The 56,995-nt window shown below is 57.4% G+C and carries 52 protein-coding genes, 1 tRNA gene, 1 other RNA gene, 1 pseudogene and 1 riboswitch (1 of these 56 cut by a window edge); of the genes and pseudogenes, 16 read left to right on the top strand and 39 right to left on the bottom strand.

What is annotated here, in order from left to right; translation table 11 throughout:
• The 3 genes in view from C7J97_RS02865 to C7J97_RS02855 are tightly spaced (at most 1 nt apart) and all read left to right on the top strand, a layout consistent with a single transcriptional unit that may run on beyond the window.
• Positions 1–294, top strand: the 3' portion of a protein-coding gene (locus tag C7J97_RS02865) for a MarR family winged helix-turn-helix transcriptional regulator (RefSeq protein WP_242983426.1). The gene continues 216 nt to the left of window position 1, outside the view; 294 of the gene's 510 nt are visible here — the last part of the coding sequence; the start codon falls outside the window, past its left edge; its stop codon occupies positions 292–294.
• Entirely contained in the window at positions 278–2,575 is a 2,298-nt protein-coding gene (locus tag C7J97_RS02860; protein ID WP_113991985.1) for an ABC transporter ATP-binding protein, read from the top strand. Before C7J97_RS02865 ends, C7J97_RS02860 begins: the two co-directional genes overlap by 17 nt.
• A 1-nt stretch (position 2,576) precedes the next feature.
• Positions 2,577–4,388, top strand: coding sequence for an ABC transporter ATP-binding protein (locus tag C7J97_RS02855; RefSeq protein ID WP_113991984.1), 1,812 nt, complete (start codon positions 2,577–2,579; stop codon positions 4,386–4,388).
• A gap of 165 nt (positions 4,389–4,553) precedes the next feature.
• Here the strand turns inward: C7J97_RS02855 and C7J97_RS02850 are convergent, their stop codons facing one another.
• Complete coding sequence (locus tag C7J97_RS02850; protein ID WP_113991983.1) at positions 4,554–5,471, bottom strand: LysR family transcriptional regulator; 918 nt, start codon at positions 5,469–5,471, stop codon at positions 4,554–4,556.
• Positions 5,472–5,642: 171 nt separating this feature from the next.
• Between C7J97_RS02850 and C7J97_RS02845 the strand changes: the two genes are divergently transcribed.
• From C7J97_RS02845 to C7J97_RS02830, 4 genes are all read left to right on the top strand, one after another.
• Complete coding sequence (locus tag C7J97_RS02845) at positions 5,643–7,670, top strand: FAD-binding protein (RefSeq protein WP_113992052.1); 2,028 nt, start codon at positions 5,643–5,645, stop codon at positions 7,668–7,670.
• Between the two features lie 193 nt (positions 7,671–7,863).
• Positions 7,864–8,784, top strand: coding sequence for an AAA family ATPase (locus C7J97_RS02840; protein ID WP_015537845.1), 921 nt, complete (start codon positions 7,864–7,866; stop codon positions 8,782–8,784).
• A complete protein-coding gene (locus tag C7J97_RS02835) occupies positions 8,784–10,538 on the top strand; it encodes a vWA domain-containing protein (protein ID WP_113991982.1) in 1,755 nt (584 codons plus the stop codon). The genes C7J97_RS02840 and C7J97_RS02835 overlap by 1 nt, the downstream gene beginning before the upstream one ends.
• 290 nt (positions 10,539–10,828) lie before the next feature.
• Positions 10,829–11,587: a hypothetical protein gene (locus tag C7J97_RS02830; protein WP_113991981.1), complete on the top strand. Its 759-nt coding sequence runs from the start codon at positions 10,829–10,831 to the stop codon at positions 11,585–11,587.
• 176 nt (positions 11,588–11,763) lie between these two features.
• Here C7J97_RS02830 and C7J97_RS02825 read toward each other — a convergent pair whose 3' ends face one another.
• The 17 genes from C7J97_RS02825 to C7J97_RS02745 form a co-directional block, all read right to left on the bottom strand.
• Entirely contained in the window at positions 11,764–13,458 is a 1,695-nt protein-coding gene (locus C7J97_RS02825) for a peptide ABC transporter substrate-binding protein (RefSeq protein ID WP_113991980.1), read from the bottom strand.
• A gap of 219 nt (positions 13,459–13,677) precedes the next feature.
• Positions 13,678–14,673 carry an ABC transporter ATP-binding protein gene (locus C7J97_RS02820; protein WP_005923266.1) on the bottom strand — a complete coding sequence of 332 codons (996 nt, stop codon included), beginning with the start codon at positions 14,671–14,673 and terminating at the stop codon, positions 13,678–13,680.
• Entirely contained in the window at positions 14,670–15,671 is a 1,002-nt protein-coding gene (locus C7J97_RS02815) for an ABC transporter ATP-binding protein (RefSeq protein WP_005923264.1), read from the bottom strand. Before C7J97_RS02815 ends, C7J97_RS02820 begins: the two co-directional genes overlap by 4 nt.
• Before the next feature lie 14 nt (positions 15,672–15,685).
• Entirely contained in the window at positions 15,686–16,735 is a 1,050-nt protein-coding gene (locus C7J97_RS02810; protein WP_113991979.1) for an ABC transporter permease, read from the bottom strand.
• 18 nt (positions 16,736–16,753) lie between these two features.
• Positions 16,754–17,671, bottom strand: coding sequence for an ABC transporter permease (locus C7J97_RS02805; protein ID WP_112090293.1), 918 nt, complete (start codon positions 17,669–17,671; stop codon positions 16,754–16,756).
• 539 nt (positions 17,672–18,210) lie between these two features.
• On the bottom strand, positions 18,211–19,005 hold the full coding sequence (locus C7J97_RS02800; RefSeq protein WP_113991978.1) for a hypothetical protein: 795 nt from the start codon (positions 19,003–19,005) through the stop codon (positions 18,211–18,213).
• 63 nt (positions 19,006–19,068) lie between these two features.
• Positions 19,069–19,821 (bottom strand): tyrosine-protein phosphatase, encoded by a 753-nt coding sequence (locus C7J97_RS02795; protein WP_113991977.1) that lies wholly within the window; start codon positions 19,819–19,821, stop codon positions 19,069–19,071.
• Between the two features lie 12 nt (positions 19,822–19,833).
• A complete protein-coding gene (locus C7J97_RS02790; protein ID WP_113991976.1) occupies positions 19,834–20,601 on the bottom strand; it encodes a CpsD/CapB family tyrosine-protein kinase in 768 nt (255 codons plus the stop codon).
• Between the two features lie 4 nt (positions 20,602–20,605).
• The gene (locus C7J97_RS02785; protein WP_113991975.1) at positions 20,606–21,316 is read right to left on the bottom strand and encodes a YveK family protein; all 711 of its coding nucleotides are present in this window, start codon (positions 21,314–21,316) and stop codon (positions 20,606–20,608) included.
• A gap of 234 nt (positions 21,317–21,550) precedes the next feature.
• The gene (locus C7J97_RS02780; protein ID WP_015537834.1) at positions 21,551–22,468 is read right to left on the bottom strand and encodes an ABC transporter permease; all 918 of its coding nucleotides are present in this window, start codon (positions 22,466–22,468) and stop codon (positions 21,551–21,553) included.
• Position 22,469: 1 nt separating this feature from the next.
• Positions 22,470–23,639 (bottom strand): ABC transporter permease, encoded by a 1,170-nt coding sequence (locus C7J97_RS02775; protein ID WP_113991974.1) that lies wholly within the window; start codon positions 23,637–23,639, stop codon positions 22,470–22,472.
• A 3-nt stretch (positions 23,640–23,642) separates the two neighbouring features.
• Positions 23,643–25,157 carry an ABC transporter ATP-binding protein gene (locus tag C7J97_RS02770; RefSeq protein WP_113992051.1) on the bottom strand — a complete coding sequence of 505 codons (1,515 nt, stop codon included), beginning with the start codon at positions 25,155–25,157 and terminating at the stop codon, positions 23,643–23,645.
• Positions 25,158–25,422: 265 nt separating this feature from the next.
• The gene (locus C7J97_RS02765; protein ID WP_113991973.1) at positions 25,423–26,604 is read right to left on the bottom strand and encodes a BMP family lipoprotein; all 1,182 of its coding nucleotides are present in this window, start codon (positions 26,602–26,604) and stop codon (positions 25,423–25,425) included.
• Positions 26,605–26,814: 210 nt separating this feature from the next.
• Positions 26,815–27,267, bottom strand: coding sequence for a cytidine deaminase (locus C7J97_RS02760; protein ID WP_113991972.1), 453 nt, complete (start codon positions 27,265–27,267; stop codon positions 26,815–26,817).
• 76 nt (positions 27,268–27,343) lie between these two features.
• A complete protein-coding gene (deoD, locus tag C7J97_RS02755) occupies positions 27,344–28,063 on the bottom strand; it encodes a purine-nucleoside phosphorylase (protein WP_113991971.1) in 720 nt (239 codons plus the stop codon).
• A gap of 70 nt (positions 28,064–28,133) precedes the next feature.
• Entirely contained in the window at positions 28,134–30,029 is a 1,896-nt protein-coding gene (locus C7J97_RS02750) for a M23 family metallopeptidase (protein ID WP_242983425.1), read from the bottom strand.
• Positions 30,030–30,219: 190 nt separating this feature from the next.
• On the bottom strand, positions 30,220–31,131 hold the full coding sequence (locus C7J97_RS02745) for an RluA family pseudouridine synthase (RefSeq protein ID WP_113991969.1): 912 nt from the start codon (positions 31,129–31,131) through the stop codon (positions 30,220–30,222).
• A gap of 107 nt (positions 31,132–31,238) precedes the next feature.
• On the opposite strand from C7J97_RS02745, the gene rnpB reads away from it, so the two are divergent.
• Positions 31,239–31,576, top strand: an RNA gene (rnpB, locus tag C7J97_RS02740) — RNase P RNA component class A.
• A gap of 229 nt (positions 31,577–31,805) precedes the next feature.
• On the opposite strand, the gene C7J97_RS02735 is transcribed toward rnpB, so the two are convergent.
• The 4 genes from C7J97_RS02735 to C7J97_RS02720 form a co-directional block, all read right to left on the bottom strand.
• Entirely contained in the window at positions 31,806–33,485 is a 1,680-nt protein-coding gene (locus C7J97_RS02735; RefSeq protein WP_113991968.1) for an LCP family glycopolymer transferase, read from the bottom strand.
• A gap of 16 nt (positions 33,486–33,501) precedes the next feature.
• On the bottom strand, positions 33,502–33,855 hold the full coding sequence (locus C7J97_RS02730; RefSeq protein ID WP_015537827.1) for a NusG domain II-containing protein: 354 nt from the start codon (positions 33,853–33,855) through the stop codon (positions 33,502–33,504).
• A 3-nt stretch (positions 33,856–33,858) separates the two neighbouring features.
• Positions 33,859–35,787, bottom strand: coding sequence for an NAD(+) synthase (locus C7J97_RS02725; protein ID WP_113991967.1), 1,929 nt, complete (start codon positions 35,785–35,787; stop codon positions 33,859–33,861).
• Positions 35,788–36,252: 465 nt separating this feature from the next.
• Positions 36,253–36,684, bottom strand: a complete 432-nt coding sequence (locus C7J97_RS02720; RefSeq protein ID WP_113991966.1) for a hypothetical protein — start codon at positions 36,682–36,684, stop codon at positions 36,253–36,255.
• 258 nt (positions 36,685–36,942) lie between these two features.
• Between C7J97_RS02720 and C7J97_RS02715 the strand changes: the two genes are divergently transcribed.
• The 3 genes from C7J97_RS02715 (at position 36,943) to sigG (ending at position 39,617) form a co-directional block, all read left to right on the top strand.
• A complete protein-coding gene (locus tag C7J97_RS02715; protein WP_113991965.1) occupies positions 36,943–37,779 on the top strand; it encodes a sigma-E processing peptidase SpoIIGA in 837 nt (278 codons plus the stop codon).
• A 225-nt stretch (positions 37,780–38,004) separates the two neighbouring features.
• Positions 38,005–38,709 carry an RNA polymerase sporulation sigma factor SigK gene (gene sigK, locus C7J97_RS02710; RefSeq protein ID WP_005923202.1) on the top strand — a complete coding sequence of 235 codons (705 nt, stop codon included), beginning with the start codon at positions 38,005–38,007 and terminating at the stop codon, positions 38,707–38,709.
• 140 nt (positions 38,710–38,849) lie between these two features.
• On the top strand, positions 38,850–39,617 hold the full coding sequence (gene sigG, locus C7J97_RS02705) for an RNA polymerase sporulation sigma factor SigG (protein WP_005923200.1): 768 nt from the start codon (positions 38,850–38,852) through the stop codon (positions 39,615–39,617).
• 83 nt (positions 39,618–39,700) lie between these two features.
• On the opposite strand, the gene C7J97_RS02700 is transcribed toward sigG, so the two are convergent.
• On the bottom strand, positions 39,701–39,949 hold the full coding sequence (locus C7J97_RS02700; protein ID WP_015537824.1) for a sporulation transcriptional regulator SpoIIID: 249 nt from the start codon (positions 39,947–39,949) through the stop codon (positions 39,701–39,703).
• Positions 39,950–40,059: 110 nt separating this feature from the next.
• A riboswitch (TPP riboswitch) is annotated at positions 40,060–40,160 on the top strand.
• An 85-nt stretch (positions 40,161–40,245) separates the two neighbouring features.
• Between C7J97_RS02700 and thiT the strand changes: the two genes are divergently transcribed.
• Together thiT and C7J97_RS02690 are read left to right on the top strand one after the other, a co-directional pair.
• Complete coding sequence (gene thiT, locus C7J97_RS02695) at positions 40,246–40,812, top strand: energy-coupled thiamine transporter ThiT (protein WP_005923196.1); 567 nt, start codon at positions 40,246–40,248, stop codon at positions 40,810–40,812.
• A gap of 162 nt (positions 40,813–40,974) precedes the next feature.
• Positions 40,975–41,050: transfer RNA gene (locus C7J97_RS02690), tRNA-Ala, on the top strand.
• A 262-nt stretch (positions 41,051–41,312) separates the two neighbouring features.
• Here the strand turns inward: C7J97_RS02690 and C7J97_RS02685 are convergent.
• Genes C7J97_RS02685 through C7J97_RS02665 form a run of 5 tightly spaced genes read right to left on the bottom strand, consistent with a single transcriptional unit; the run spans position 41,313 to position 47,032 of the window.
• Positions 41,313–42,524, bottom strand: a complete 1,212-nt coding sequence (locus tag C7J97_RS02685; protein WP_113991964.1) for a carboxynorspermidine decarboxylase — start codon at positions 42,522–42,524, stop codon at positions 41,313–41,315.
• Positions 42,524–43,783, bottom strand: coding sequence for a saccharopine dehydrogenase family protein (locus C7J97_RS02680; protein WP_113991963.1), 1,260 nt, complete (start codon positions 43,781–43,783; stop codon positions 42,524–42,526). Before C7J97_RS02680 ends, C7J97_RS02685 begins: the two co-directional genes overlap by 1 nt.
• 37 nt (positions 43,784–43,820) lie before the next feature.
• The gene (gene speB / locus C7J97_RS02675) at positions 43,821–44,696 is read right to left on the bottom strand and encodes an agmatinase (protein WP_005923188.1); all 876 of its coding nucleotides are present in this window, start codon (positions 44,694–44,696) and stop codon (positions 43,821–43,823) included.
• Positions 44,696–45,553 (bottom strand): polyamine aminopropyltransferase, encoded by an 858-nt coding sequence (gene speE / locus C7J97_RS02670; protein WP_097785881.1) that lies wholly within the window; start codon positions 45,551–45,553, stop codon positions 44,696–44,698. Before speE ends, speB begins: the two co-directional genes overlap by 1 nt.
• Before the next feature lie 12 nt (positions 45,554–45,565).
• A complete protein-coding gene (locus tag C7J97_RS02665; protein WP_015537818.1) occupies positions 45,566–47,032 on the bottom strand; it encodes an aminotransferase class I/II-fold pyridoxal phosphate-dependent enzyme in 1,467 nt (488 codons plus the stop codon).
• 592 nt (positions 47,033–47,624) lie between these two features.
• Here C7J97_RS02665 and C7J97_RS02660 point away from each other — a divergent pair.
• Entirely contained in the window at positions 47,625–48,347 is a 723-nt protein-coding gene (locus tag C7J97_RS02660) for a LytR/AlgR family response regulator transcription factor (protein ID WP_015537817.1), read from the top strand.
• Between the two features lie 17 nt (positions 48,348–48,364).
• The gene (locus tag C7J97_RS02655) at positions 48,365–49,681 is read left to right on the top strand and encodes a sensor histidine kinase (protein WP_113991962.1); all 1,317 of its coding nucleotides are present in this window, start codon (positions 48,365–48,367) and stop codon (positions 49,679–49,681) included.
• Positions 49,682–49,766: 85 nt separating this feature from the next.
• Here C7J97_RS02655 and C7J97_RS02650 read toward each other — a convergent pair whose 3' ends face one another.
• The 7 genes from C7J97_RS02650 to C7J97_RS02620 form a co-directional block, all read right to left on the bottom strand.
• Positions 49,767–50,006 (bottom strand): hypothetical protein, encoded by a 240-nt coding sequence (locus C7J97_RS02650; protein ID WP_005923171.1) that lies wholly within the window; start codon positions 50,004–50,006, stop codon positions 49,767–49,769.
• Positions 50,007–50,025: 19 nt separating this feature from the next.
• On the bottom strand, positions 50,026–50,502 hold the full coding sequence (locus tag C7J97_RS02645) for a NanQ anomerase/TabA/YiaL family protein (RefSeq protein WP_015537814.1): 477 nt from the start codon (positions 50,500–50,502) through the stop codon (positions 50,026–50,028).
• A 246-nt stretch (positions 50,503–50,748) separates the two neighbouring features.
• A complete protein-coding gene (locus C7J97_RS02635; protein WP_242983424.1) occupies positions 50,749–52,494 on the bottom strand; it encodes a recombinase family protein in 1,746 nt (581 codons plus the stop codon).
• A 13-nt stretch (positions 52,495–52,507) separates the two neighbouring features.
• Positions 52,508–52,828 carry a type II toxin-antitoxin system RelE/ParE family toxin gene (locus tag C7J97_RS02630; protein WP_113991960.1) on the bottom strand — a complete coding sequence of 107 codons (321 nt, stop codon included), beginning with the start codon at positions 52,826–52,828 and terminating at the stop codon, positions 52,508–52,510.
• Complete coding sequence (locus tag C7J97_RS02625; RefSeq protein ID WP_113992050.1) at positions 52,825–53,130, bottom strand: type II toxin-antitoxin system RelB/DinJ family antitoxin; 306 nt, start codon at positions 53,128–53,130, stop codon at positions 52,825–52,827. The genes C7J97_RS02630 and C7J97_RS02625 overlap by 4 nt, the downstream gene beginning before the upstream one ends.
• Before the next feature lie 111 nt (positions 53,131–53,241).
• A complete protein-coding gene (locus tag C7J97_RS14800; RefSeq protein WP_143405465.1) occupies positions 53,242–53,673 on the bottom strand; it encodes a hypothetical protein in 432 nt (143 codons plus the stop codon).
• 58 nt (positions 53,674–53,731) lie between these two features.
• Positions 53,732–53,980 (bottom strand): hypothetical protein, encoded by a 249-nt coding sequence (locus C7J97_RS02620; protein ID WP_097791371.1) that lies wholly within the window; start codon positions 53,978–53,980, stop codon positions 53,732–53,734.
• A 149-nt stretch (positions 53,981–54,129) separates the two neighbouring features.
• Here C7J97_RS02620 and C7J97_RS15325 point away from each other — a divergent pair.
• Positions 54,130–54,318 (top strand): annotated as a pseudogene (locus C7J97_RS15325) (DUF6061 family protein); the annotation flags it as partial.
• A 72-nt stretch (positions 54,319–54,390) separates the two neighbouring features.
• Here C7J97_RS15325 and C7J97_RS02610 read toward each other — a convergent pair.
• From C7J97_RS02610 to C7J97_RS02595, 4 genes are all read right to left on the bottom strand, one after another.
• Positions 54,391–54,930 carry a hypothetical protein gene (locus C7J97_RS02610; protein WP_112091226.1) on the bottom strand — a complete coding sequence of 180 codons (540 nt, stop codon included), beginning with the start codon at positions 54,928–54,930 and terminating at the stop codon, positions 54,391–54,393.
• The gene (locus C7J97_RS02605) at positions 54,927–55,247 is read right to left on the bottom strand and encodes a hypothetical protein (protein ID WP_242983423.1); all 321 of its coding nucleotides are present in this window, start codon (positions 55,245–55,247) and stop codon (positions 54,927–54,929) included. The genes C7J97_RS02610 and C7J97_RS02605 overlap by 4 nt, the downstream gene beginning before the upstream one ends.
• A 92-nt stretch (positions 55,248–55,339) precedes the next feature.
• The gene (locus C7J97_RS02600; protein WP_242700086.1) at positions 55,340–56,323 is read right to left on the bottom strand and encodes a hypothetical protein; all 984 of its coding nucleotides are present in this window, start codon (positions 56,321–56,323) and stop codon (positions 55,340–55,342) included.
• Positions 56,324–56,470: 147 nt separating this feature from the next.
• Positions 56,471–56,995, bottom strand: a 525-nt coding sequence (locus C7J97_RS02595) for a DUF4367 domain-containing protein (protein ID WP_113991959.1), incomplete at its 5' end; no start/stop codon positions are given.

Genomic DNA, 56,995 nt, shown 5'->3' with positions numbered 1-56,995 from the left:
GCGGTCTCGCGCGGGCTGCGGCTGATGGAGCAGGACGGCACTGTGGTGCGGGAACCGGACCCCGCCGACCGCCGCAAAACGCTGGTGCGCGTCACCCCCAAGGGGTATGAGCTGTGCCACCAGTGTGAGCAGGCTCTGCGCGACTACTTTGCCAGCGTGCTGGCACGGTTAGAGCCGGAGCAGGTAGCCCAGATGGACGCGCTGCGCGGCGCGCTGATGGATGCCATTCTTGCGGAAAATGCCGCGCGCAACATTGACCCGAAGGGAGAAACGAACCATGACAAAGATCTTTAAGCAGCTGGCCCGGCACTGGGCGGTCTGCCTTGTGGTGTTCGCGCTGCTGTTCGTGCAGGCGTACTGCGACCTTGCACTGCCGGACTACACCAGCAAGATCGTGGACACCGGCATCCAGCAGGGCGGCATTGAAAGTCCCCTGCCCCAGACGCTGCGCAAGAGCACGCTGGACACGCTGAGCCTGCTGATGAGCGAAGAGGATGCACAAAAGCTGCAAAACGCCTACCAGTACTACCTGCAGGACGATGGCGTGCTGCAGCTGCGCTCTGACCTGACCGAGGACGAGCGCACCGCACTGGAGGACGCCGTGACCACCCCGGACATCGTGCTGTATATGGCTGCCGCACAGGCCGCCAACACCCCCGCTGGGCAGAACAGCATGGGCATGACCGGCCTTGCCGAGATGCCCTCTGCCGCTGCGGACACCGACACCGAGACCGTTACCCCCACGGCAGCAGATCTGGACACCGTTTGCAGCCAGTTTGCCGCCATGAGCCAGATGCCCGGTTTTGACCGCAGTATGCTGCAAAAGCAGCTGGACAGTGCCATGAGCCAGATGGACAGCACCCTGCTGGAAAACCTGAAAAGCCAGTCTTTGCTGCTGGTGCAGCTGGAATACGAGGCACAGGGCGTTGCACGGAATGTGCAGATGGGTTACCTGTTCCGGGTGGGCGGCCAGATGCTTGCCCTTACTCTGCTGATGGTGGTCGTGGCTGTGGCCGTGGGCTTCCTTGCCTCCCGGGTATCTGCCGCCATCGGCCGCGACCTGCGCCGGGAGACCTTCTCCAGCGTTATCGGCTTCTCCAATGCAGAGATCGAGAATTTTTCCACCGCCTCCCTCATCACCCGCACCACCAACGATATCCAGCAGGTGCAGTTCGTCTGCGTCATCCTGCTGCGCATGGTGGCCTACGCGCCCATTCTGGGCATTGGCGGCGTGCTGCACGTTGTGGGCAGCAGCTCCGGCCTTTCCTGGATCGTGGTGCTGGACGTGGCCATCCTGCTGTTGCTCATCATTTTCCTGATGAGCGTTGCCATGCCAAAATTCAAGGTGATGCAGCAGCTGGTGGACCGGCTAAATCTGGTCAGCCGCGAAATTTTGACCGGCATCATGCCGGTGCGCGCCTTCAGCCGCGAAAAGTTTGAGGAGCAGCGCTTTGACAAGGCCAACCGGGAACTGATGGGCACCCAGCTGTTCACAAACCGCGCCATGGTGGCTATGATGCCCTTTATGACCCTGATCATGAACGGCACCAGCCTGCTCATCGTCTGGTTCGGCGGCAAGGCCATGGATGCCGGCACCATGCAGGTGGGCGAAATGATTGCCTTTATCACCTACACCATGCAGATCGTCATGTCCTTCCTGATGCTGGCCATGGTGGCCGTCATGCTGCCCCGCGCCGGTGTGGCTGCGGATCGTATTGACGAGGTCATCCGCACCAAAGCCTCCATCCACGACCCGGACGAAGCCACCGCAAAAGCTGCACAGGCGCACACCGACTGGCAGGGCGTTGTGCAGTTCGAGGACGTGAGCTTCCGTTACCCCGGTGCAGACAGCGATGCGCTGGAACACATCAGCTTTACCGCAAAGCCCGGCGAGACTACCGCCATCATCGGCTCCACCGGCTGCGGCAAGTCCACCCTGCTCAACCTGATCCCCCGCTTTTACGATGTGACCGGCGGCAAGGTGACCGTGGACGGCATTGACGTGCGCGAGATGCCACAGGCACAGCTGCACGACCTGCTGGGCTATGTGCCCCAGAAGGGTGTGCTGTTCAGCGGCACCATTGACAGCAACCTGAAATTCGGCGGCGAGGATATCACCGATGCACAGGTGCACAAAGCCGCCGCCATTGCACAGGCCACTGATTTTATCGAGGCAAAGCCCGAAGGCTACCAAAGCCCCATTGCACAGGGCGGCTCCAACGTATCCGGCGGCCAGAAGCAGCGGCTTTCCATTGCCCGGGCAATTGCCAAAAATCCCAAGGTCTATCTGTTTGACGACAGCTTCTCGGCGCTGGACTACAAGACCGATGTAACGCTGCGCCGCGCTTTGAAGGCACAGACCGACAACGCCACTGTGATCATTGTGGCACAGCGCATTTCCACCGTGCTGCACGCAAACCAGATCCTTGTACTGGACGAAGGCAGGCTGGTGGGCAAGGGCACCCACGCCCAGCTGATGGTCAGCTGCCCGGAATATCAGGAGATCGCCCGCAGCCAGCTGAGCCAGAAGGAGCTGGCGCTGGATACCCTGAATACAGAAAAGGAGGGTGAGTGATATGCCCAGACCCGGACGTCCCACCACCGAGCGCGCCAAAAACTTTAAAGGCACGCTGCGGCAGCTCATCCGCACCATGAGCCACTACAAGCTGCCCCTTACGGCAGCCATGCTGTTTGCTATTCTGTCCACCATCTTCAACATTGCAGGCCCCAAGGTGCTGGCAAAGGCCACCACCGCCCTTGCCACCGGCTGGATCGCCCGGCTGCGCGGCACCGGCAGCATTGATTTTGTGTATATCGGCCGCATCCTGCTGTTTTTGTTGGGGATGTACCTGCTGAGCAGCGCCTTCAGCTTTATTCAGGGCTGGCTGATGACCGGCCTTTCTCAGAAGGTCTGCTACGACTTCCGTCGCCAGATCAGTGAAAAGATCAACCGCCTGCCGCTGGCGTACTTTGAAAAGCGCACCGTGGGCGAGGTGCTCTCCCGCATCACCAACGATGTGGACACACTGGGTCAGAGCCTGAACCAGAGCATCACCCAGCTGATCACCAGCGTGACCACCATGATCGGTGTGCTGGTGATGATGCTTTCCATCAGTCCCCGCATGACCCTGATTGCCCTGCTGATCTTACCGGTATCGCTGGCGCTGGTGCTGGTGGTGGTCAAGTTCAGCCAGAAGTACTTCAAGGCACAGCAGGCCACGCTGGGCGTGGTCAACGGTCAGGTCGAGGAGGTCTACGCCGGCCACAACGTGGTCAAGGCCTTTAACCGCGAAGCCGTGGTGCTGGCTGACTTCAACGCCGCCAACGATAAGCTGTACGAATCCGCATGGAAGAGCCAGTTCCTCTCGGGCCTTATGATGCCCATCATGAACTTTGTGGGCAACCTGGGCTATGTGGCAGTGGCCATCGTGGGCAGCATTTTTGCTGCAAACGGCGTTATCACCATTGGTGATATTCAGGCCTTTATCCAGTATGTCAAAAACTTTACCCAGCCCATCCAGCAGCTTTCGCAGGTATCCAATATGCTGCAGAGCATGGCCGCTGCCGCCGAGCGGGTGTTCGAGTTTTTGAACGAGCCGGAGGAAGAGCAGCTGGCAGACCCCGCCCGCCGCGCCGACCCCGCCGACATTGACGGACAGGTCACCTTTGACCATGTGCGCTTCGGCTACACCCCGGACAAGACTGTTATCCACGACTTCAGCTGCACAGTGCAGCCCGGCCAGAAGGTAGCCATCGTAGGCCCCACCGGTGCGGGCAAGACCACCATGGTCAAGCTGCTGATGCGCTTTTACGATGTGGACGCCGGTTCTATCACCCTGAACGGCCACGATGTGCGGGACTTTGACCGCAGCGCCCTGCGCGAGGGCTTTGGCATGGTGCTGCAGGACACATGGCTGTTCAAGGGCACCATCATGGAGAACATCCGTTACGGCCGGCTGGACGCCACCGATGAAGAGGTGATCGCCGCCGCAAAGGCTGCCAACGCCGACCACTTTATCCGCACCCTGCCCGGCGGCTACCAGATGGAGCTGAACGAGGACGCCTCCAACGTCAGTCAGGGGCAGAAGCAGCTGCTTACCATCGCCCGCACCATTCTGGCAGATAACCGCATCCTGATTTTGGACGAGGCTACCAGCAGCGTGGATACCCGCACCGAGCAGCGCATCCAGACCGCCATGGACCGCCTAATGGAGGGGCGCACCAGCTTTGTCATCGCCCACCGCCTTTCCACCATCCGGGATGCCGACCTCATCCTTGTGATGCGGGACGGTGACATTGTGGAGCAGGGCACCCACGACCAGCTGATCGAGGCCGGCGGCTTCTACGCTGACCTGTACAACAGCCAGTTCGAGGACGTGGTGGATTAAAGCACCTGTTATCGCAATATAACTGAAAAAAGAGCACCTGTTGCCTTTTTAGGGCAATAGGTGCTCTTTGCATTCCCCTCTCAGTCATCGCTGCGCGATGCCAGCTCCCCCGAGAGGGGGAGCTTTTCTACATCTGTCGTGCCTGAAAGTTTTTTCGTCTTTTCTTTATGATTCCTCCACCGGTTCCAGCTTCAGGCCGAACAGCTTTTCCGAGAGGGACGGCAGCTGTTGCTGCAAGGCGCGGACATAGGCCATCACCACCGAGTCCGGCTCCGCTTTCGTAACAATACCAAACCGCATTCCCTTGTTCCAATCCAGAATAAACACCTGTGAAGGATCCGGTCTGCGGTAGTACACTGCCGGGGTCAGCATCAGGCTGGGCAGTTCATACTGTACACTTTTTACGCTGCGAATGATTTCTGCCTGCCGTCTCGCAGCCTCGTGCAGCAATGCGGTCTCATACAGTGACTGCTCTGGTGTTTCTGCAAACATCCACCGATACTGCACCGCCTGTTCCAGCGTAATATATCCACGGGGCACCTCCGGCGGCGTATGAAATGGGACGCCGATCTCTGGCATATACACTACCGGATAAAAGTGCAAGCCTCGCGCCGCGATCTCTGCACACTCGATCTGTAATGAAAGATCGATCTCATCATTCAGCAACGCCCTCCAGACATCCTTTATGCTGGCACAGCGGTGCATTATAGGAGAAAAGCGGTTGCTCAACTCCCCTGTAGCGGCAAACAGGTCAAAGCCTAGCATTTGCAGCGGCATATTCTGATGTCCGATCAGTAGATGCCGTTTGGGTGGATTTGCATTCAGCTTTACTGCCTGCGCATGATGCACCGCCTCATCGTACAATTCCAGCAGCTGCTTTGCCTTGGGGTAAAAATCCCATCCCGCCGGGGTCAGCACCACACGGCGCGGCACATGCTGGAACAGTTCAAACTGCAATTGCCCTTCCAGCGTGCGGATCTGCTGCGAAAGTGCCGACTGTGAAAGATACAGCGCCTCTGCCGCCGCAGAAAAGCTGTTCATCTCCACGATCTTTACAAAGCCCGCCATCGCGCTCTGGTTCATTCTTTCCTTCCTCCTAAATACATTAGGTTTTCCTTAATTATAATATGATAAACTTGAATTGTAAACAGCATTTTTCTACGCTACAATTGTTAAGGATTCAGCAAAGTGGCCTTCACCTTGCTGCACAACAAGAAGGAAAACAAGAAGAGAAAAAAGAAAGAGAGCGTACCTATGAACAAGATCTCCCGTAAGGGCTTTATCAAGATCGCCGCTGCTGCCGCCATGAGCGGTGTGACCGCCGGTGCTTTGGCTGCCTGCAATGCCGCCTCCGGCTCTGCTTCCGCTTCCACTTCCGGTGCTGCCGGCCAGTACACCCCCGGCACCTACGAGGGCACTGCCGAGGGTATCTCCTCCACTGTCAAGGTCACCATGACCTTCTCCGACAGCGCTGTCACCGACGTGGTGGTGGACACCTCCGGCGAGACCGCTTCCTACGGCGCTGCCGCTGCCGATGAGCTGCGCAAGCAGCTGATGGCCGCCGGCTCTGCCGAGATCGACGGTGTTTCCGGCTCCACCGTCACCTCTGACGCCGTGATGAAGGCCGCCAAGAGCTGCTACGCACAGGCTAAGGGCGAGGCCGTGGTCTCCAGCGTGCAGCTGCCCACCGGCGATGAGAACGACTGGCTGGGCAAAGAGCCTGACATCGACGAGGCTTCCATCACTGAGACATGGGATACCGATATCGTCATTGTGGGCGCTGGCAACGGTGGTATGTGCGCAGCCGCTTATGCTGCACAGAACGGACTGGACTTCCGCATCATCGAGCAGAATTCTGCCGTTATGGATACCCGCCACTGGTACGGCACCATCGACAGCAGCGAAGCAAAGAAAAAGGGCATCGCTCCTGTTGACCGCGCCGAGCTGCTGAGCGAGATTTCCCGCTCCATGGGCGGTCGCTGCGACCAGCGCGTAGTTAAGACCTGGATCAATGAGTCTGCCGCCATGCACGATTTTGTTTCCGGCATTCTGGAAAGCGAGCCCTACAACTATGTATGCAACCTGACCTCCGGCGATGAAGCCAAATGGCCGGATGATACGCAGGTGAGCCAGAGCAAGCTGATGTTCCCTGTGCAGCAAGTCGACTACAGCAGCGCCGAAAAGCCCCGCAACGTGGTATTTCAGGAGTATATCGAGAGCAAGGGCTACAGCATCGACTTTAACACCGGCCTTGCCAAGCTGGAAAAGGATGCCGACGGCCGCATCACCGGCGTTATCGCCCAGAGCACTGCCGACGACCACTTCATCCGCATCAACGCAGCCAAGGGCGTACTGCTGGCCTGTGGCGGCTATGCAGGCAATCCCTACATGATGGAGCAGCTGGACCCGCTGGGCACCAGCGTGACCACCGCCTGCTCCTATACCCCTGCTGACAAGGGCTATGGTATCCGCGCCGCTATCTGGGCAGGTGCACATCTGGATGCAGAGCCTGCTCCCGTGCTGTTCGACCGCGGTCTGGTGGCACCCGGTGTGGATGCCGGTTATGCGGACAACGGCTCTGCCTTTGGCGGCAAGGCCTTCCCCGGCACTGTGGGTCAGTACAACCCCGGCAGCCAGCCCTTCCTGAAGGTCAACCGCCATGGCGAGCGTTTTATGAACGAAAGTCAGGAATACGACAATGCCTCCCATGCTTCTTTCCAGCAGCCGGGGCACGTTTATGCCATGATCCACGATGCAAACTTCCGCAGCGACGTAGATCGCTTCCACACCATCGGTTGCTCTGCACTGACCCGTTACATCCCCGGCATGATGGAAGGTCAGCTGGAGCAGTACGAGGGTGAGGGCCTGATCATGAAGGCGGACACCATTGAAGAGCTTGCCGACAAGATGGGCTTTACCGGTGCTGACAAGGACAACTTTGTAGCCACCGTTGCCCGCTATAACGAGCTGTACGACAAGCAGAACGACGAGGACTTCGGCAAGCCTGCAAGCCGCCTGAGCGCCATCCGCACCGCGCCCTTCTACGGCTGCTGGCTGGGTGCCTCTCTGCTGTGCAGTATGCAGGGTATTTCCATCACTGAAAACTGCCAGGCGAAGGATAGCAACAACGAGCCCATTCCCGGCCTGTACATTACCGGCGATATGTCCGGCAGCTTCTTCCAGAACAACTACCCCTGCGTCATGGGCGGCACCGCTTGTGGCCGCACCCTGACCTTTGCCATCAAATCCGTCAAGCAGATGGCCGGTCTGGAGAACGCCTGATAAAGCGCAGTTCTCCGGCATACTCTAAGCGTTTTTTCTTTTTCATGTGAAGAGGGGCAGCCCCATTTGGGGCTGCCCCTTTTTGTGTTTTTGCCCCGCACGCCCTCTACACAAATGCCCGCGATTGTGCTATGATAAGCGTGAAACCGGGCAGTTCATTCCCGCCCGGTCAGAGATCGAGGTGTTTGTACAAATGTCGGATATTCTGGATACATTACGGCAGGAAGGGGTGGACCCCGCCCTGCTTACGGCGGTGCAGGAATACCGCGCCGCCCATCCGCTCAGCGAGGCGCTGCGCCCGCGCATCCCTGCCCCTGCCTTTACCTACTACGGCAAAGAGGTGTGGGAGCAGGCGCTGGCGGCCATCCTCTGCGGCGAAAACCTGCTGCTGGCCGGCGGCAAAGCCACCGGCAAAAACGTGCTGGCAGAAAACCTTGCCGCCGCTTTTGGCCGCCCCGCGTGGGACATCTCCTTTCATGTAAACATGGATGCCGCCTCCCTCATCGGCATGGATACCTTTGCGGGCGGGCAGGTGGTGTTCCGTCCCGGGCCGGTGTACCGCTGCGCACAGTGCGGCGGCTTCGGCGTGCTGGACGAGATCAACATGGCCAAAAACGAGGCGCTGGCGGTGCTGCACGCGGTGCTGGACTTCCGCCGCGCCATCGATGTACCCGGTTACGACCGCATCCCGCTGGCCGAGGAGACCCGCTTTATCGCCACCATGAACTACGGCTACGCGGGCACCCGGGAGCTGAACGAGGCGCTTACCTCCCGCTTTGCAGTGGTGCAGATGCCCACCATCACCCAAGATAATCTGGAAAAGCTGCTGCGGGCGCAGTTCCCGGATCTTTCGGCAAAATATGTGCACCAGTTTGCACTGCTGTTTCTGGACCTGCAGAAAAAGTGCGACAGTGCCGAGATTTCCACCAAAGCGCTGGATCTGCGCGGTATGCTGGACGCGCTGCGGCTGATCCGCAGGGGCATCCCGGCCGGGGCGGCGCTGGATATGGGCATCACCAACAAGGCCTTTGACTCCTACGAGCAGGGGCTGATCCGGGACGTGATCGCCGCACGCATCCCGGCCAAGTTGGATGCCGGAAAGCTGTTTGCCTGATGGACGCCCAAAGCTACACCGCGCAGGAGCGGCGTGCGGCCAATCAGGTCTGGGCCGCTGCCGGAGCCTACGGCTTTGAGCCGCTGTTTCTGGCCCATAACACAGACGGCACCATTGATTTTTACATGAACTGCATCGTAGGGCTGGTGCATAAATACTACGGTGATGCGCTGATCCGGGACATTTTTTCCGCTTGGGAGGGCGATGTGCGCCAGCCCATGCTGGACGATATGGCGTGGCTATATCTGGAAAACGCCGCATACCGGCTGGAGCTGCCCCGCCGCCCGGTGCTGGAGGCGCTGCGGTTTGCCCACGCGGACTACTTTTTTGCCATCCAGTACAAGCTTTCGCGGCAGGAGTGGATGGCGAAAAACCAGCTGGTGTACACCATGCAGGCTGCGCGCTGGCGCAAGGTGCTGGGACACACCGCCCCGGTCATGACCCCTTACGAGAGCAGCCTTGCCGCCGCGCTGGAACCGGAGACCGTACCGGAACCAGCACAGCTCAAAAACGACCTGCTGGCGCTGTTTGCAAAATTTGCCCTGTTTGACGGCAAGGTACGCCAGAAACCCGCGCTGCATCTGCGGCTGCAAGGCTTTTGGGCAAAGCTTGCTACCAAAACCATGCCCACCCAGATGATCAAGACCGACCGGGTGACGGTGGAGCATTCCGGTGCGGTGGATGCCACTGGCAGCGGGCTGGCGGTGGACAAGCGCCGGGCAAACATCACCCTGAAGCAGCGCGCCGCGCAGGACCGCGCCTACATTGAAAGCTGCTTCGGGCGCTGCTTCTACCCGCCGGAGCAGCTGCGCAAGACTGAGCAGGAGTTGTGCACTGGGGTGCATTTGGGCTGTCACTTGTGGTTCAGCGCCGGTGTACCCAGCCCGGCGCAGGCCCCCACCCCGGAAGCGCGGCAGCTGGCACAGCAGGCCGAATTGCAGGCCGAACGCAACCGCGCCTACTATGCAAAAAATCAGGAGCTGCACCGCAGCGTGGTGCTGCGCCTTACCGAACAGATCCGCAACTGCATTCTGGTGCATCAGCAGCCCGACCAGCGGGTGGCACGCAGCGGCAACCTGTGCGCCGGGCGGGTGTGGCGCGCCCCTTACCTGAACGATAACAGGGTGTTTTTGTGCCCGGAGGAGGAAAACTGCCCCGCCTTTACAGTGGATCTGCTGCTGGACGCCTCCGCCTCCCGCCTACACTGTCAGGAGGTGATTGCGGCGCAGGGTGTCATTCTGGCCGAAAGCTTGGCCAACTGCGGTATTCCGGTGCGAGTAAGCGCCTTTAGCAGCCTGCGGGGCTACACGGTACTGCGGGTGCTGAAAGGCTTTGCGGACAAGAACAGGCAGAACATCTTCCGGTACTTCGCCTCAGGCTGGAACCGAGACGGTCTGGCGCTGCGGGCAGCGGGTGATCTGATTCAGTACGCCCCCGGCCCCGCCCCGCGCCACCTGATGATCCTGCTGACCGATGCCAGCCCCAACGACAGCCGCCGCATTCCGCCCACAGCAGAGAACCCGCTGGGCTGCGCCTACGAGGACGCCGCCGGTGTTACCGATACCGCCGCGCAGGTGCGCACCTTGCAGCGGCAGGGGGTGCGGGTGTCTGCCGTTTTTATGGGCGAGGACAGCAGCGCCGGTGCCGCCACGCAGATCTACGGCAAAAATATGGCGCGCATCCGCGGCATGGATCAGCTTGCCCGCGCTGCCGGGCGATTGATCCAGAACGAGATTCGGGAGCTTGGCGATTGAAAAATATAAAATGACCCCTGTGGGAGCAACTCCTGCCTTAGCCGGCATCTCCCGCAGGGGTCATTTTTCACAACCGATTATCATAAAGCACAACCATGCTTTGAACTTCTGTTTGCTCCATGCCATAAGCTTTTGCAAAATTTTGTCGTTTCGAAGAAACTTGCAGTTGTTTTTTCCTCAAAAGTATGCTATACTACGTTCAGAGAAGTTTTATACAGCCTGTCGGCCCGATCACCCGGCTGGCACTTTTACAACGTTTCGCTGTTTGCTTTTTAGGAAGGAGATCAATCATGGACGCTTCCCGTTATTTTGACGCCATGCACAACGCCATGTCCACCCTGCACGCCGGTGCACAGCTGCTGCTCACCATCCGTTTGCAGGACACCTGCGGCAACGATGCCTATCTTGAAGTAAAACAGCTGCCCGGGGAGCAGAGCGCCCTTGTGTGCTACTCCACCATGGGGCGGCGCTGCCTGAATTTTCAGCTGTTCCGCAAGGGCTGGCAGCTGTGCCACAATGCCGATGGGCAGCTGACCGGACGTTTTCCGTCCAGTGCCGACAGCCTGCTCAGCCAGACCGACTTCCGCGCCTACTGCCGGGAGGATCGGCTGGATGCCGCCCGCACCCAGCGCCTTGTGGAGGAACTGGGGCAGCGCGCCGGCACGAACTATGTTGGTATCATCCCGCAGAATGCCCGCACCGGCGCACAGATCACAGTCGAAAGCCACCTCGGCCGCGGCGCACGCTGGAGTTACTGGAGTCAGGACGCTTCCCCCTGCCTGCCGCTGGCCGCAATTTTGTACTGGCTGGCTGATTTTCTGGCCGGAAACGAGCGCCGTGCGTTGCAGTCTGACCCGCAGGCCGCCGCACTGGCTGCGCAGTGGCTGGCAAAGGACACCGCTGTGTTCTTTTGCCCCTCCCCTGCCCTGACGGTATCCTCTGCAACCGGTCATAGTGCCCCTGCTGCACGGCGCACCCGCCCCGCGCCGGTGCCTGCCGCACGCAGCAAGAGCTGGCAAAGCGTTCTGGCCGCCATGGCTGCGGTGTAAGCTGGTACCTTTTCAATCTGGTTTACATATAAAAGACGAGTGCTCGACAAAACCGAGCACTCGTCTTTTTTGCAGGGTAACAGCAAAAAAGCACCCCGCCAACCATTTCCGGTCAGCGGGGTGCTTGGTGCTTATAGTTTACGGTTCAGCTTACGCTGCACAGCACAGGGAGGAAATCACTCCTCGATGTAGCCGTACTGGAAGTACCAGTAGCCGTAGGGGCTGTGCCAGACGCCCTTCAGAGAAGAGCTCTGCAGCCAGAAGTCGTTGTAGTAAGCAACGGGGATGCAGCCCATATCCTCCATCAGGATGTCCTCAGCCTTATGCAGCTGCGCAAAGTGCTCGGCAGGATCAGCAACCTTGGAAGCCTCCATAGCAGCATCGAAGTCAGGGTTGGAGTACTTACCATCATTGTTGCCGTTGTCGGTGCAGAACTGCTCGATCATGTTGGAAGGATCGTTGTAGTCCATGACCCAGCCGTTACGGGCAACATCGTACTCGCCGGCACGGCGAGCAGCGGTGAAGGCAGACCACTCCATCTTGCTGATGCTCAAAGTGATGCCCAGATCGCCCCAAGTCTGCTGCAGGTACTCTGCCAGAGGCACATGGTAGCCGGAATCGTTGGTGCTGTACTCGATGGTGGGGAAGCCCTCGCCATTGGGGTAGCCAGCTTCTTCCAGCAGCTTCTTAGCCTCGGCCATATTTGCCTCGTAGTCATCAGCAATGTAGGGAGAACCGCCGTTCGCGTTGTCGTAGAAGTAGCCCTGCTCGTCCACGATGCCGGGGCCAACCAAGTTGGATGCAGCAGAGTAGGTGCCCTGCATGATGGTGTTACCAACATAGTCGCGGTCGATGGCCAGAGCCAGAGCCTTGCGGACCTTGGCATCCTTGAAGGCATCACGCTGCAGGTTCAGGCTGACGTAGTAGGTGCCCAGAATGGTGTCAACGTAGAAGTCGCCGCCGTCCTCTGCCTTGGTCAGGCTGGGGATCTCGTCGGTGGGCACGTCCTTGATCAGGACAGCCTCGCCGCTGTTGTAAGCAGCGTAGGAAGCAGAAGAGTCCTCCAGCAACAGCAGGGTGATGCTGTCGGAAACGATCTTGGAGCTATCCCAGCCGCCAACGTAGTTGGGGTTCTTGGTCAGAACGATACGCTCGGAGGGAGTCCACTCGGTGATCATGTAGGGGCCGTTGGAGACGAAGGTCTCAGCGGAGGTGCACCATGCATCGCCGTTGGCCTCAACGGTAGCCTGCTGCACAGGGCTCATGGATGCGAATGCGGCCATCTTGTCGAAGTAGGAGCAGGGGTAGGACAGCACGATGGTCAGGGTCTTGCCGTCGTCGCTTGCCTTGACGTTCAGAGCATCGGTATCACCGGCCTGTGCTGCGTCAAAACCATCGATCATGCCCAGGCAGGTCTCTGCGTAGGGAGCTGCGGTGTCGGGGTTGACCATACGCTTGAAGGTGTACTCAAAGTCCTTAGCGGTCAGGTCGGTGCCATCGCTCCACTTCAGGCCGTCACGCATGGTGAAGGTCCAGGTCAGGCCGTCCTCGCTTGCTTCCCAGCTCTCAGCCTGGCCACCAATAACTTCGTTGTTCTCGTTGATGATCAGCAGGGGCTCGAAGATGGTGATGATGGTGTTGGCGCCATCAACAGCGCTGTTCAAAGAGGGATCCAGAGTCTCGGGGTTGGGGCCGTACTGGACGGTGAAGCCAGCGGTGTTGACACTGCCGGTAGAGGAACCAGCAGCAGAAGAAGCAGTACCGGAGGTTGCGGTAGAACCGGACTTGCTGCCGCCACAGGCTGCCAGACCCAGAGCAGCGGCACCCACGCCTGCAACCTTGAGGAAATTACGACGAGAAATGCGTTTCATAATAATATCCTTCCCTTATATCAAATTTGAGTGTGCCAGGTTCCCCCAGCCGCCTCTATATTCGATCCGGTGCAAATAATTTGTACACCGGAGGAACACGAATGATTATAATGCGTTCTCATGCCGGTTACAAGTCCAAAACTTGGACTGTAACCATTTTGTGACAACATTTCAGCGCTAAGTTGAATTGCTTTCACCTTTTGCTGGTGTGAAGTGTTCTCACTTCACGCGGTCAAGGTGATGGCAGGCTGCCCAGTGGCCAGTGGAGACTTCCTTGAACTCGGGCACCTCGTTGGCGCACTGCTCGTCTGCATAGGGGCAGCGGGTGCGGAAACGGCAGCCGGACGGCGGGTTCAGGGGGCTGGGCACATCGCCCTGCAGCACGATACGCTTGGACTGGCGGGCCGTAATGGGGTCTGCCACCGGAATTGCGGAGATCAGGCTGCGGGTGTAGGGGTGGATGCTGTGGGTGATCAGCTCGTAGCTGTCGGCCAGCTCCACCATCTTGCCCAGATACATCACGCCGATGCGGTTGGAGATGTGCTTCACAACGCTCAGGTCATGGGCGATGAACAGGTAGGTCAGACCCATCTCCTGTTGCAGATCCTCGAACATATTGACGACCTGTGCCTGAATGGAAACGTCCAGTGCGGAAACAGGCTCGTCACAAACGATGAACTCGGGGTTCACAGCCAGTGCACGGGCAATGCCCACGCGCTGACGCTGACCGCCGGAGAACTCGTGGCAGTAGCGGTTTGCGTGCTCGCTGTTCAGACCAACGCGCTCCAGCAGGGCGATGATCTTATCGTGGCGGTCCTTTTCATTCTCAGCCAGATGATGGATATCAATGCCCTCACCCACGATGTCGCCAATGGTCATGCGGGGGTCCAGACTTGCGTAGGGATCCTGAAAAACGATCTGCATCCGGCGGCGGTAGGGCAGCATATCCACTGCGATCTTGTTGTCCTTATCAAACAGCAGGTTGCCGTCATAGTAGATCTTACCGCCGGTGGGCTCGTACAGGCGCAGCAGGGTGCGGCCGGTGGTGGTCTTGCCACAACCGGACTCACCTACCAGACCAAGGGTCTCGCCCTTGCGGATGGCAAAGCTTACGTCATCCACAGCCTGAACGTACTTGCGGTTCTTGCCCACACCGCCGGCGGGGAAATACTGCTGCAGGTGCTGGACTTCGACCAGCGTCTTGTGTTCACTCATTCTGCCTTTTCCCCTTTCTCAAATGCAGCCTTCTGCTGCAGCCAGCAGTAGGTATAGTGGGTATCGCTGAGCTCGGTGCGCGGGGGCATCTTGCTCAGACAGATCTTCATGCAGTTCTTGCAGCGGGGCGCAAAGGGGCAGCCGGCCGGCGGATTCAGCAGATCCACAGGGGTACCCTCGATGGGCACAAGGCGCTCGTGCTCTGCGGTGTTCAGCTTGGGGATAGAGTTGATCAGACCCTTGGTGTACTCGTGACCCGGCTGGTAGAAGATCTCGTCGGTAGTGCCGTACTCCACAATGTGGCCGGCGTACATGACGGCGATCTTCTCGCACATGGAAGCCACAACGCCCAGATCGTGGGTGATCATGATGATGCTCATGCCCAGCTTCTTGCGCAGATCCTGCATCAGCTCAAGGATCTGTGCCTGAATGGTCACGTCCAATGCGGTAGTGGGCTCGTCAGCGATCAGCAGCTTGGGCTCACAGGCCAGTGCAATGGCGATCATCACGCGCTGGCGCATACCGCCGGACAGCTCGTGGGGGTACTGCTTCAGACGCTTTTCGGGCTCGTTGATGCCAACCAGCTCCAGCAGCTCCTTGGCGCGTGCCCATGCATCGGCCTTGTTCTTATCGGTGTGCAGGCGGATGACCTCCACGATCTGGTTGCCGATGGTGTACACCGGGTTCAGGCTGGTCATGGGGTCCTGGAAGATGATGGAGACCTCGTTGCCGCGGATCTTGCGGAAGTCCTTCTCCTTCATGTTCTCGATCTCGTGGCCGTTGAACCACACCTTGCCGCCCACCAGCTTGCCGGGATAAGCGGTCAGGCCCATAACGGAGTAGGCGGTGACCGACTTACCGGAGCCGGACTCACCCACAACGCCCAGAACATCGCCCTGATTCATGGTAAAGGAAACGCCGTTCAGTGCCTTTACTTCGCCCGCAGGGGTGAAGAAAGAAAGGCGTTCTTCTTTGATGTCAAGAATTTTCTCGCTCATTTCTGTTCACCTCATCAATTCTTCAGCTTCGGGTCAAAGGCATCGCGCAGGCCATCGCCGAACAGGTTGAACACAAGGATCATCACGCTGATCATCAGTGCGGGGGCGATCAGCAGATGGGGGTAGGTGTTCATGCCCTTGACGGCATCGGTAGCCAGAGAACCCAGAGAAGGCAGCGGGGCTGCAACGCCCAGACCGATGAAGCTCAGGTAGCTCTCGGTAAAGATGGAAGCCGGGATCTGCAGGGTGGTGGTAACGATCAGGGTACCGATGCAGTTGGTGAGCAGATGCTTTTTGATGATACGGCCGCTGGATGCGCCCAGTGCGCGGGCAGCGGTAACGTACTCGCTCTCCTTCAGGATCAGGATCTGGCTGCGGACGATACGCGCCATGCCGACCCAGTACAACAGAGCAAAGATGATGAAGATGGAGATCATGTTGGGGCCAAGGGTCTGCATCCACTTGAAGCCGGGCTGGGTGGACAGCTTGTCCAGCGGGTCCTTCAGGGCCATGCCCAGCAGGATGATCAGCAGAATATCGGGGATGGTGTACAGAATATCTGTAATACGCATCATGATATTATCCACCCATCCACCGGCAAAGGCCGCAACCGCACCATAGGTAGCGCCGATGATCAGCACCAGCACAGAAGCGATCAGACCGACAGACAGGCTGACGCGGGTGCCCATCATGATACGCACAGCGAAGTCACGACCCATACGGTCGGTGCCCAGAATGTGCGGGAACACCTTTTCGCCGGCATCGATGCGGGCCTGCTCAGCGGCAGAGTACTCGAACGGTGCCAGATTGTTGCTGCCCTTCACCTGCTCGGAGTAGCTGTAGGGCCACACGGCGGGCAGAATGTAGGCAAAGATAGCAATGGCAATGATGAACACAAAGCTGACCATGGCGATCTTGTTCTTCTTCAGGCGGCGGATACCGTCCTTCCAGAAGTTGACGCTTTCGCGCATGACCACCAGGCTCTGCTTTTCCTCATTGCTGGCGGGCAGAAAATCCTCCGCGTTGAGCTGCAGGCTGAGCGGATTCTTTTTAATGTTTTCCATGAAAATCGCTCCTTTCTCTTACTGCAGTTTGATGCGCGGGTCGATGATCTTATAAAGGATATCCACGATCACGTTTGCAATGATGACCATGCTGGACAGCAGGATGGTGGTGCCCATGATCATGGTGTAGTCACGGTTGGTGATGGCAGACACGAAGTCGCGGCCCAGACCGGGCACGGAGAAGATCTTTTCCACCACAAAAGAACCGGTCATCAGGCTGGCCAGCATGGGGCCAACGTAGGTGATGACAGGCAGAATGGCGTTGCGCAGTGCGTGCTTGAACAGGATCATGAACTGGGACACGCCCTTTGCGCGGGCAGTGCGCATATAGTCCTGACCCATGACGTCCAGCAGGCTGGAGCGCATCAGACGGGTGATATAAGCCGAGGGATAGATGGCCAGTGCGGTAACCGGCATGATATAGGCGGCTGCGCTGTTCAGGCCAACGGTGGGCAGCACCTTCATGTTCATACCAAACTGGTACAAAAGCAGCACGCTGGAGATAAAGCTGGGGATCGCGATGCCGCAGGTAGCAAACACGATAATAACGTTATCCAGCCACTTGCCGCGGTTGTAAGCGGAAATGCAGCCCAGCGGGATGCCCACGCACAGAGCCACCACCACTGCAATGCCTGCCAGACGGCAGGACACCGGCAGTTTGCTGGCGATGATCTGGTTCACGGTACGGCCGCGCTGACGCAGGCTCAGACCCAGATCGCCGTGCAGAAGGCTCTCCATGTAGTTGACGTACTGCACACCCAGCGGCTTATCCAGGCCATACTTTTCGGCCAGAGCCTGCTGAGCAGCGGCACTGATGGACTTTTCTGCCACGAACGGGCCACCGGGGACCAGGTTCATGACAAAAAAGGTAACCGTAGCCACAATGAAGATACTGAAGATACCCATTGCGACACGCTTGATGATGTACTTTGCCATCGTTTGATGCCACTCCAATCCTATCAATGAATTACTGTTTTTGCTCTCAGGCCGAGCCACACTTTCCCGCAGTCCGCCAGCCTCACACATAGCGGACGTCTGTCCTTGGCACGCGGACAGAAAAGCGAATAATAAAACGATGGCATCTTGCGGTTGCACAAACACCATCGTCCATACCCGAGAAACACTCTATTTATTATAAGGATAACCACGATTTTTGTCAATTTACATGAAAAGAATTCACTTTATTATAGCAAAGCATGAGTGAAATCTTATACTTTATACAAATTTCCTGTATATTTGTAGGTAAAAGTGCTACTTTTCCGACCTTTTGGGGGATTGTTCCGTTGGCGCGTACAATCCGCCCTCCCCTGTCGGCGTAAAAGGCAGCGTCTCTGCCGCAGAGTCATCCCTCCATGTCCTTGGCATTTTTCTCCATATTACAGCAAAAAGGCAAAACAAAACCATCCGCAGCCCCTTCTCCAGCACGGTCGGTGCCCGGGAAATGTGCTGCGGATGGTCCGTGGTCGTTTTGCGGGTCAGGAGTACAGTTTTGCGGTCAGCCGGGAGTACATGGCGCTCTTTTGTGCCTTATAGGAGGCCATCGCCTGATCTGCCAATGCGGTGCTCTGGCCGTTGGCGGTCAGAATGGCGCGCATCTGGCTGACGATGCTCTCCACTTCCCTGTCGTAGGAGGCCTGCATCGCGTACAGTCTGCCGCTTCTGGCCAGCACGATGGAGATCTTGCGCGCCTGTGTCTGCTGAGACTCCGGCAGCGATTTGAACTCTGCCTTTGCTCCGGCAATGCAGCTGTTCAGCTCTGCCTCGGCGCGTGCCTTGACGCTGTACAGCTGCCGCAGCAGTGCCTTGACCTCGGCCTCGTAGCCGGCCTCCTGTTTGCCGGAGGAGGACGCCGGTTTTTCTGTACCGGAATTGGCTGTACCGGCAGTCTCCTGCTTGCTGGAGGACGCTGTACTGCTGCTCTCCGTCTGGGAGGCAGCGCTCCCCGAAGAAGCAGAAGAACCTGCCGGGGAGGAAACCGCACCTGTCTCCTGCTGCGGAGAGCTGGCGGATGCCTCCTGTTCCCCGCTGCCGGACGCGGCGGCTTCATCTGCCAGTTCCTCCAGCGTGATCTCACCGCTGAGCAGCTTATCGATCTCATCATCCGTCAGGGTGACCTGTGTGCTGTCCGCCGGGGCATCCGGCAGGGTTTCAGGAATACCGGCTGCCATACTGTGGAGGTAGAACAGCACGCCAAGAACAGCTGCTGCCAGCAGAGCCACCAGCGCGCCCAGCACGATCAACACGATTTTCAGGACCTTATTTTTCTTCATACCAAAATCCGCTGCCCGGGCAGAGTAATTCTCTGCCCGGGCAGTTTTCTCCTTACTTTAGAATCAGACCCACATGCCCAAAAACTTTTTGGGCTGATGCAGGGTCGCCGCGTCCAGTTCCTGATCATGGAACAGTTCATCGCCGTTGCGCACGATGCGGGCAGCAGCTTCCCTGCCCAGCAGCTTTTCCAGCTGCTGCACACCCTGCGCCATGCGGGGCGGGCGCTTGTCCGGGGAATGGGTGTCGGTGGAGATGACATGAACCAATCCCCACTGGATGAACTTACACAACTTTTTGCAGAGCTTAGGCTCCAGCAGTGCTCCTGCGTTGATCTGCGCATAGGCACCGGCGGCTACCCAGTCGTACAGCAGGGTGGGATCCTCCAGCACATAGGGGTAGCGCTCGATATGCGCAATCAGCGGCACGATGCCCTGCTGCTGCAGATTGTACAGGGTCTGCCGGATAAAATGCGGCTTGTGGGTGGTGGGGAATTCCAGCAGCAGATAAGCGGTGTCCCCCATACACAGTGCCCGGGTGTCCAGCTCGCACAGGCCGGGCGAGAAGAACACCTCCGCCCCCAGCTTGAAGTCAAACTGCATGGGCTGTCCTTCCAGCGCGGCGGTCAGCTGTTCAAAGGCAGCCTGCCGCTTTGCCGTAAAGGCATCCACCGTGGTGCGCTCGCTGTTGAAGTGGCTGGTGAACGCGATGTTGCGCACACCGTCCTCGTATTCCCTGCGCAGCACCTCCAGCGAGACTGCTGTATCCTTTGCGCCGTCATCGATGCCGGGCAGAATGTGACAATGCAGATCCGTCATAGCAGTGCTTCCTTATTCAGTAACATCAGCCTTCTGTTTTTCGTAGGCATAGTTGTAATTGTAGGCATAGCTGTATGCGTAGCTGGAGCCCTTGAGTGCCTTCTTCATGTCGTAGCGGGTCAGCACGCTGCCCAGCACCCGAACACCGGCATCCTGCAGCTTTTTCACTGCGCCGCGCACTGCATCGGCGGGGGCAAAGTCAGAGCGCACCACAAAGATCGCGCCATCCACATAGCGGCCAATGACGGCTGCATCGGTGACCACCGACACCGGAGGCGCATCAAAGATGACAAAGTCGAACTTTTCCCGCAGGGCATCCACCATGGCCTGCATCTGCGGCTGGCTCAGCATCTCGGAGGGGTTCGGCGGCGGAGTGCCGGCGGGCAGGAAGGTCAGGTTCATTTCCTTCAACTCATGCAGTGCCTCGTCCAGCGTGCACTGGTTGGACAGCACGTTGGAAACGCCCTTTACGTTGTGGCCTGCCTTCAGGTAGCGGTGCAGCACCGGTTTGCGCAGGTCGCAGTCGATCAGAGCCACCTTTTTGCCGCTTTCGGCCATCGTCATCGCCAGATTGACCGCCACATTGCTCTTGGATTCCTCCGGCACGGTACTGGTGATGACCAGCGTGTGCACGTCCATAGAACCTGCCATAAAGTCCAGATTGGTGCGCAGAGACTTGTAGGCCTCCACATAGCCAAAGGGCATCTTTTTATCGGTGATCAGCTGCAGGGTGCGGTGCTCGTCGTCAGTTTTGTTCTTTTTGTTAAACAGATTCCACATCGTCTTACACCTCCGGGATCAGGCCCAGCACGGGCAGGCCGAGCTTCTTCTGAACATCTTCGTCATCCACAACGGTGTCATGCAGCAGATGTGCCAGCACCAGCACGCCGCACACCAGAACAGCGCCCAGCAGACCGGCCAGCACAACGTACTTCTTGGTCTGGGGGAACACCTTGTTGGGGTTGATAGACACATCGCTCACCGTCTTGCAGGAACCGGCTTCCACCTTTTCCACCAGCACACCGGGCACGATGTCGGAGATCGTCTGGGCGATCTCGCCTGCGCGCTCTGCATCGGTATCGGTGACCGTGATCTTCATGATCTGGGTAGCGTCCACATCGGCAACATCCACCATGTCGTACAGCTCGGCGTAGGTCATGTCCAGATCCAGCTCATCAATGACCTCGTTCAGCACGGTGTTGCCCTTGATGATGACCGCATAGGTGCTGATCAGGTTCTTGGCAGAATTGAAGTTATCACTGGTAAAGGTGGAGGAGTTATCCTGCCGGGTATTCACGATCATGTTGATAGAAGCCTGATACTTGGGTGTAAGCGCAAACACGCACACCAGCAGGCAAATCAGCGCTGCCGCAACAGCTGCTGCCACGATCTGCACAGCATGCGCCCACAGCAGGCGGGCCAGTTCCATCAGATCAATGGTCTCTTCGTCCTCCATGTTCCGGAGCGACTGTCCCATAGTTGCTTTTTCGTCCATAATAGCGAAACTCACCTTTCTTGTTTTCCGCAGTGCAAGAAATGTACACCGGGTTCCTATAGATACACATTCGTTTTATAATGATAGCACATCTTGTTGTATTTTACAAGTAAAAATGCCATTTTCTGCCGGCAAATATATGGACAAAATATGCCCTGCCCCGTACAAAAAAGGCATCCGTAGCACATGGATGGCTGCGGATGCCTTCGTTTTACAGATTTTTAGCGAATACGCTTAGCGGGAGCCCTTATCGTAGGGGATACCCTCGGCCTTGGGTGCCATGCTGTTCTTGGAGGTGAAGGCCAGAATGACCATAGAGGCCACAAAGGGCATCATATTATAGATGTTGCTGGACCAGTGCAGCTGCGCAAGGAAGGTAGAGTCTGCAATGTTGGCAAGGCTCTTGAACACAGCAAAGAACATGGCCGCGCCAAAGATGTGGAAAGGCTTCCACTGGCCAAAGATCATAACTGCCAGTGCCAGAAAGCCTGCACCGGCCACGCCGACTTCAAAGTTCCAGGTCTGCACCGGGGGCACGATATACGCCAGACCGCCGACGGCGCCCAGCGCACCGGAAAGGATGACACCGGCGTAGCGCATCTTGTAAACGTTGATGCCCACCGAGTCCGCAGCCTGCGGATGCTCGCCGCAGGCACGCAGACGCAGGCCGAAGCGGGTCTTATACAGCACGATGTAGCTGACCACCAGCAAGATCAGCCCCAACGGCACGAACACGCTGAGTTCCAGCCCGCCGATGCTGAACAGGAAGGGCTTGTTGGAATAGTTCAGCTTGGCGCTGCCGCTCTCGCTGAAGTACTTGGAGATGACCACGGCAATGGCGGTAGCCAGCAGGTTCAGTGCCGTACCGCCGATGGTCTGGTCCGCCTTCAGGTTGATAGAGGCAAAGGCCAGCAGCAGGCTGTAGATCACGCCCGCCAGCGCTGCCACCAGAATGGAGATCAGCACCACAAGGAAGGGCGACAGGCTTGCAGGCAGCATGGTCAGGGTAAGCACACCGGCCACACCGCCGATGACCATGATGCCCTCCAGTGCAATGTTGATGATGCCGGAATGTTCGCTGAACATACCGCCCAGTGCCACCAGCATCAGCACGATGCCGTACAGCAGGGTATATTTGATCAGAAGCAGCATATTACTTGCCCTCCTTTTTGGTCTTTTCTGCGGCAGATGCAGGCTCTGCGTTCACATTGGTCTTTTCGGCATTCCGGAACAGCAGGCTCTGGATCTTGCCGCGGAACAGCATAGAGAATGCGCACAGGTAGATGATGATGCCGCTGATCAGATCCGAGATCTCAGTGGGGTAAAATTTGGTGGACAGGAAGGAGCCGCCGACCGAGATGTGGGAGATGAACAGCGCAGAGAACACGGTGCCAATGGGGTTGGAGCTTGCCAGCAGTGCCACCGAGATACCGTTGAAGCCCATGCCCGGCAGGCTGGTGGAGTTCAGCGGGTTCCACTGGGACACGTTGGACAGATAGAACAGGCCTGCGCCGAAGCCCGCCAGCGCACCGGCAATGGCCATGGAGAGGATGATGTTCTTCTTCTCGTTGATACCGGCGTAACGGGCGGCGTTCTTGTTCAGGCCAACGGCCTTGAGCTCGTAGCCGAAGGTGGTCTTGTTCAGCACCACCCAGATCAGCACGGCCACCGCTGCCGCCAAGAAGATGGCAATGGTGGTGCTGTTGGTCTGGAACAGCTTGTTCAAGCCAAAGTCCGGGATCAGGGACTGGGCAAAATCGGCATTCTTGCTCAGGTTCAAAGTACGGGTGTTGCGCACATCGTACATGGGGCCGGTGCCGTTCTGGTAGATGAGCTCATTCACCAGATACAGGCCGATCCAGTTGAACATAATGGAGGTAATGACCTCGTTGATGTTGAAGTAGGCTTTGAAAAAGCCGGGGATCGCACCCCACAGGCCGCCCAGCACTGCTGCTACCAGCAGGCAGACGAACCAGGGCAGCTTGAGCATGATGGCGCAATACAGCGCACCGTAAGCGCCCAGCGTATACTGACCGGCTGCACCGATGTTGAACAGGCCGGTCTTGAAGGCAAAGGCCACAGACAGACCAGTCATGATCAGGGGTGCAGCATTGGCCAGCTCCTTGCCCACGCCGTAGGGGGCATCGTGGAAACCGCCCTTGATGATGCGCACAAAGCCATCGCCCCATGCGTGTGCGGGGTTGATGGCTACCAGCACCAGAAAGCCCACCAGCAAACCAATCAGGATGCACAGCAGTGCAGCCAGCACGCTGGTAACAGAGCTTTGCAGGCTGCTGCTGCGGGAAAGTTTTTTCTTATTCATGTGTTACTGCTCCTCCTTTCCCTGCTTGCGGGCGCCTGCCATATACAGACCCAGCTCCTGCACGGTGGTGGTCTTGGGGTCAAACTCGCCCACGATCTCGCCCTCGTACATTACAAGGATGCGGTCAGAAAGGTTCATCACCTCGTCCAGTTCAAGGCTGACCAGCAGCACGGCCTTGCCCTTATCGCGCTCGGCCACGATCTGGCGGTGGATGTACTCAATGGCACCCACGTCCAGACCACGGGTGGGCTGCACTGCCACCAGCAGCTTGGGGTCGCGGTCGATCTCGCGGGCAATGATTGCCTTCTGCTGGTTGCCGCCGGACATACTGCGCACGGTGGTCAGACTGCCCTGACCGCTGCGCACATCGTACTGCTCGATCAGTCTGTCAGAGTACTCGCGCACCTTATCGGCACGGATAAAGCCACCCTTCTGGAACTCCGGCTGCCAGTAGCGCTGCAGCACGATGTTGTTTTCCAGACTGAAATCCAGCACCAGACCGTGCTTGTGGCGGTCCTCCGGGATGTGACCCATGCCGTCCTTGGAGCGCTGGCGGATGCTCTCGTGGGTGATATCCTTGCCGTCCAGCGTAAGCTTGCCGCCAGACAGCTTGCTCAGGCCGGTCAGGCCGTAGATGAACTCGGTCTGACCGTTGCCCTCGATGCCCGCCAGACAGACGATCTCGCCTGCGTGCACCTTGAAGGACACATCCTTCACCACATCCTTCTTGCGCTGGTCATTGTGGATGGTAACATTCTCCACGTCCAGCACGGTCTCGCCGGGGTGCGCGGGCTGCTTTTCCACCTGCAGCTGCACGTCACGGCCCACCATGCGGCGGGAAAGCTCTTCCTTGGTGGTGTCCTTGATATCCACCGTGCCCATATATTTGCCCTTGCGCAGCACGGTGCAGCGGTCGGCCACAGCCATGATCTCGTTGAGCTTATGGGTGATGAACAGGATGGACTTGCCCTCCTTCTTGAACCCGCGCATGATCTCCATCAGTTCGTCGATCTCCTGCGGGGTCAACACAGCGGTGGGTTCGTCAAAGATCAGGATCTCGTTGTCGCGGTACAGCATCTTCAGGATCTCCACGCGCTGCTGCATACCCACCGAGATATCGCTGACGAGTGCGTCCGGGTCCACCCGCAGGCCGTACTTTTCGCTCAGCGCCATCACCTTTTTGCGTGCCTCGGCCTTCTGCAAAAAGCCCATCTTGTTGGGTTCCACGCCCAGAATGATGTTGTCCAGCACGCTGAAGCATTCCACCAGCTTGAAATGCTGGTGCACCATGCCGATGCCCAGTGCGTTGGCATCGTTGGGGTTGCGGATGGCGACCTCCTTGCCGTTTTTCAGGATCTTGCCCTGTTCCGGCTGATACAGGCCGAACAGCACGCTCATCAGCGTACTTTTGCCCGCACCGTTCTCGCCCAGAAGGGCGTGTACCTCGCCCTTGCGCAGTTGCAGGGTGATATCATCGTTTGCCTTGATACCGGGGAATTCCTTGGTAATGTGGAGCATCTCGATCACATAATCCTCTGCCAATCTGCTCACTCTCCTTTCGTGCCGTAACGACACCTTTTCTATACTACAAACCATTATACCTGATTTTTTGCGGTTTGCACACGGCTTTTTGATTTTTTGTCAAAAAGCACAAACAAAAGTATTACTTTTGTAAGGTCTGCACGATTTCCTACCTGATTCTCCCACACAGGCATACAAAAAGGGCGGGGTGCCCCTGCATGAGCACCCCGCCCCTATTACGGGAGTAATTCCGGGAAAGCGATTACTGGATGTAGTTGACCTTGGTGAACTCGCTGACGGTGGGCTTGGTAGCGTCGTCGGAGCTGTTGTCCACAACGAGCTCGCCGGAAGCGATCTTGGTCTTCAGGGTCTCGTACTCGTCCTTGGTGAAGGTCTTGAAGTTCCAGCTGTCATCAGCAGTGGGCAGACCAACGTACTCGCCGTCCTCCAGACCGAAGTTGCCGTTGGTGGCAGCGATCTCGCTCCACTCGCCTGCCTCGATGTCACCCAGAGCGGTGCTGACAGACTCAGACAGACCCTTCATAGCAGAGGTGACGAAGGGGTTGTATGCGTAGCCGTCCTTTGCCACGCCGTTGACACCGATGTAGTTCTGGTCAACGTCAACACCCACAACGTAGCCGTTGTTCTTCAGAGCAGCCTCGACAGCGGAGGTGTAGATGCCGCCGCCGCAGGCAAAGACGATCTGAGTGCCGTTGGCATACCAGCCCTCCATACGGGAGGTGATGTTGGCATCGCCGTAGAACTGGCCGCCGTAGAAGTAGTTGATGTCAATGTTGGTGCCCAGCTCCTTTGCAGCAGCGTCAGCGCCCTGCACATAGCCGTAGCCGTAACGGATAACGGCGGGCACAGCCATGCCGCCCAGGAAGCCCAGCTTGGTGTATCCGTCCTTAACAACGGCGTAGCCTGCCAGATAACCTGCCTGCTCCTCCTTGAAGGTGATGCAGTAGCAGTTGGCGGGGATGCTGTCGGTGCCGATATCGCCCTGGGTCACATCGATAGCGATGAACTTGACGTCGGGGTACTGCTCAGCAGCCCATGCCAGAGAGGCACCGTACAGGTAGCCCACGCAGACGATAACATCAGCGCCATCGTTGACAGCCTGACGGATCATGGTCTCGCGATCCTCATCGGAAGCATCGGAATCGGGGATGTAGTACTGGCAGTTGTCGCCCATGTAGCTGGAAACAGCAGCCCAGCAAGCCTGGTTGAAGCTCTCATCATCGATCGTGCCGGTATCGCAGGTCAGAGCGACCTTGGCGATCTTCTCAGCGCCGTCTGCTGCGCCGGAAGCGGCGGAAGAGCTGGCAGCTGCGGAAGAAGCAGTGCTGGTGGAGGAAGCGGAAGAACCGCCGCAGGCGGTCAGAGCAGCGGCAGCGGCAGCAGCACCGGCCACAGCCAGAAAGTTACGACGAGAAATCTTCATAAGAAACTCTCCTTTTATTTTAAAAAATTGCGTCAAAAGAATGAAATGTGCACTCTGGCACATTTACTGGCTCAAGTATAGCGGGTGGATGTGACAGATGCAAGCAATTTCCGATTACAAATTCTTTACAAATCCCTTGTATAATTTATAAAAAAGCAATGCTTATTCACCAATTTATCCCTGCTTGCGCTGTTTTTCGCAGAAAGACAGTTACTTCTCTTCCACAGCGCTGTTGCCCGCCACGTTGGAGGGGCCAAAGCCGAAGGGCAGCAGTTCGTCCATGCTGCGCTCAATGAAATCCTCCGGGGTCTTTGCCATAATGACGTTCAGCTCCGGCCCGCCGAACTCGAACAATGCCTGACGGCACACCCCGCAGGGCGAGGTGATCTGCCGGTTCACTTCGCCCCGGCGGCTGCCCACCACGGCGATATCCGTAAACGCGGTCACGCCCTCCGCCACCGCCTTGAACAGGGCGGTGCGCTCGGCGCAACTGGTGGGGGTAAAGGCGGCGTTCTCCACGTTGCAGCCGGTAAAGATGCGGCCGTCCGCAGCGCGCAGTGCAGCGCCCACCATAAAATCACTGTAAGGCACATAGGCCTTTTCCCGTGCGGCCAGTGCCATGCGGATCAGCTGCTGCTTTTCTTCCATGGTCAATTTTGTCATGCTGTTTCCTCCTTTTATGGGCAAAAACAGCGCGGCTGTGCCTTGGGGCGGCAGCCGCGCTGGAAAAATTATGCAATCAGTACTCTGCGCCCAGAGCGACCTTCATCATATCAGTAAAGCTCTTCTGGCGCTCCTCGGCGGTGGTGATGCCGGGAGCCACAAAGCTGTCCGAGATGGTCAGCAGGCAGGCGGCGTTCTTGCCCAGCACCTGCGCGTTGGCAAACAGCGCAAAGCTTTCCATCTCCACGCACAGGCAGCCATCCTCGTCCCGCAGCTTTTCCCAGTAGGTGGGCTTTGCGTCCGAGGGCTGGCGGTAGAACACATCCGAGGAGTGGATGTTGCCCTCGATCAGGGGGATACCCTGCTTTGCAGCGGAGACACGCAGCTTTTCGTTCAAAGCTGCGCTGGGCAGGGTGATGTTGCCGGTAAATCCGCTCTGTACCCGGGCGTAGTTGCTCTCGCTCACGGCGCCGGTGGCCAGAACGGTGTCGAACAGCTTGGCCTTTTCGGTATAGCTGCCGGCAGAGCCGATGCGGATGATGTTTTCCACGCCGTAGAAGCTGAACAGCTCGTAGGAGTAGATGCCGATGGAGGGCATTCCCATACCGCTGCCCATCACACTGATGGGACGGCCTTCGTAGGTGCCGGTAAAGCCCAGCATCCCGCGCACACCGGTCACCTGCCGGACATCCTGCAAAAAGGTGTCGGCAATGAACTTGGCACGCAGGGGGTCACCCGGCATAAGGACTGTCTTGGCGAAATCGCCCATTTCTGCGCTGATGTGAGGGGTAGACATAGATGATCTCTCCTTTTTATTCATGATACAGCAGAGGGGCTTTCCCCTGTGGAAAAGCCCTTGCTGCTATTTACCGATATTTGCTGCGGTTGAACACGTTCTGCGGTGCGATGTAAGAGCCGTTGCGCCGGATCTCGAAGTGGCAGTGGTTGCCGCTGGAACGTCCGGTGCTGCCCACATAGCCGATGAGCTGACCCTGCTTGACCGACTGGCCGGCGTGCACCACCAGCGACAGGCAGTGGGCGTACAAGGTGGTGTAGCCGTTGCCGTGGCTGATGATGATGGAGTTGCCGTAGCCGTTGCCTGCACCGGCGCGGTTATAGCCGGCCTTGGTCACCGTACCGCCTGCCGAAGCATAGATAGGCGTACCGGCGGCGGCGCAGATATCTACGCCCTTGTGGCTGCCGCCGTACCAGCGGGAGCAGTTCCGATAGCCGGGCACCGGCCAGATAAACTGTCCTCTGCCGGTGATATAGGATGCACCGGAGGACACCTTTTTGGTGCCCACCGTAACTTTTTCAGTCACAGGCTCCTTGGTCACCACAGTGCTCAGGATCTGCTGGGAAAGCTGATTGCCGTTTGCATCGTACACCCGCTGTGCCGTCACGGTGCGGATGCCGTTCTCACCCTTCTGGGTAACGCGCTTGGTGCCGGAGTTCAGCTCGTTGGATTTGGTGGTCTCGGTGGTGTAGGCGATCTCTTCCTCCCAGCTTTCCACCTTGGTGATGCGCACCTCCAGCGTTTCCTCCTCCCGCACCACGGTCAGTGCATCGCCGGGCAGGATCTTGGAGTTCTGGGTCAGGCCGTTTTCGCCGTTGGCTGTAAAGCCGGTGTTCATTTCGCACAGTTCCTTCACGGTCAGGCCGTTTTTCTGAGCGATAGACCAGATGGTATCGCCGTTCTGCACCGTGTAGGATTTTTCCGCCTGCTGCACGCCAGAGAGCAGCTGCTCCACCTCGGCTTCCTCCTGAAAGCTCTCGTTGAAGTAGATGCCGTTTTCCAGCGTGACATCCTTGTTGAAGCCCACGGTGGTGTTGGGGTCGTCCGGGTTCTCGTAGGGTTCCAGCAGGCTGCTGATGTATCGTTGCAGACCGGTGCCGTCCGCGCATACGGCGGTCAGCTCGCCGTCCAGATACAAAGCCGTACCCTCGCTGATCTGGTCGCTGGAGGTTTTGAGGATAGCGTCAGCCACGTCATTTTCGTCCATCACGTCATGGGCGACGGTCACGGAATAAGTAGGCTCCACGGTAAAGCGCGCCTGCTCTGTACCGGAATAGTTGATACGCTGCTGCACAGCCTCCAGCGCAGAGTTGAACACCTCTTCGTTGGCCACATAGCCCACAGTTTTATCGTCCACCTGCACCTGCAAAGCGTAAGGCTGACGGATGGTGGTCTGGAACACCGTCACCATAACAGCCAGTGCTGCCGCCGGCAGCACATACATGGCCATGCGAGGCACAAGGCGGATGTTATCGGCGATGCCCTCCGCAATGAAGTGCCCGCTTGCGCGCAGCGCAGCGCCAAAGCCTTTTTGCTTGCGCACCCGGTGTGCGTGGCGCAGCAGCGCCCCGGTGCCCCGCAGGGCAAGCACCACCGGGCCAAACAGATCCCGCAGCAGCCGCGCCGCCCCGGGAAAGGCCATGGATGCAATATTTTTCAGCAGATCTCTGCCCATCTGCAGCAGACGCTGCAGCCCGTGCTGCAAACGGCGCCCGGTACGGATGACCGCATACTCGGCGGAAAAGCCGATGGCGTACAGCGTCTCGCCCACCATGGGCGCTACGGGGTTGTGCAGCAGCTTATGCCACAGCGTTTCCCGGCGGTGCTGACGCTTGCGGCGCAGTCTGTGCCGCCGCAGCACACCCCGGCACTGGAGCTGTGCCCACAGCGAGCGCAGCTTTTGGCGGCGGGTCTGCCGTACCGGCTGCGCAGCGGGCTGCTGCTCCTTTATTTTATCTTCAGTCAACGGGATTTTTCTCCTTCCTGCGCTGCTGCAGGGCATTTTTCCGGCCCGGAACACAACAGCTAGATGGTGTACGTTCCCCTGTTCAAAAGGCCAACAGGGCCTGTACACAATACACTCTCTTTTTATTATACACTTTGCATGGTTTGAAACAAGCGCTTACATAAAATTTGGCTATTTTTTCACGCAGTTTTCACGAAAAGAGCGCTTCCATATCCGGCGGCAGCGGGCTTTCCACTGTGACGGTGCGCAACTGCAAAGGCATTTCCACCCGGATGCCATCCGGCAGCGGGGTGTATACAGGCACGGCAAAGCTTTGCCTGGCGCAGTGCAGCGCCTGCCGGGCAATGCGCTCCCGGCTGCCGCCGTAAAGATCATCCCCGGCAAGAGGATGGCCGATGGACGCAAAGTGCACCCGGATCTGATGGGTGCGCCCGGTCACCGGCACGCAGGCTGCAAGGCTAAGGCCGTTTTCTTCCTTTATAATAGTATACTCGGTGCGGCTGGGCTTGCCCTCGGGGGTAACGCAGCGCCCGATGATGCTATCGCCCCGGCGGCCGATGGGTGCATCGATTGCTCCTTCCCCCAGCGGCAGCGCGCCCTGCGCGATGGCATAATACAGCTTTGTCACCCTGCCCGCCAACAGCGGCGCGGCGTAGGCGTTTTTGGCCGCCAGTACAAGGCCGCTGGTGTCCTTATCGATGCGGTTCACTGGGCGGAAAACCGGGCTGTGGCCGTGGGCAGCCGCCCACGCCGCGTAGCCGTTGGCCAATGTGCCCCCGGGGAAGTTCAGAGTGGGGTGCACCGCCAGCTGCGGCGGCTTTTCCAGCACCACCGCAAAGGCATCCTCGTAGACCACGTTGACCGGGATCTCCGGCTGCGGGGTCACGCCATCCCCCTCCGGCGGCAGCGCAAAGGAGAGCATCTGCCCGGGGTAGATGCGCCGGTTTGCCAGCACAGGCACGCCGTCCGCAAAAAAGCCGCCGCCCCGGAACTTGACCGCCCGGGCAAGTTCCGTAGAGACGGCACACTGGCGCAGAAAGCTGCGCACCAGCACCCCATCGTGGGTGGTAGCCGTATCCGGCACGGCAAAATACAGCTGCATGGCCTGCCCTCCCCCTGCAAAATTCACAAAAACACAAATGATATTATAACAAAAATCCGTTTCACTTGCAAATCTTACTTTTTTATGGTATCATGAGGAACGGAAAACGAGTGGAACATACGGCGGCGGGGCGGCTTTGACCGCTCTGAGGAAAGTCCGGGCCTCACAGAGCACGGTAACTGCTAACGGCAGCCGAGGGTGACCTTAGGGAAAGTGCAACAGAAAACAAACCGCCGCAGCAATGCGGTAAGGATGAAACGGCGAGGTAAGAGCTCACCAGCGCATGGGTGACCATGCGGCTTTGTAAACCCTACCGGAAGCAACGCCTATATGGGACGTACAGCGCTGCTCGCGTGTCCCGAAGGCGGCACGAGCCTGTCAGCAATGGCAGGCCTAGACAGATCGTCGTTTAATACAGAACCCGGCTTACGGTCTATCTCGTTTTCCCTTTTGTGTTTTTGCGCTGTCTGCTGTTGCAGGCAGCTTTTTTGTTGCAGCAACGTAAAAAGAGGCCACCGCACAGGATTTGTGCAGTGACCTCTTTGTTGCATGCAAGACTATTGAAAATGCCCGCCGCGTGCGCTTTGGGCATATTCAGCGGCATAATCATTTTTAATTGCACCCGGGAAAATCTGCGGATTTTCCCGGGTTGCCTTTTCACGGAAAGGGGTTGCTCAGTTCCCGCTTGCGCCCAGAATGGCGTCCAGCACGGTGGAGGCGGCGCTGTACAGCGAGCCTGCGGCCTGCTCCACCTGCTCCTGCGTGGGCAGGCTGACGGCGGGCGTCTCGGTGCTGCCGCCCTCGGCGGGAGCAGTCGTTTCCGGCTGGGGCGTCTCGGTGGCAGCGGGCTGCTCGGCGGGCGTCTCCGCGGGCTGCTCTGCCGGCTGCTCAGCGGGCTGCTCTGCAGCCTGCTCCGGCACGCTTTCCGCCGGTACTTCCACGATCACGCTGTCGGCAGGCGTCTCGGGCACCGAGACGGCGGCATCGGGGTCGGTGGTGGGGGTGTACACATCCGTCTTTTCCGGGGTCTGGGTGGTGGAACTTACCGTGCCTTCGCCGCCCATCACCGCCGCGATCATCTCTTTGGCCTTTGCCACAGAGGCTTCGTCCGGCTTCATAACATAGAGCTTCTGCCCCTTGGCAGAGTAGCACTTGGTGCTGCTGCCGGAGGTGCCAGTAACGGTGTAGCGTTCAATATTCCACTCCGCAAAATCGCTCAGCTGCATGCGCACCAGCGCGCTGATCTGGTTGGTAGAAAGGCTGGTGACAAAGCTGTCGGCAACAGCGTCCAGAATTTTGGTAAAGCCCATCAGCAGCGCCGGGGACTTGATCTTGTTCAGCATGGCGTCGATCACCTTCATCTGGTTGATGCCGCGCTGCACATCGCCGGTCTTGAAGGCGTGGCGCTCGCGGGCAAAAGCCAGCGCAGCCTTGCCATCCAGATGGTTCCAGCCCTCCACAAAGGTGGTGGGGTCGTAGTAACCGGGGCTGCCCACCGAGGTGAACGCCTGATCGGAATACACGTCCACACCGCCCAGCGCATCAACAATGTCGATAAACCCTGCAAAATTGATACGGATATAGTGCTCCACGTTCACACCGTACAGGTTGCCGAGGGTGTCCATGCTGGTCTGCACACCGTAAAGCCCGGCGTGGGTCAGCTTATCCTTGCTGTTTGTTCCGGCAAGGTCCACATAATAATCGCGCGGGGTGTTGATCAGCACCACCTGCTTGGTAACGGGGTTCACTGCAGCAATGATATTCACATCGCTGCGCGCTTTTTCCGTCAGATCACCGCGGGTATCCACGCCGCTCAGGTACAGCACAAAAGGCTCTTTGGTGATCTTATTGGCCTCGGCGTTGCTCAAAAAACCGTTGGTCATATTGCCCAGCGCGTCGAGGCCCTGCTGCGCCCACACGCAGCCCACCGCCATGGCGGCGCACAGCACCACCGAGAACGCCCGGGACACTGTGCCTGCAGTTTTGTACTCCTGACAGCGCTTGACCAGCAGCCACAGCAGCACCAGCAGCGCCGCCAGCACCACCAGATACAGCACCGGCAGCATCTGGGTGCGCCACAGCTGCACCAGCGCCAGAACGCTTAAAATTGCCTGTACGATCAGCAAGATCTTCCCTCGTTTCGGGGGCTGGTACGCCCCATTCTCCCCGCCAGCAGTGTTGCGGCGGGTGTTTTGCTGCGGGCGGCGGGGCGGCGCAGCCTGCTCCGGCGGCAGCTCCGAGAAAAACGCGGCGCTGTCCACCACCACAGTGGCGTCCTGCTGCTCAGCCTTGTGCAAAAGACGGTGCAGGGAACGACCGTCCTCCTTGCGGGAATGCTCGTTTTCGTCCAACATGAGAATACTCCTTTTTTCAGCCCACCGGAACGATGGTCAGCACGGCGCGGGCAGGCAGACAGGTGGCGGTCTGATCCTCCGCCGACAGCCAGCCAAAGCCCTCGCAGATGTGATCCGGGCAGGGCGATTCAATAAACCGCGCTCTGCCGTCCTTTACCTCTATATGCACCGTATAATAACCGGTGTCCACACTGTAAGTTTCGTCCTTTTCCAGCGGAATGTCCAGCACGGCGTTCGCGTCGCCGTAAATCAGCTGGGCAGTCAGTTTTCCGCCGGTGGCGTTGTGGCTGCGCACGGCCAGCAGCACCGCTGCGATGGCCAGCACCACCACTGCAAACAGGATATTGGTCAAAAGCTTTTTGTTCTTCATGGCTTACTGCTCCCCGGGTTTGAGCTGCTCCAGCTCTGCCAGCCAAAGGGTGGCACAGGCGTCGCTGGGCATCCGCCAGTCGCCCCGGGGCGAAAGGGTCACGCTGCCCACCTTGGGGCCGTCCGGCAGGCAGCTGCGCTTGAACTGCTGAGCAAAAAAGCGCCAGTAGAAGTTGCGCAGCCACTTGTACAGCACGGCATCCGTGTACTCTGCCCTGCCTGCAAAGGCCACCTTTGCCAGCCGGTAGATCTTTGCCGGGCCAAAACCGCAGCGCAGCACATAATACAGATAAAAATCGTGCAGCTCGTAGGGGCCCACCAAGTCCTCGGTAATCTGTGCAATTTCGCCGTCCTTGGCGGGCAGCAGCTCCGGCGACACCGGGGTGGCCAGAATATCCAGCAGCACATCGTGCAAAGCAGCGGTGGCAGCAGTCTCAGCTTCGTACTGCACCAGATAGCGCACCAGCGTTTTGGGCACACCGGCATTCACGCCGTACATGCTCATGTGGTCGCCGTTGTAGGTCGCCCAGCCCAGCGCCAGCTCCGAAAGGTCGCCCGTGCCCACCACAAGGCCGCCGGTGCGGTTGGCAAGGTCCATCAGCTCCAGCGTGCGCACCCGTGCCTGCCCGTTTTCAAAGGTGACATCCAGCACAGTCTCGTCCTGCCCGATATCCGCAAAGTGGCTGCGCACAGTGTCGGCGATGCGAATTTCCTGAAAGCTTACGCCCAGCTCCCCGCACAAAATTTCGGCGTTGCTGCGGGTGCGCTTGGTGGTGCCAAAGCAGGGCATGGTCACCGCCAGCACATCGGCGGCGGAGCGGTGCAGCTGCTTCATGGCGCGCACTGCCACCAACAGGGCAAGACAGCTGTCCAAGCCGCCGGAAATGCCAATGACCGCCGTTTTGGCGTGGGCGTGCTCCAGCCGTTTGGCAAGGCCGTCGGCCTGCATCTTCAAAATCAGCTCGCAGCGGGCGGCGCGGCGCTGCGGGTCACTGGGCACAAAGGGCGCGGGGTCGATGCGGCGGGTGAGCACCGTTTCTTCCGGTGTAAGGTCAAATTCCACCGTGACGTAGCCCTCGGCGCTGTGCTCAAAGCTGGTGTTGCGAGCACGCTCGGCCTCCATGCGCTGGCAGTCCAGCTCGGTCTCGGCGTGGTCGCCCGCAAAGGGCGCAGTCTCGGCAAGGATGCTGCCGTCCTCGGCGATGAGGTCATGCCCGGCAAACACCATGTCGGTGGTGCTTTCGCCGTGCCCTGCCGAGGCGTACAGGTAGCCGCACAGCAGCCGGGCAGACTGGTTTGCCACCAGTGCGCGGCGGTACTCGGCCTTGCCCACGGTCTCATCGCTGGCAGAAAGGTTTGCAATGACGGTCGCGCCCGCCAGTGCGTGGAAGGTGGAGGGCGGCAGGACGCTCCACAAGTCCTCGCACAGCTCTACGCCCAGCACAAAACTGGGCATCTGGCGGCAGCGGAACAGCAGCGACGTGCCAAAGGGCACCTGCTGCCCGCAGACGGTCACCGTCTGCACCTCGGTGCTGCCGGGGGTGAACTGCCGCTTTTCGTAGAATTCGCCGTAGTTGGGCAGGTAGGTCTTGGGCACAATGCCCAGCAGCTGCCCGCGGCACAGCACGGCAGCGCAGTTGTACAGCTTGCCGTGCACCAGCAGCGGCAAGCCAACCAGCACTACGGTGTCCAGTGCGCGGGTCTGCGCAAGCAGCCACTCCAGCGCATCCAGTGCGCCCTGCTGCAAGGTGCGCTGCAAAAACAAATCGCCGCAGGTGTAGCCGGTAAGGCAAAACTCCGGGAAAACCGCCAGCTTTACCCCCCGCTGCGCGGCAGTTTGCAGCTGTGTCAGAATCTGCTGTGCATTATAGGTGCAGTCTGCCACCCGCAGCGCGGGCGAAAAAGCAGCCGCCTTTAAAAAACCATCTTTCATAAGAGGATTTCACATCCTGTCTGTTTCAATGTTGCCATGGTGACCCATGTTGACCATAGTATACCACAAACCGCATAAAACGGAAAGTAACAGACTGGTAAAAGAAGTGTGAACGTGGGAAAACCCTCTCAGTCTCGTTTTTCCAGTTAGCGACTTCCCGGAGTGCACCCCTTCCGTCTGCTCACTTCGTTCGCAGCCACCCGCTCCCCACTCTGTCGCCAACGCGACATCTCTCCCCGGCCGGGGAGAGTCTGTCCAAGGGGACGGCTTTGGGCGGTGATAGCAAACTTTCCGGCAGTGCAAAGGGCGTCCCTATTGGAGGAGCTGGCGAGCGCAGCGAGACGGAAGGGATAAAAAAACACCCCCGCAGGCATAAGCCTACGGGGGTGTTATTATGCTAGTATGTTCCCTGCACCCCTAGGGGTACAGTCACGCAAGCATGAGCCTATCAGTCAAGCTGATTACTTAAGCTTTGTAGACGCCCTCGCCAACGATGTTCTTAGCGGTGCCGAAGCCCAGGTTGTAGATAGCAGCCAGGTTGCCAGCAACGTTCAGGATGCTGTTCACAACGCCCAGAGCGCCGTAGCCGAACTTCTGAGCGCCAGTGGACTCATCGGTCACATTATCGGTGTAGTTCTTCTTCCAAATGGTGCTGAACTGGCCGCCGAAGCCGGTCAGGCCGTCGCCGGGGGTCCAGGTGCCGCTGAACACAGCGCCGACGGTGTTGTCCAGGAAGCCCTGAACGTACTTGTTACCAACGATGGTCACCAGGTTCTTGTGGAAGTTCTGCCACTGAGCAGCGCCCATAGCGGGTGCCAGGTAGTCAGCAATGCTACCACCCATAACGTAGGTCATCTCGTTCTCAGACACAGCAGAGAAATTTGCAGGCATCATCATAATGAATTACTCCCTTCAAAAATAGAAAAAATATTTTCGAACCGGTGTTTCCGGCTCAATCCTTATTAGGATGGCAATAATATACCACACTTTCCAGAAATGTTCAAGTACTTTTTTGAAAAAAGTGTAAAAACTGTGAAACATCGTCCCGGCTTTTGTAGCAAAACTGCACTGTTCATGCGGGTTTTTCTGGTGTGACAAGTTTTTTCGCAAATTTGTGAAAAATAGACTACCAGAACCATAAGGCGGTGCTTTGCAATGAAAACAGTTGTTTTTGTGGACGAATTGCTGCTGGTAAACTTTGCCGCAGCCGCCGCGCTGCTGCTGGGCGCGGGGCTTTTATGCGGGCGCAGCTGCACCGGGCTGCGGCTGTGCGCGGGCAGCGCGGCGGCTGCGGTCAGCACCCTTGTCCTGCTGGCCCCTCCGTGGCCCGCCCCGCTGGCGGTACTATATAAAATCGCCAGCTGCTGCGGGGTGGTGGCGGTGTGCTACGGCGTGGCCGGGGCGCGCAGCTTTGCCCGGCTGTGCGGATGGTATGCGGCGCTGAACGGCCTGCTGTGCGGCGCGGTGGTGCTGCCCGGGGTACAGGCCAACAACCTGAGCGTGCTTTTACCGGTGCGCCCGGGGCAGCTTTTGCTCTGCTGCGCCGGGGTGTACGGACTGTTGCGCGGGCTGCTGGCGGTGTTTGGCCGCCCGCAGCGGGGCTGCTTTGCCGCTGTGCTGCAAATTGCGGGGGCAACAGTGCCGGTACAGGCCTACCACGACACCGGCTTTACCCTGCAAGACCCCCTTGCCGGGCGGCGGGTGGTGCTGGTGCAGTACCCGCCGTTGCGCAGCCGGCTGCCCGCACCGCTGCGCGCCTACTTAGACAGCTGGTTTGCCTCCGGCACTGCCCCGCCTCCGGGGCTGAGGGTGCAGTTTGTACCCTGCGCCGCCGTTACCGGCCATTGCCTGCTGCCCGCCGTGCCCGCCGCGCTGTGCCGTGGGCAGCGCCGCGTGCCCGGCCTGCTGGCGGCCTTTTGCGCCCCGGACGCCCCCACCGGCGCATGGACGCTGCTGTTGGGGGACGACGTGGCGGAGGAGGTGGGGGTGTAGGAGTTTTCCGCCCTCTCAGGCGCTCCCGCGCCAGCTCTCCCGGAGGGAGAGCTTATAGCATTGCCGTAATCTTTTATCATTCATCCGATACTTTTTCCGTCATGGCAAAAAAGCTCCCCCTTTGGGGGAGCCGGCACGGCGTAAGCCGTGACTGAGAGGGTTCAGCCCTCCCTGATGCAGTTTCCTTATAATACATATAATAAATAGTGCACAGGAGGGATATCCATGTTGCAGTTTTTCCGCAAGGTCTGGCAGCGGCTGTGGGGGCGTTTGCGCTACTGCGGCGCGGTGCATTATCTGGCGGGCGGGCCAAGCCTGCCCCCGCCCCTTACCCCCGAGCAGGAAAAAGCCCTGCTTGACCGCATGGCTGCCGGGGACGCTGCCGCCCGCGAGGAACTGATCACCCACAACCTGCGGCTGGTGGTGTATCTGGCAAAAAAGTACGAAAACAGCGGCGTGCCCGCCGAGGACTTGGTAAGCATTGGCACCATCGGGCTGATCAAGGCGGTAAACACCTTCACCCCTGCCCGCAGCATCAAGCTGGCCACCTACGCCAGCCGCTGCATCGGCAACGAGATCCTGATGTACCTGCGCAAAAGCTCCAACCGCCGGCAGGAGGCCAGCATCGACGAGCCTTTGAACGTGGACGGCGACGGCAACGAGCTGCTGCTCTCGGACATTCTTGGCAGCGACGCCAACGCGGTAAGCCAGCAGCTGGAGCAGGACGCCGAGCGCGCGGTGCTGCGCAGCGCCGTAGCGGCACTCTCGGCACGGGAACGGCAGATCATGGAACTGCGTTTCGGCCTTACCGACGGCGTGGAGCGCACCCAGAAGGAAGCCGCCGATGCCCTTGGCATCAGCCAGAGTTACATCTCCCGGCTGGAAAAACGCATCATCCGCACCCTGAAAGCCCGCCTTGAAAGCGAATAGCCGCTGGTGCATACCATAAAATTACAGCTTTGTCTATAATGCGCCCCTCTTTTGCGGAGGGGCGCTCAATTTTTTCCACGCATAGCGCCCGGCGCGCAGAGCCATACTTCCGGTAAAGCTAAAAGACCGGGGGCGTTTGGATGTACAACAAGGTGGAGCTATGCGGTGTGAACACAGGGCAGCTGCCTGTGCTGACCGAGGCGGAAAAGCGGCAGCTGCTCACCCTTGCCCACGCCGGGGACAAAGCTGCCCGGGCGCGGATGGTGGAGGGCAACCTGCGGCTGGTGCTCAGCGTAGTGCAGCGGTTTGCCCAGCGGGGCGAAAATCTGGACGATCTGTTTCAGGTGGGGTGCATCGGGCTGATCAAGGCCATCGACAACTTTGACCCCGCGCAGCCGGTGCGGTTTTCTACCTACGGCGTGCCCATGATCATCGGGGAGATCCGGCGGTTTCTGCGGGACAACAACGCCCTGCGGGTAAGCCGCACCCTGCGGGACACCGCCTACCGCGCCATGCAGGCGCGGGAAACGCTGGAAAAGCAGCTGGGGCGCGAGCCCACCATGGACGAGATCGCCGCCGCAGCGGGGCTTGCCCGGCGCGAGGTGACCGCCGCGCTGGAGTCGGTGGTGGAGCCGCTCAGCCTTGACGAGCCGGTGTACACCGACGGCGGCGATGCCATGTATGTGATCGACCAGGTGCGGGACCCGGACAGCGAGGAGAGCTGGATCAGCGGGTTGCAGTTCCGCGATACGGTAGCCGCCCTTTCGCCCCGGGAAAAGCGCATCATGGAGCTGCGGTATCTGCGCGGCAAGACCCAGATGGAGGTGGCGCAGGAGATCGGCATCAGTCAGGCGCAGGTAAGCCGGCTGGAAAAAGGCGCGTTGCAGCAGTTCCACACCGGGGGATAAAAGCAGCCGCTTTTCGCTGCGCCCTCTATGAAAAAGTGGTTCAAAAAAAAGACCGCTGCGCAGTGCAGCGGTCTTTTTGGGCTTTAGCGGCGGCTATATCTGCGCCGGGTGGCAGCCCCGCCCCGCAGATGACGCTCGGCCTTGTTGCGTGCCAGCACGGCGCGCACCTGCCCGTACAGTGCAGGGCTGATGCTGCGCAGCCGCACGGCAACGTCCTTGTGCACGGTGGACTTGCTGCACCCGAACGCAGCCGCCGCTGCCCGCACCGTGGCGTTGTGGGCGGCAATGTACTCCCCCAGCTGCACGGCGCGCTGTTCCGGATCGGCTTTCATATCACGCCTCCCTGCGTTCCAGCTTTGCAATGGTATAACATACGCGCCGCCGGGGCGGATTATGTCTGCGGGCTTGACTTTTTGTCCCCCGGCGCGTATACTGTGGGCGGACATAAAAACAGGGGTGCCGTAAGGCTGAGATCCGCATAATGCGGAGTACCCTTTACCTGATCCGGGCAATGCCGGCGTAGGGAGTTTGCGGAACTGTCCGGTACGTTCAACAAACCTCCGTGCGTCTGCTGTCGGCAGGCGCATTTTGTTTTTGTGTACTACTATGAGAGAGGAATCTTTTCATCATGTCCAAAACCTATTCCAAGACCCGTATTCTGGTGGAATGCGCCCTGATGATCGCCATTGGCACGGTGCTTTCCAACATCAAGTTCTTCACCATGCCCAACGGCGGCAGCATTACCCTGCTGAGCATGCTGCCCTTTGTGCTGGTGTCCTTCCGCCACGGCGCAAAGTGGGGACTATTCACCGGCTTTGTAAACGCCTGCCTGCAAATGATCATGGGCTTCTACCCTCCTCCCGCTTCCACCTTCCTCTACTTCCTCGGTGAGGTGCTGCTGGACTATGTGCTGGCCTTTATGGCACTGGGTCTGGCCGAGTTGTTCGCCCGCCCCTTCAAGAACCGCACCGTGGGTGTGGCCGTAGGCACCTTTGCCGCCGGTTTCCTGCGCTTTATGTGCAGCTTTTTGTCCGGTGTGCTGGTGTGGGGCAACCTGAACGATGGTCTGGCCGCATGGACTTACAGCCTGACCTACAACGGCAGCTATATGCTGCCCGAGACCCTGCTCACCATGGTGGCCGCTGTGCTGCTGTGCCGCGTGGCTCCGCAGATCTTTGACCGTCAGGCACGCTAAGGCGTAGTTTTTCCCAAAAGAGCACTCCCCCGCTTTTTCGATCCCCGCCGGGCACACGCCCTGCGGGGATCTTTTGCTGCAAAAAATTTTCAAAAAACTGTTGACAAGCGCACCTCCGGCTGGTATAATTACACACGTCGTCAGGCACGAGGCAAGACATCTGGGGGTTTAGCTCAGCTGGGAGAGCGCTTGCATGGCATGCAAGAGGTCACCGGTTCGATCCCGGTAATCTCCACCAGAATGAAAGCACTACACGGAAACGTGTGGTGCTTTTTTGTTGCTGCCAAACGAGTGAGGGTTTAGCTCACCCAGGAGAGTGCCGTGCATGGACTGCAAGAGGGTCACCGTGATCAGAATCGGCCCGGTAATCTCCACCAGAATGAAAGCACTACACGGAAACGTGTGGTGCTTTTTTGTTTTATCTGCCGTTCACCTTAACGTCCCCTTTCATGAAAAAAGCGTTTGTCGCAGCCCGCAGGCCGTGACAAACGCTTTTTATTTTACTGTGCGCCCAAGCGCATTTTGAAGTCCTGATAACCGAAGTGCACCAGTTCCCGGCAGCTGCCGTCTGCGCCCAGCAGCCAGATGGGCGGCAGGGGCATCCCGTTGAAGGTGTTGTTCTTGCAGGTGGTGTAGATGGCCATATCGCCGAAGATGAGCTTATCCCCCTCAGCAAGAGGTGCATCAAAGCTGTAATCCCCGATGATATCCCCCGCAAGGCAGGTGGGGCCGCCCAAGCGGACAGTGTGCGCCTTCTCCCCTGCCTCGCCGGCGTCCAGCAGCGGCGGGCGGTAGGGCATCTCGATGACATCCGGGGTGTGGCAGGCTGCGGACATATCCAGAATGGCAAGACTGGTATCCCCGTTGCGCAGGGTGTCCAGCACGGTGGTGACGAGATAGCCCGCATTCAGCGCCCAAGCCTCGCCGGGCTCCAGATACACCTGTACGCCGTACTTCTGCCGCACCGAGAGGATGCAGTTTTCCAGCGTAGCAAGGGCATAGCCCGGGCGGGTGATGTGGTGTCCCCCGCCGAAATTGAGCCACTTCATTCTGGGCAGCAGGTCTGCAAACTTTTTCTCCACTGCGGCCAGCGTTACCGCCAGCGCATCGGCGTCCTGCTCACACAGGGTATGGAAGTGCAGACCGTCCAGCAGGGCGGGCAGCTCCGGGTGCGCTGCCACAGCGGCGTCCCACTGAGCACGGGTTGTGCCCAGACGGCTGCCGGGGGCGCAGGGGTCGTAAATTTCGTGACCCTCCTGCGTGGAGCACTCCGGGTTGATGCGCAGACCGATGCTTTTGCCCGCTGCCTTTGCCGCCGGGCCGAACTTTGCCAGCTGGCTGGGCGAGTTGAACACGATGTGGTCGGCGTATTGCAGCAATTCCTCAAACTCATCTGCCCGGTAGGCGGCGCAGAACACATGGTTCTCCTTCTCCGGCAGCTCTTCCCTGCCCAAGCGGCTCTCGTACAGGCCGCTGGCCTCGGTACCTGCCAGATAGGGTGCCAGCACCGGGTAGACATTGAAGTTGGAAAAAGCCTTCTGCGCCAGCAGAATGCGGCAGCCGGTGCGCTGCTGCACCCCCAGCAGGATCTCGCCGTTGCGGCGCAGCTGGGCTTCGTCCAGCAGATAGCAGGGGGTGGGCAGGCGGTGCAGCTGCTCCTCGGACAGGTTTGCCAGCCCCGCAAAGGGCGGGCGGCTGTCGCGCACCCGCATCAGTCCACCAGAGCCGGGTTGTGGCTCTCGGAGCGGGGCAGGCCGTACTTATCCAGTGCATCCAGATACGGATCGGGATCAAACTCCTCGACAGTGTGCACGCCCTTGGTGGTCCACTTGCCGGTGAGCAGCATCAGTGCACCACACATGGCGGGCACGCCGGTGGTGTAGCTGATGGCCTGACTGCCCACTTCCTTGTAGCACTCCTGATGGTCGCAGACGTTGTAGATATAGTAGGTCTTATCCTTGCCGTCCTTTTTGCCGGTAAAGATGCAGCCGATGTTGGTCTTGCCCTTGGTACGGGGGCCAAGTCTGGCGGGGTCCGGCAGCAGAGCCTTGAGGAACTGGATGGGCACGATCTCCTGTCCGTTGAAGTTGACAGGGGTGGTGGACAGCATTCCCACGTCCTCCAGACAGCGCATGTGATCCAGATAGCTCTGGCCAAAGGTCATGAAGAAGCGGATGCGCTTTGCCTCCGGGATGTTCTTTGCCAGAGACTCGATCTCCTCGTGGTGCAGCAGGTACATATCCTTGTCGCCCACCTGATCGAAGTTGTACTCCCGCTTGATGCTCATGGCCGGGATTTCCACCCAGTGACCGTCCTCCCAGTAGCTGCCGGGAGCGGACACCTCGCGCAGGTTGATCTCGGGGTTGAAGTTGGTTGCAAAAGCATAGCCGTGGTCGCCGCCGTTGCAGTCCAGAATGTCGATGGTGTCGATGGTATCGAACTCGTGCTTTTTGGCGTAGGCGCAGTATGCCTGGGTCACACCCGGGTCAAAGCCGCTGCCCAGCAGGGCGGTCAGGCCGGCTTCCTCGAACTTTTTGGCGTAGGCCCACTGCCAGCTGTAATCAAAGTAGGCAGAGAAGCCGGCCTCCTTGCAGCGCTTCTCGTAGATGGCGCGCCACTCCGGGTCGTCGGTGTTCTCAGGCTCGTAGTTGGCGGTATCCATATAGTTGACGCCGCAGGCAAGGCAGGCATCCATGATGGTCAGATCCTGATAAGGCAGGGCGATGTTCATCACGAGATCAGGCTGGTAAGCCTTGATGAGGGCGATGACCTCTTCCACCTTGTCTGCGTCCACCTGTGCGGTGGTGATCTTGGTGGCGGTGGTGGGAGCCAGCTCAGCAGCCAGCTTATCGCACTTTGCCTTGGTACGGCTGGCGATGCAGATCTCGGTGAACACCTCGGGCACCTGGCAGCACTTATGGATGGCAACGGAGGCCACGCCGCCGCAGCCGATGATCAGAACTTTGCTCATATCGGTTACTCCTTTATCTGAAATGGTAGTTTCGTATTTATACCTGAAAGCCCGGCCAGCCCTTGTCCAGCGCAATCAGAGTCTCGCGCAGCACCTTGCAGGCGGTGGCGGTGGAAACGCCGGTGGTGTCCAGCGTGGGAGCCAGCTCGTTCAGGTCTGCACCGATGATGTTGGCCTTGGTCACAGTGCGGATGGCATCCAGCAGCTGCAAAAAGCTTACGCCGCCAGCCTCCGGGGTACCGGTACCCGGGAAGCAGGAGGGGTCAAGGCAGTCCAGATCGATGGTCAGGTACACCGGCACCTTGCTCTCGCACAGCTGTGCGGTCAGCTCGGCAAGGCCGGTAAAATCGAACTTGTGCATCTCGGTGTGCTGAGCAGCAAACTCAAACTCTGCCCGGTCTCCGCTGCGGATGCAGAACTGATGGATACGGCCATCCCCTACCAGCTCGTGGCAGCGGCGCAGCACACAGGCGTGGCTCAGCTTCGCGCCCAGATAGTCGTCCCGCAGGTCGGCGTGGGCGTCGAAGTGGACGATATGCAGATCCGGGTATTTCTTCACCGCAGCCCGCACGGCACCCAATGTGACCAGATGCTCGCCGCCCAGCAGCAGCGGGAATTTGCCGTCCTTCAAAATCTCCTCTGCCCGAGCCTCGATATCGGCCAGTGCCAGCTCGCTGGAGCCGAAGCACAGCTCCAGATCGCCGCTGTCGAACACATCAAAATCGGTCAGGTCGGCGTTCTGGTAAGGGCTGTAAGTCTCCAGACCGTAGCTCTCGTGCCGGATGGCCGCCGGGCCGAACCGTGCGCCGGGGCGGTAGCTGGTGGTGGAATCGTAAGGCGCACCGTACAGCACGATGCTGGCGGCGCGGTAGCTGCTGTCGCAGCCGATAAAGGTCTCAACGTTGGGGTGCATCAGTGTTCCTCCACTTCCCGCAGCATCTCCTCCAGAAAAGCCGGCAGGTAGAATGCTCCGATATGCAGTTTGGTGGTGTAGTAGCGGGTGCGCATATTCAGCGCCTTCCACGCTTCTGCGTCCAGATCATCAATGGGATGGTATTTTTTGCTTGCAAAGCCGAACAGCCAATAGCCCGCCGCAAAGGTAGGGATATGTGCCTGATACACCCGGCTGATGGGGAAGGTGGATGCGATGCGCTTGTGGCTGCGCTGCATGGCGCTGGCGTCCTCGGCGTAGAAGGGGCTGCCCTGCTGGTTGACCATGATGCCGTCCTCTTTCAGGGCGTTGAAGCAGCTGCCGTAGAACTCGCGGGTGAACAGACCCTCAGAGGGGCCGAAGGGGTCGGAGGAGTCCACAATGATGAGGTCGTACTCCTCCTCGCAGCGGCGGATATACTTCAGGGCGTTCTCAAAGTAGATATGCACCCGGCGGTCATCCATACGGCAGGCATTGCCGGGTAGGTAAGCGCGGCAGGCCTCCACCACCTGCGGGTCCATCTCCACAAGGTCGATGCGCTCCACGCGGTCGTAGCGGGTCAGCTCCCGCACCACGCCGCCGTCTCCGGCACCGATGACCAGAATGTCCTTGGCCTCCTTGTGCACCGCCATAGGCACATGAACGATCATTTCATCGTAGATGAACTCATCGCGCTCGGTCAGCATCACGTTGCCGTCCAGCGTGAGCACCCGGCCGAACTCCGGGGTCTCAAAGATATCAATGCGCTGATAATCGCTCTGCTTGGAGTAGAGCTGCTTGTTCACACGAATGCTGTGCTTCACATCCGGGGTGTGAAACTCTGAAAACCAAAATTCCATCTCTTTCCCTCCTTATGCCAGAACATTCAGGTGCAAGATTTCGGGGTCCTCCGGGCCAGTCATGCTGCAGCCCTTGGCCTTGGCGTACTCGATGTAGTTCAAGATCTCCTTGGTGATGCGCTCGCCGGGTGCAAGGATGGGGATGCCCGGGGGATAGCACATGACGAACTCGCTGCACACCATGCCCTCGGTCTCCCGCAGGGGCAGGCTCTTTTTGGGGGCATAGAAGGCCTCCTGCGGGCTGGCAGCCACCACAGGGTCGATGTATTCCTGACTCAGCAGACCCGAACCGTCGGTGCGGTAACGGCGCTTGATCTCAGCCAGCGCACTGACCAGACGCTCCACCTCCTGCGGGCGATCGCCGATGGACAGGTAGGCAAGGATGTTGCCGATATCGCCGAACTCGATCTGAATATCGTACTCATCCCGCAGGATATCGTAGACCTCGATGCCTGCAAGACCGATATCCAGCGTATGGACGCTGAGCTTGGTAGTGTCGAAATCAAAGACGGAATCGCCGTTGCACAGCTCCTTGCCAAAGGCGTAGTAGCCGCCTACGGCGTTGATCTCCTCGCGGGCGTACTCGGCAATGTCCGCCACCTGATGGAACACCTGCCGTCCCCGCAGCGCCAGATTGCGGCGGGAGATATCCAGACTGGACATCAGCAGGTAGCTGCCGGAGGTAGTCTGGGTCAGGTTGATGATCTGGCGCACATAGCCCGGGTGCACGTTGGGGCCGATGAGCAGCAGGCTGGACTGGGTCAGGCTGCCGCCGCTCTTGTGCATGGACACCGAGGCCATATCCGCGCCTGCCGCCATGGCAGATACCGGCAGGCCGCCGCCAAAGTAGAAGTGTGTGCCGTGGGCTTCGTCCGCAAGGCAGAGCATCCCGGCATCGTGCGCCATTTTTACGATGGCACGCAGGTCGGAGCAGATGCCGTAGTAGGTGGGATTATTCACCAGCACAGCCACAGCGTTGGGGTGCTCCTTGATGGCCTTTGCCACCTGCTCCCGCTTCATGCCAAGCGAAATGCCCAGGCGCTTATCCACCTCCGGGTTCACATACACCGGCACCGCGCCGCACAGCACCAGCGCGTTCAGCACGCTGCGGTGCACATTGCGGGGCAGAATGATCTCATCGCCCCGTTTGCAGGCGGTAAGTACCATGCTCTGCACGCTGCTGGTGGTGCCGCCCACCATTAAAAAGGCGTGTGCTGCGCCAAAGGCATCGGCGGCAAGCTCCTCGGCTTCCCGGATGACTGACACCGGGTGGCAAAGGTTATCCAGCGGCTTCATGCTGTTCACGTCCACGCCCACACACTGCTGACCCAGAAAAGCGGTCAGTTCCGGGTTGCCGCGGCCCCGCTTGTGGCCGGGCACGTCAAAAGGCACTACCCGCATCTGCCGGAACCGCTCCAGCGCCTCGTAAATGGGCGCACGGCGCTGATCCAGCCGGGAACGCGCTTTGTTCTCGTTCATCTTTTCCTCCGTCCCTGTTCTTCTTTTTGCACAACAAAAAAGCGCAGGCACTGCACAAATATGCAGACCTGCGCTTGGAAAAGCTTTTTCCGCGCTGATAAAGCACCCAGCCGTAAGTGCCGGTGCTGCGCGTTATTTGCGATCCAAAAAGACGGGGTGATGAGAGTCTATATAGCAACTACACTTTTACTACTCTTATTGACCGTTTCACAAGTCTGCGCATAGGCTGCGCAATTTCATGGTTGTAAAGGAACCAACTTATAAAATTTGAGCTTCAAACTCAATCAATAATGGCAGCTTGCGCCGCCGGTCGGCAGTGGACCCGGCTGTCCGTATGGCCTTAGCCCCGTTTGGGCGGTCCCGAGTAAATTGCTTTGAAAAGACTCTGCAAGGCGGCGTCTCTCAAAATCAACAAAAGAATAACATGATTCGCCCCGTCTGTCAACCAAAACTTTTTGGCAGTCGCCTGCTGCGGGTGCGCGGGACGGCGCTCGGCGCGCAAAATGGAGCGTTTTGTGCAAAAAAGCAGATGCCCTTCCCGCCGCAGTATGCTATAATAAAGGAACAATGAATGGAGAAAGAGGGTGTATGGATGGCACTGCCAATCGCCATCGTAGAGGATCAGACCCCGGACGCCCAGCGGCTGGAGGAGCTGCTGCAACAGCAGCTGCCCGAAGCCGAGTGCACATGGTTTGCCTGCGGGGATGATTTTCTCCGTGCCGCAGCAGAGCCCGGCTTATACGCCGTGGTGTTTCTGGATATCTGCATGGCGGGCACCAACGGCATCGAGACCGCCCGCCGACTGCGGCAGGCCGACCCGGAGGTGCTGATCGTATTCGTGACCTCCTCGCCGGAATATGTATGGGATGCCTTTCCGGTGCACCCCTTCGATTACCTGCTCAAACCCTATCAGGAGGAAAAATTCGTGCACCTTGCCGCCGAGCTGCGGCGGGCGCTGCGTTGTAAGGAGCCGGAACTGGAGATCCGCATTGCCCGCCAAAGCATTCAGCTGCCGCTGCGCAAGGTGCTGTATGCCATTGCCCGGAACCACTACGTCCTTATCACCACCGAGGATGGTGAGTACCGTGCCATGTGCAGCTTTGCGCAGATCGAAGAAAAGCTTACCGCACGGGAAAACTTTATGAGCTGCAACCGAGGCGTTATCATCAACATGGACAAGGTGCTGCGGTTCGGGGAGGACTGCATCGAGATCCTGGACGGCACCCGCCTGCCGGTACGGCAAAAGGATAAATGCACTCTGCTTGCCCACTTTACACAATACCAGTTCCGCCACATGCGGCAGGAGCTGCACTGAGGAAAGGAGCAGCCGCCATGGATCTTGCCCTGTTCGGCCGTTATTTTCTGGATTTTGCGCTGCTGTACCCCAGCGCGTTTCTGTGTCTGGCATCCCTATGGGAAAAGCTGCGCACCCCCAGGCGCACCGCCTGCATCGCTGCCGGATGCATCACCCTGCTGTGCATCGGCTGCGCCGCGCTCTGCGCCGTGTTCGGGCTGAACAGCAATTCTCTCCTGCCCGCCATCGTGCTGGTCTCCTTCTGGCTGCTGCGCTGGCGGGTAACGCCGGAAGTGACCGTAAGCCAGACCGCGTTTCTGTTTTCCATCTCTGCCGTGATGATGGCGGTGTGTTCCCTGCTGTCGACGCTGCTCAACGCCCAGACCGAGATCTCCAACCCACAGACCGTCTGCCTTGCCTCCACGGCGCTGCTGCGGCTGGGCCTTGCCGCGATGCTCACCGTGCTGTTCTGGTTCACCGCCGTGCAGTGGAGCCGGTGGCTGCTGCGGGAGTACAGCGGTGAAGCCTTCTGGCAGTCTGCGTGGCCGCTGCCCGCCCTCTATGCCGTTTTTCTGGTATACTGTATGCCGCTGAACCCCGCCGTGGTGCTGGTCGGGCGACTGAAGATCATCTCGGTGCTGGCGGTGTCCATCTCGCTGTTCGGCATCTTTCTGCTGCTGTACGAGATGTACCGCGTTGCCCGGGAGTTTACCCGCAATGCCCGGCTGGACCGGGAAAACCAGCTGCTGGCCATGGAATCCCGCCGGTACATGGAGTTACAGACCTATCTGGACAACACACGCCGTCTGCGGCACGACTTCCGGCAGCATCTGCATGTGATTGCCGGACTGACCGAGACCGGGCAGCTGGAGGAGCTGAAAAGCTATCTGCACCAGTATGAAAGCGAACTCAGTGAGCACCGCCCCAGCCTGTGCGCCAACGCCGCCGTGGATGCACTGGCCGGATATTACGACCATGCAGCCGGGCAACAGAGCGTTCCTGTGGAGTGGAAGCTGGCACTGCCTCGGCAGCTTCCCATGCCGGAGGCCGACCTGTGCACCATTCTGGGCAATCTGCTGGAAAACGCCCTGCACGCCAGCCAGAAGCTGCCGCCGGAGCAGCGCCGGGTGCAGGTGATGGCGCAGATGCTCAGTCCCGCCATGCTGGGGCTTGTGGTGGAGAACCGTTACGACGGCATGCTGAAAAAGCAGCAGGGTATCCTGCACTCCACCAAGCACGAGGGCACCGGCATCGGGCTGGTATCTGCCGAGACGGTAGTGCACAAATATAACGGCAATCTGCATTTGGAGACCGAGGAGCAGATCTTCCGGGTGAATGTTCTGTTAAATCTGTAACCACCGGCAGGCCAACGTGAAAGCGTTCACAAAAAAGCAGCGCCGTCCTTTGCAGAGAGGTTTCTCTACGAAGGGCGGCGCTGTATTATTTTTCAAGCTTCTCCGTGCTTTTTTGTGCGGCTTCCAGCTCGTCCACCCGCTTTTGCAGGGCGGTGATCTTATCGTCCATTTTCAAAAATGTCCAGACCAGAACGGCCAGCACCAGCGCGGGAGGAACGACCATCCACAGGGACTGCTGACACCAGAGCAGCAGCGAATAGCCGCCGAATACAGTAAAAATAAATACGGCAAACAGACTTGCAGCCAGTACAGCAAAAAATCCCATACAGAAAGTCTCCTTTCAGTTATTCTTCCGTTTCTTCCTCGTCCGGGTCCAGCTCAATGCTGAACACGGCTTTTTTCAGCTTTCCGCAGCCCTGCGCCTTCAGACCGGATTTATACGGTTCCCCCGCCAGATACAAGGCAAAGCGTCCCTCGCACAGCATTCCGGCAATGCTGGTACCGGCAGTGCCTACGGTGGTGTCGGCGGCTTCATCGGTTGGCTTGGTGGGCGTCAGCTCCGCAAGGCTTACCTCAAACAGCTCACTGCCGTCCAAGTCAGTCTCCAGCGTAATGTGATTGTCGTGCCGCTGGAACAGTGCCTTGTCGGAGGTCTGGGGCGTGACGGTGCTCACGGTGACCACCGCCTTGTCCCCATCGATGCGGGTGCGCCCGGCAGGCAGGGTGGTGATATCCCGCGCCATGATGTACTCGATCACGGTGTCCAGATTGTCGCTTACGCCCAGATAGTTGGGCAGGTTGTTCAGGGTATCGTAGATCATAGAAAAAGTCCTCCGTCTGTGTTGTTTCAGTTACCTGTATGGTATCACAGGTCAGGGACAGATGCAATATGTGTGCGGGCAGATGTCGCGAGCCGCGCAGAAAAGGAACCCGGGTCGCGGCTCCCAGCGGCTGCGTCGTGCCTTGGGCGGCACGCGCATCCTGCTGGCCGCAGCCCCAACAGCTCCTCCCTGTTTCTGCCGCTGGCAGCGGTCGTCGCTGTTGCACAGGGGCTTTCCCCCGCCGGACTATTCGGCGGGTCGATGCTGTTCGAATCCACCCTTGCAGCCCCTTTTCAAGGCAGATAAAACAGAAACTCCAGTACCCGGTTCGGATACTGGAGTCCTTGGTGGGCGCGGGTGGATTACGCGAGCCGCGCTGCTAAAAACAGCCCACTGGGCTGTTTTTACGCTGTCTTCTGCGACAGCGCCGCAGCTGTTCGAATCCACCCGCCCTATGAGTTTAGCCTTGTTACAAAACAAAAACCTCAGCGTATTGTATACGCTGAGGTTTTTTGGTGGAGCGAAGCAACCCAAATCCGAACCATTGCCCTCTGGGGCATCTTTGGCGGCGATCTCATCGAAAGTGATGGTTTTTGTGCCGTCTTTGTAGTTGAATGCAATCAAAACTTTTTCATCATAGAGATAAACAGCATTCACGAACGTGTTGATAAGCGTTTCCCGGTGGCTTTTTACATTCGGGTCGAGCTTGCGGAACCGGGTCAGCCAAAAACGAACCTGATTTTCACTCAACCGTGGCCGAGCGATTTTTTCTTCGGCGATCCGAACCTCAAGTTCTTTCTGCTGGGCTTCCAGCTTTTCCAGACGCGATTTGGTGGAGTTGGTCAGCACACCTGCTTGGATGGCGTTCAGCATATTCTCGATGCCATTCTCTACCTCGCGCATCTGCTTTTCCAGCAGAGGAAGCGTGGTGTTTTCCTGATCCTGCAACTCCATCACTTCCGCAACGATGGCATCAATCACGGCATCGTCCTGAATCAGCTTCGTGGTTTCAGCTATGACCAAATCTTCCAGCCACTCTTTACGGACGGTCTTTTTCTTGCAGGTCTTGAAACGCTTCGCGGTGGCGCACTTATAATAATGATGAACGACCTTGTTTCTACCCGTACCGCACTCGCCGAACATCATCGCGCCGCACATTCCGCAGAACAGCTTGGTGGTGAGCAGGTAATCATCCTCGGCCTTGTGACGGGCAGGAGCGCGGCTGTTCTTTTTGATTTTTAGCTGCACTTCCTCAAACAAGTCCTTGTCCACGATGGCCGGGATACTGTCGGGCATCACAATGTCCTTGAAGTGGTTTTCACCAATGTACCGTTTGTTCGTCAGCAGCTTCTGAACACTGTTGTAGGTAAACTTCTGGTTACGGTTGGTGGTCACGCCACTGTCGTTCAGCCAGTTCATCAGTTCTTTCATAGTTGCACCATCGTTGTACCGCTGAAAGGCTTCTACCACAAAGGGAGCTTTCAGCGGGTCGATTTGAAAGAACTTCTCCTCGTCCACCTTAAAACCAATGGGAATTGTGCCACCGTTGTACTTGCCCTTCAGAACATTCTCAGTCATGCCGCGCACGACCTTTTCAGAAAGTTCTGCGGAATAGTATTCAGCCATGCCGGTGAGCATACTCTTGACCATGATACCCGCAGGGCTGTCAGAGATAGGCTCCGTGGCAGATACCAGCTTGACATGGTTTCGTTCCAACTGATACTCATAGTGGGCCGAATCGTAACGATTTCGGGCGAAACGGTCGAGTTTCCAGACCAGCACAATGTCAAACAACCGTTTCTCGCTGTCCTTGATCATCTGCTGGAAATCCGGGCGGTTGTCGGTTTTGGCGGAAAGGGCGCGGTCAATGTAGTGCTTAACTACCGTGATGCCGTTCTTTTCGGCATAAGCCGTACATTCACGAATCTGGCCTTCGATGGATTCCTCGCGCTGGTTGTCGCTGGAATAGCGGGCGTAGATTACGGCGGTCATGCAAACACCCCTTTCACTTCATTCTCCGCAGGCGGCGCACAAGGTCGGATGCACTGTACAGAACACGGGCCACCGACACGGCATCCCCGCCCACGATGTAGAACACCGAGTAGTTATCCACCAGCATCTGCCGCAGCCCTTGGGTGCGCTCCGGCTCACTTTCCACCAGCGCACAGCGTTCCGGCAGGATGTTCAGCGACTGGATGGCTTCTGCAATGCGGTTGTACTGCCCCATAGCCGTATAAGGTTCAAGCAGACGGTCAGCAATGTAGCTGTAAATCTGCTCCATATCGCTGAGTGCCATCCGGGAAATTTTCACATCATACTGTTTCATCTGTGCTGTTCCCTGAACTGTGCGAATGCGCTTGCAGCATCCACGGTATCACCGATCTGAATCTCCTTAATGCCCACCTGCAAGGCTGCATGGAGCTGGTCATCGGTCATGGTGTCAGCGTTCAGAGCCGCAGGAGCCTTCGGCAGGGACAGCGAGAAGGGGATGCCGCCAGTCAGGGTGATCTGGCGCAGGTACATATCAATGGCTGTTGCCATCGGGATGCCGAGCTGCTTCAACACATCCTCGGCTTGCTGCTTAACGGTGGGGTTGACACGAAGATTGAGTGTCATCGTTTTTTCCATGGTTATCACCTCGGCCTTATTGTAAAGTATTTTGCGTTGCAAATCAACAACTCCCAAACTTATAATTAAATTTCTCCATATTGCACAACATAACTTCAGGTTCTCCGACTTCTAAAATTTTGCTTCATACCAATACCAATGTGCTGCAATTCGTTCAGTATATTGTGTATTATCACCTTCTGATTCTGCCCACGACCATCCATTTCCACTTTTTACAAACTCAACCGGAACATCTTGAAAGCCATGTGGTTCATCATCTTCAGAATAGTAAAAGCCCTTATATGTAGTACTCGGAATGAGCCCGAAAGAGCCTGTACAAAATTCCACCATATCATCTGCGTAATAATATACTTTCCATCCATTCCACTCTAGCGGTCCCATTGGATGTTCTTCTATCACTTTCCGCGCATAGTTTGTCAGCTCATCCTGATTTCGCAGTACATAAGACTGGATGGATTTTTTGCTAAATGGCCGAACAATCAACGCCGTAGCTACAGCAATACACCCTAGTGCGGTCAAAAGTCCAATGCAAATTCTTTTCATGTTTTTCTCCAGTCAACTGAAAACATATCACGCTGTAAGAACTATGATATCGCAGACTTTACTTTAGCGTGTGTACAATATGCAGTGCCATATCTGCATTTTCTTTGTCTACAAATATCTCTGTGATATACTTTGGTTTTATACCTAGAGTTCCAATTCTTGCCTGATCGAACGTATTACGCCGATTGACATCTTTAGTTTTGCAATAGAACTTGATTCCCGCAGCCGCCAACGCATCCGTGATGCGACTGCCTTGGTAGGGATCAGAAACGGTTGCGACTTGCGATTTGAAAAACTGCTCTAGCATAAAAGGATCTCCTATATACACTCTAAAAGAAATCTCTTGCGTTTCTTACTGGAATAACGAAATTTAAGCCCAATTTATTTCGTTTGTCTACAAAATTTTTCAAAATCGTATAGCTGCACATAAATTCATGGAAAATTTGTTGCATAATCACAGTTTTGTTTATCTGCATCGCTATTGAGGACGAATACGGCAATACTCCAACGCAGCGGGCGGAACTGGACTGGCTGCTCTACAACAAGCCCTTGGAGTATGCTCAGCTTGTGCTGGGTGGTGAGATTGAGCATTATCTCTCACTCAGCTGTGACCATGGCAGATTTAGAGGATTGACCTTTAATTAAAATATCCAAGGCAAAACAACAGCCCTCTACTTGCAGTCGTTGCAAATAGAGGGCTCATGGTTAGTTAGTAGTTCAACCTATTATGGTAACCATCTGAAAATACTGATACTGGTATTCATCTTCTAATACCGCCTGCATTTCTTCCATGTATAGCGGGTCTTTCAACAGTTTGGGATGAAATGCTCGCTCTCTCCAGAGTCGGACTCCAATTTCGGGAAAAAAATATTCCGTTCCCAGTTGCAAGTCCTTTTCGTTGCAAATAACGTTGTCCTTTTTCATTAAGCTATCAATAATACACTCGGCGGCTGTATTAAACATATCCATCCCGAACAATTTTATTGATGCCACTTTAGACAAATCACGCTGGATGCCGATTTCAGCAGCTTTTCCGTTCCGATACTGCACAAGAAAGAACGAATCATTATCCATATATCGTCCGGTTATCAAATTAGGGTCATCGGTTTCCGCACAACATTCCATTTGCATTGCTTCATCAGAAGAATTCGACCACTGTTTCTTCATTTGTAGAAGAGCATTTTCTAATTCATCTGATGTCATGCCTAATTTTAATTGTCCAATTCCAATATGTGGTTCAATAATTATCTCTTTCATAACAAAACCTTATACCAAAAAGTGAGCCATACAAATGCAGCAGTTGCACATATCATCAGAACCAGTAGTATCGTACTTGCAAGTTTTTTCTCAATGGAAACTTTCTGATTTTCGCACAAGACAATTTGCTGAAGATTGTGAAATTCGGCTTCGCTGACATTTCCATTTAACGCTTTCCATGTATTGCGGCGTTCTGTAACCAGCAAGAAATCAGACAGCATTTCCATAAAAATGACGGCGAAAAATGCCAGAGAAAAGAACCACATACCGCTCCATTGGCTTGCTGTCAAAGTATCTCGGAGCGTTGCCGGTTTCAAGGACTGTACCGCAATGACATAAAGTACGGTACTTTGTTCACAGTTGTTCTCCTTAATCTGCTGGCACCTATACACCGTTATTCCCATCATGTCTAAAAGCGAATTGATTTTGCAATTTCCAATGCCTGGCTTTCCGACACAGAACTTGCTTCAAGTTCAATTGCAACAAAGCATTCTTTCTCGTTATCATAAGCGAGAACGCCTAAATTGTTTACTGGTTCTGAATTTGCACCATCTTGAAAAATTACCGTTGTAAGTGCAGTCGTTCCGCGTTCCGTGGTTTGTATCACATCGTATTTATTATCCGTGTCAAACCTGTAAACCGATCCTAGCCGAAGTGCAGAGTAAACAATCTGCACGGAATCTCTATCACCTTCATATGGTTCATAGGTACTGTATCCAACCGCGCCAACCAACACATGATTTTTGTCATAAATATCATATACTGGATAAGACGGATTCAGGCTTGCAAGAGCAAGTGGTTTATTTTCAGCACGTTGCGTTTGTTCTCTCTTTTGAATTTTCCACCCTTGCGGAAGTTCGATTGAAATAACACTGCTCGCTTGTCCTAATTCTTCAGTTTGAAATTCAATTTGCCGATTTGGTTTCTCCTTGTTTTCAGCTTGTTCTCCTAAAATATCTGATGCGATTTGTCCATATTCTTTATCAGTAGTGATGGATTCCAGATACTGATAAAGCGTATTTCTTTCTTCATCCGATCCTCTATAGGGAAGCTCTGTTTTTATGCCGGATAAAACAAGCTGCTGAAAGTCTTTATCATTCATCAGTTTGTCATATTTCAACACATACAGTGTGTCTTGAGGGAATTTGATAAGACGATTTGTCAACACCGAAAAGCAATCTTCTGTATACCCACCATCCGATTCTTTAAGCTTTTGCAGTATTTGGCTTGTGCTGGCGTTTTCAAGATTAGATAAAAATTCCTGCTCGCTTGTCACCGATGTCGATATAGGAGAGTTCATAGAAGTTGAAGAGGATACTTTTGTTGCGCAAGCTGACAATCCTATGATTGTCGCAACCGAAATTGCAATGAAGCTCCTTTTCATATAGAGCATACACCTCCCGTTTGTTTCCATCAGAAGCTTTTACTTAGACAACGCAGCAACCAACACATTTGTTGCAAGATTTCCCAAATTTGTTTACTTAAACAAAAATCCATTCTCACATTTGTGCTCATCTACAAATATCTAGGCATTTTGCCGTTAATAAATACTTTCTGCAACCTTCATCAACTCATCCAATGAACCATCGCCCATAATTGTGCAGGAAACACCAGCATCCTCCCAAACCAAAATATAACAGGTGACCTGCCCCGGAATCTCACTTGTTCCAAGTGTTGCTTCCTTATCTCCAATCTTTACAGTTGTATAAACGGTATGTTCATTATCGAATGTTTCAATCTGTCCGTATGCGGTTATAATTGAACAATCCACAAAATAGATTTCTCCGGCAGCATTAACATACGCATGAGAGAATGTTTCCTTTTTATCATAGCCTTGCGTATAGTCACGCCAAAATCCGACTTGTACATAATGTTCACTATACGCATCGGGAAGCTGTTCTAATGGTTCTCCTTCAACTTTATAAGTGACTTGCATCTCAATGGGCAGGAACTTCTGAATCATCGTATAGACCGCCTTGCGGAAGTCTGCACTTACTGCAAGCGCGCCGAGAGTTAAAATTACCAGCGTCATGGCTGCAACAAGCACTCGTTTCAGCACAGGGCG

Source organism: Faecalibacterium prausnitzii, from assembly GCF_003324185.1.
Lineage (GTDB): Bacteria > Bacillota > Clostridia > Oscillospirales > Ruminococcaceae > Faecalibacterium > Faecalibacterium prausnitzii.
The sequence above is the reverse complement of the archived record's forward strand: the minus strand, read 5'-3'. Positions and strand labels throughout refer to the sequence as shown.

Coding starts and splice junctions, on each gene's coding strand:
- C7J97_RS02860 (WP_113991985.1), top strand. CDS start 278: ATGACAAAGATCTTTAAGCAGCTGGCCCGGCACTGGGCGGTCTGCCTT.
- C7J97_RS02855 (WP_113991984.1), top strand. CDS start 2,577: ATGCCCAGACCCGGACGTCCCACCACCGAGCGCGCCAAAAACTTTAAA.
- C7J97_RS02850 (WP_113991983.1), bottom strand. CDS start 5,471: ATGAACCAGAGCGCGATGGCGGGCTTTGTAAAGATCGTGGAGATGAAC.
- C7J97_RS02845 (WP_113992052.1), top strand. CDS start 5,643: ATGAACAAGATCTCCCGTAAGGGCTTTATCAAGATCGCCGCTGCTGCC.
- C7J97_RS02840 (WP_015537845.1), top strand. CDS start 7,864: ATGTCGGATATTCTGGATACATTACGGCAGGAAGGGGTGGACCCCGCC.
- C7J97_RS02835 (WP_113991982.1), top strand. CDS start 8,784: ATGGACGCCCAAAGCTACACCGCGCAGGAGCGGCGTGCGGCCAATCAG.
- C7J97_RS02830 (WP_113991981.1), top strand. CDS start 10,829: ATGGACGCTTCCCGTTATTTTGACGCCATGCACAACGCCATGTCCACC.
- C7J97_RS02825 (WP_113991980.1), bottom strand. CDS start 13,458: ATGAAACGCATTTCTCGTCGTAATTTCCTCAAGGTTGCAGGCGTGGGT.
- C7J97_RS02820 (WP_005923266.1), bottom strand. CDS start 14,673: ATGAGTGAACACAAGACGCTGGTCGAAGTCCAGCACCTGCAGCAGTAT.
- C7J97_RS02815 (WP_005923264.1), bottom strand. CDS start 15,671: ATGAGCGAGAAAATTCTTGACATCAAAGAAGAACGCCTTTCTTTCTTC.
- C7J97_RS02810 (WP_113991979.1), bottom strand. CDS start 16,735: ATGGAAAACATTAAAAAGAATCCGCTCAGCCTGCAGCTCAACGCGGAG.
- C7J97_RS02805 (WP_112090293.1), bottom strand. CDS start 17,671: ATGGCAAAGTACATCATCAAGCGTGTCGCAATGGGTATCTTCAGTATC.
- C7J97_RS02800 (WP_113991978.1), bottom strand. CDS start 19,005: ATGAAGAAAAATAAGGTCCTGAAAATCGTGTTGATCGTGCTGGGCGCG.
- C7J97_RS02795 (WP_113991977.1), bottom strand. CDS start 19,821: ATGACGGATCTGCATTGTCACATTCTGCCCGGCATCGATGACGGCGCA.
- C7J97_RS02790 (WP_113991976.1), bottom strand. CDS start 20,601: ATGTGGAATCTGTTTAACAAAAAGAACAAAACTGACGACGAGCACCGC.
- C7J97_RS02785 (WP_113991975.1), bottom strand. CDS start 21,316: ATGGACGAAAAAGCAACTATGGGACAGTCGCTCCGGAACATGGAGGAC.
- C7J97_RS02780 (WP_015537834.1), bottom strand. CDS start 22,468: ATGCTGCTTCTGATCAAATATACCCTGCTGTACGGCATCGTGCTGATG.
- C7J97_RS02775 (WP_113991974.1), bottom strand. CDS start 23,639: ATGAATAAGAAAAAACTTTCCCGCAGCAGCAGCCTGCAAAGCTCTGTT.
- C7J97_RS02770 (WP_113992051.1), bottom strand. CDS start 25,157: ATGCTCCACATTACCAAGGAATTCCCCGGTATCAAGGCAAACGATGAT.
- C7J97_RS02765 (WP_113991973.1), bottom strand. CDS start 26,604: ATGAAGATTTCTCGTCGTAACTTTCTGGCTGTGGCCGGTGCTGCTGCC.
- C7J97_RS02760 (WP_113991972.1), bottom strand. CDS start 27,267: ATGACAAAATTGACCATGGAAGAAAAGCAGCAGCTGATCCGCATGGCA.
- deoD (WP_113991971.1), bottom strand. CDS start 28,063: ATGTCTACCCCTCACATCAGCGCAGAAATGGGCGATTTCGCCAAGACA.
- C7J97_RS02745 (WP_113991969.1), bottom strand. CDS start 31,131: ATGCAGCTGTATTTTGCCGTGCCGGATACGGCTACCACCCACGATGGG.
- C7J97_RS02735 (WP_113991968.1), bottom strand. CDS start 33,485: ATGTTGGACGAAAACGAGCATTCCCGCAAGGAGGACGGTCGTTCCCTG.
- C7J97_RS02730 (WP_015537827.1), bottom strand. CDS start 33,855: ATGAAGAACAAAAAGCTTTTGACCAATATCCTGTTTGCAGTGGTGGTG.
- C7J97_RS02725 (WP_113991967.1), bottom strand. CDS start 35,787: ATGAAAGATGGTTTTTTAAAGGCGGCTGCTTTTTCGCCCGCGCTGCGG.
- C7J97_RS02720 (WP_113991966.1), bottom strand. CDS start 36,684: ATGATGATGCCTGCAAATTTCTCTGCTGTGTCTGAGAACGAGATGACC.
- C7J97_RS02715 (WP_113991965.1), top strand. CDS start 36,943: ATGAAAACAGTTGTTTTTGTGGACGAATTGCTGCTGGTAAACTTTGCC.
- sigK (WP_005923202.1), top strand. CDS start 38,005: ATGTTGCAGTTTTTCCGCAAGGTCTGGCAGCGGCTGTGGGGGCGTTTG.
- sigG (WP_005923200.1), top strand. CDS start 38,850: ATGTACAACAAGGTGGAGCTATGCGGTGTGAACACAGGGCAGCTGCCT.
- C7J97_RS02700 (WP_015537824.1), bottom strand. CDS start 39,949: ATGAAAGCCGATCCGGAACAGCGCGCCGTGCAGCTGGGGGAGTACATT.
- thiT (WP_005923196.1), top strand. CDS start 40,246: ATGTCCAAAACCTATTCCAAGACCCGTATTCTGGTGGAATGCGCCCTG.
- C7J97_RS02685 (WP_113991964.1), bottom strand. CDS start 42,524: ATGCGGGTGCGCGACAGCCGCCCGCCCTTTGCGGGGCTGGCAAACCTG.
- C7J97_RS02680 (WP_113991963.1), bottom strand. CDS start 43,783: ATGAGCAAAGTTCTGATCATCGGCTGCGGCGGCGTGGCCTCCGTTGCC.
- speB (WP_005923188.1), bottom strand. CDS start 44,696: ATGCACCCCAACGTTGAGACCTTTATCGGCTGCGACAGCAGCTACCGC.
- speE (WP_097785881.1), bottom strand. CDS start 45,553: ATGGAATTTTGGTTTTCAGAGTTTCACACCCCGGATGTGAAGCACAGC.
- C7J97_RS02665 (WP_015537818.1), bottom strand. CDS start 47,032: ATGAACGAGAACAAAGCGCGTTCCCGGCTGGATCAGCGCCGTGCGCCC.
- C7J97_RS02660 (WP_015537817.1), top strand. CDS start 47,625: ATGGCACTGCCAATCGCCATCGTAGAGGATCAGACCCCGGACGCCCAG.
- C7J97_RS02655 (WP_113991962.1), top strand. CDS start 48,365: ATGGATCTTGCCCTGTTCGGCCGTTATTTTCTGGATTTTGCGCTGCTG.
- C7J97_RS02650 (WP_005923171.1), bottom strand. CDS start 50,006: ATGGGATTTTTTGCTGTACTGGCTGCAAGTCTGTTTGCCGTATTTATT.
- C7J97_RS02645 (WP_015537814.1), bottom strand. CDS start 50,502: ATGATCTACGATACCCTGAACAACCTGCCCAACTATCTGGGCGTAAGC.
- C7J97_RS02635 (WP_242983424.1), bottom strand. CDS start 52,494: ATGACCGCCGTAATCTACGCCCGCTATTCCAGCGACAACCAGCGCGAG.
- C7J97_RS02630 (WP_113991960.1), bottom strand. CDS start 52,828: ATGAAACAGTATGATGTGAAAATTTCCCGGATGGCACTCAGCGATATG.
- C7J97_RS02625 (WP_113992050.1), bottom strand. CDS start 53,130: ATGGAAAAAACGATGACACTCAATCTTCGTGTCAACCCCACCGTTAAG.
- C7J97_RS14800 (WP_143405465.1), bottom strand. CDS start 53,673: ATGAAAAGAATTTGCATTGGACTTTTGACCGCACTAGGGTGTATTGCT.
- C7J97_RS02620 (WP_097791371.1), bottom strand. CDS start 53,980: ATGCTAGAGCAGTTTTTCAAATCGCAAGTCGCAACCGTTTCTGATCCC.
- C7J97_RS02610 (WP_112091226.1), bottom strand. CDS start 54,930: ATGAAAGAGATAATTATTGAACCACATATTGGAATTGGACAATTAAAA.
- C7J97_RS02600 (WP_242700086.1), bottom strand. CDS start 56,323: ATGCTCTATATGAAAAGGAGCTTCATTGCAATTTCGGTTGCGACAATC.